A 56611-nucleotide genomic window follows, 5' to 3' on the forward strand; every position below is an offset into this window, starting at 1 on the left:
GCGTTGAACACCGAGGCGAACTCGGTGCCGGGAAGACCGGCCTTGATGTCGGCAAGCCCGGACAACGGGCCGAAAGCGAACAGGTAGGTCTGCACGCCGTTCGCCATCGTGGCGTAACCATCACCGCCCGAGATCTGCTGGCACTTGACCGCGCCGTTGATGACGCCGGTCGACGTGGAGGTCTGTCCCGTGTAGGACGGCCCGGTGTAGGCGGGCTCCCCCGTACCGGGCGGCAGCGCCGTCGGATGCGCCGGCGTGGTCGGCGGGCATTGCACCCGGAACGACTGGCCGAACGAAGGAACTGCAAATAGCAGGAACAGCAGCGCGGCAACACTGCTGTGATAAGCGCGGGTACTGAACATATGACCTCCGTCCCAGGGGTCAGCCAGCGCCATACGCGCTGGACGTCATGCTCTACTGCGAATGCGGGCTGGTTACGTCGTTACATCAGTCCGTATCTGGATTCTGAACAAGAGCGACGCAGCCTGGGATGGGTCACCCCCCTACACTTGCAGTAGGGCAAACCCAGTGACGTTCTTCGGATTGGCCGGCCGGAGTAGAAAAGGCGCAGTGCGTCGATCGCGTCGGCCACCCGGATCCTCGGCCGATGCCTTGCAGGTGCATCAGGTCGATTCAATTTCTTTCAATTAGCCTTCATCGGAAGATTGAATCCAGACCGACCTTTCGAGCGGTTCGAGCTTTGGCGAACTGTGTGAAGACGAGCTTCGGAAATAGTCAACCTCAGATCTGGTACGCTGCGCCCTTTGCTACGGATTGCATTGGACTCGATGGAAACTCCTTTCAACGATCGCGGCGTGTCGGTCACGCGTAACGCACTCTCGTCGGCCGGCCAGGTCTTTCCGCTGCGCGACATCGTCGACGTGCAAGTCGTCACCGTGCAGAAGAACAAAGCGCTGCCGCGCGCGATCTCGCTCGTCGGACTCGTGGGCGTTATTGTCGGCGGGATATGGCGCTCGCCGGTCGGCATGGTGTGCGGCACGATGCTGATCGTAGTCGGCTGGCTCACCTGGGCGACCCAGGACATCACGCATCGTCTGATGGTGCAGACCGCGAATGGCCTGCGTGAGGCGCTCATGAGCACCGATCGCGAGTTCGTCGAGCGCGTCGCCGCGGCCGTGCACGAGGCGCAGGCCGTCACTGCGGCGCCCAAGGCCTGAGCAGTCGCCGTCCGCTATGTGCCAGGTGCCGCGCGTTAACAGAAAATTGATTCGCGACGCGGCAGCTTTTGCGCGTCGTTGAGGCGCGCGCCGTTAGAGTGGTTAGGTGTCAACAACGCGCGCCGCCTCGCCGAATCGGCGCAATCATGATGCTCACGTCCGTTGCAACGTCCGAAGTCTCCGTCCCGCGCGCACCGCGCGAATCACGCCTTCCCCGCCGCACGCATGTCGTCGTTCCGCTTGTGATTATCGACGTCACCGTGCCCGGCACTTCGTCGGCACATGGACGGCGCGCGTTGCATACCGCCCTCGGCGACGATCTGCGCCTCTACGTCATGACCGTCGACCAGCAACACGAGCGCGTGACCTTTCGTGTCGAAGTCACCTCGCGCACCCTCGACGACGTGATCAGCCTGCTGACAAGCGCCCTCGACCGCGCCACGCTCGGCCGCGCGCAAGCCACCGTGATCCGCCGTCCGCGCGACTATTGACATAGATCAATGCTTGCACGGGCGACTTGCTAGCCGCCCCCCCAAACCTTTACACATCTTTGCAATTGCCCACGGGTGGCCGTGTAGAGTCGCCGCTCCTGTTATCGCGTGTTCCCTCCCGCAGGCCCCCGCAAGCGTCCCGGTTTCCCCGCCCACGCCGCGGCAATCCAGTGAGATTGCCGCCAGTGCTGTTCGAGTAGTCCAACCCACAGCTCACGATGCATCGCCTCCGCCAGGGACCCGCCTCTTTGCAAAGCGTGATCCTATGTTCCTGTCGTCTCTCGATGCCGCGCGCCGGCATGTCGGTCCTCATTTTCGTTTTCAATTCCGTCTTCAATTTCGTCGTTCAGCCGCAGCGGCACTGGTTGCAGCCGGCGCGCTCGCCGCACTGACCGGCTGCTCCGTCACCTTCCCCACCCCCACGCCGCCGGCCCCCAATGCCGCGTTGATCAACGGCGGCAACGACGGCCTGCTGATTCCGCTGCATGTGGAGCGTGCCGACGAAGACCACGCACGCCTCGGCCTGCCGGTCCAGCTCGACGGCAAGCCGGTGTACATGGCACTCGACACGGGTACGCAAGGTACGCGGGTGTTGAAGTCGGTACTGCCGGGTTCGAACTATGCAAGCGCCGGCGGCGTGACGTCGTTGTCGTTCGCGAACGGTGTGGAGATTCTCGGCTCGGCCGTGAAGGTGCCGTTCAGCCTCGCCGGCACCACCCCAACACCGATCGCCGCGCAAGCGGTGGATGTCATACGTTGCCTGCCGAACGCGCGGAAGTGCGTGGGGATGGACGGCTACACCGGTGAATTCGGCTGGGCGTTTTCCGGCATCGTCGGCGTCGGCGCCGCGCAGCCCGACGACGACAGCTACACGCAACCGTTGCGCGCATTGCCCGGCAACATCGGCCAACGCTATCTGGTGCACTCGAACTTCGCGAAGCCGTACATGGTGTTGAGTCCCTCGAGCACCATTACCAAGGACTACACGATGGTGCCGATGACAATGTCGAAAGACGGCACAGCGCAATGGCCGCGAGGCTGCGTGAATGTGGGCAACAAGATGACCTTCTGCGCGCCGCTGGTGTTCGCAACCGGCAGCACCGGCATGATCCGCCTCGAAATGGACAAAGCGCCCAACTGGACCGGTGACGGCGATGTCGGCAATGTGCTCGATCAGGGCAACTACGAGACGGCCATCGGCACTGGATCGTGGGTGCACCGTTACGAGAAGGCGCAAGTCACGATCGTCAAGGCGAAGCCGGACGCTAACCGCATCGTGGTCGGTTTGATGGCCATGCAGAACATCGACGTGCTGTTCGATTTCCCGCGTGGACAGTTCGGGTTGCATGCCGCGCAAGAGAGCGAACGATTCGCCCCGTGATAGTCATCGATCAATAAAGAAAGGCCGTGCAAAAAATTCGCACGGCCTTTTCATTTGAGCAAGCGCCATACACAAACGCGCCTGCGTCACTCCATACTGAGCGGATTCACGTGCCAGATATTGCGCGCATATTCGCCGATGGTGCGGTCCGACGAAAACTGCCCCATGCCCGCGACGTTCTCGATCGCGCTCTCGGTCCACGCGCGCTTGTCGACGAAACGCGCATCCACTTCGTCCTGCGCTTTCGCAAACGCGGCGAAATCGGCGAGCACCATATAGTGATCGCCCCAATCCACCAACGTGTGGAAAATGTCCGAAAAGCGCAGCGGATCATCCGGTGAGAAGTAACCCGTGCGAATCTGGTCGAGCGCCATGCGCAGTTCCGGATTCTCCTCGTACACTTGCCGCGGCCGGTAGCCGGTGGCGCGCAGGTTGTCCACTTCGTCGGCGGTATGGCCGAAGATGAAAATGTTCTCTCGTCCCACTGCGTCGCAGATCTCGATGTTCGCGCCGTCCATCGTGCCGATCGTCAACGCGCCGTTCAACGCGAGCTTCATGTTGCCGGTGCCTGACGCTTCGGTGCCGGCCATTGAAATCTGCTCGGAGAGGTCGGCCGCCGGAATGATCAACTCGGCCACGCTCACGCCGTAGTTCGGCACAAACACCACCTTGAGGCGATCGCCGATCAACGGATCGTGATTGACCTTCTCGCTGACGTCACCGATCAGTTTGATGATCGTCTTCGCCATGCGATACGCGGACGCAGCCTTGCCGGCGAACATCACCACGCGCGGTACCCAATCGCGCTCCGGATTCGCGCGAATCTGGTTGTAGCGCACGATCACGTGCAACACGTTCAGCAACTGCCGCTTGTATTCGTGAATGCGCTTGACCTGAAGGTCGAACAACGCATCGGGATCGAAGTTCAGTTTCGTGTGATGCGCAAGCCGCTGCACGAGCCGCAGTTTGTTCTGCCGCTTCGCTTCATGAAAGGCGTCGATGAACGCGCTGTCGTTGCGCAGATTGCGCAGTTGCTCCAGCTCGAACAGATTGCTGCGCCAATGCTTACCGATCTGCTGATCGATCAGCGACGACAGCGACGGACTCGCCTGCGCCAGCCAGCGCCGCGGCGTGATGCCGTTGGTGACGTTCGTGAAGCGGTCCGGATAGATGCGTGCAAAGTCGGCGAAAATATCGCGCGTCATCAGTTGCGAATGCAGCTTCGATACGCCATTCACCTTGTGACTCGCGACGATCGCCAGATACGCCATCCGCACACGCCGCTGGCCATATTCGTCGACCAGCGAAATGCGGCGGATCATCTCGCCGTCATGTCCCGATTGCTCGCTGACATGCTTGAGAAAGCCCGCGTTGATCTCGAAGATGATCTCCAGATGCCGCGGCAAAAGACGCGCGAGCATCTCGACGTCCCACGTTTCGAGCGCTTCGGGCATCAAGGTGTGGTTCGTGTACGAGAAAATCTTCGTGACGTGATGCCACGCCTTGTCCCATGGCTGATGATGAACATCCACCAGCAAACGCATCAGTTCCGGAATCGCCAGAACCGGGTGCGTGTCGTTCAAATGCACCGCCACCTTTTCGGAGAAGCGGCCAAACGTGCTGTGCGTGCGCTGATAGCGGCGAATCAGATCCTGCATGGTCGCCGAGACGAAGAAGTATTCCTGCCGCAGCCGCAGTTCGCGGCCGGCCGGCGTCGAGTCGTCCGGATACAGCAGGCGCGAGACGTTCTCCGACATGTTCTTCGTATCGACCGCGTTGCGGTAGTCGCCACGATTGAACGCGCCGAGGTCGAGTTCTTCGGTGGCGCGCGCCGACCATAGGCGCAGCGTATTGGTCGCGTCCGTCGCGTAACCCGGAATGACGGTGTCATACGCGGTTGCGTTCACATGCTCGGTGTCGATCCACTCCACATGCTCGCCGCGCTGCACCGTGCGCCCGCCGAAATGCACCATGTACTTGATCTCGGGCCGCGGAAACTCCCACGGATTGCCCGCGCGCAGCCAGTAGTCCGGCGCTTCGACCTGCTCGCCGTCGACGATCTCCTGACGGAACATGCCGTATTCGTAACGGATGCCGTAGCCGAAACCCGGAATGCCGAGCGTCGCCATCGAATCGAGAAAACAGGCGGCGAGCCGCCCGAGGCCGCCGTTGCCGAGGGCCGCGTCCGGCTCGATATTGACCAGCGTCTCCATGTCGACGCCGAGACCCGCGAGCGCTTCCTTCATCTGATCGTGGATGCCGAGCGCCAGCAACGCGTTCGTAAACGTGCGGCCGATCAGGAATTCCATCGACAGGTAGTAGACGCGTTTGACGTCCTGTTCGTACTGCAGGCGCGTGGTCTTCATCCAGCGCGCGACCAGCCGGTCGCGCACGGCGAGCGCCGCGGCGTGCAGCCAGTCATGGGGATGAGCGGTGACGGCGTCCTTGCCGACGCCGTACATCATGCGATTGGAAATTGAGCGCCGTAGCGCGTCGACGGTACTGTTGAGCTGGTCGAAATCCAGATCGACGGCTGTCATCGAAGCCTCCGGGAAATAACGACGCGACATACGCGAACCGCATAGATGACGGACGGGAGGCGCGGGTCGGTCAGGCGGGTTAACAAACAGAGTACGACATTTTACGGCGCGCGGACACCGGCGAGCGCGAGCGGGTGTTCATGCACATGCCATGCCCGCCGACATGCGGGGCTTCACGCATTCCGCGCACGCACGCGGTGCAGAGGCAGCCTGTGCGCGGCACTGGGCGCGTGCATCGGCCCGCAAAACAGGCAAACGACGGCAAGCAATGAAAGCCGACTGCATGGGAGAGGCAGCATGACTATCTTTTTCGACGTGTGACGTGGCGATGAATGCGTTGACTGGTTCGATACGTGGTCAAATCGGAGCGCCTCGTCTGCTGAACTGTTATGCCGGAGCGACATGCGACAACGCTGGGCCACGCCGATTCGAAGACGCCGCGCGGGCTTGACCGTTAGTTGCATTGTGGACGTCCGACCGAGTGCCCCGCCCTGCCGGCCTCCCAGCACGATTTCCACGTCTCTGTAACAATCACTTCATTCGCCGCGCGCGCCGCTCTGACCGCTGGACTCGGGCCCCGCGCTTCATGCCTCGCAACCCTGCCGCCTGCACGCCGCCGCGCTGTCCCTCCGACGCACCCGGCGCTGCGGCATGCATAACCCGACGAGCCACGCCTTGTCCGACAAACCCAGCGCCACCCGTGGCGCCACGCTCGACCAGACCTTTCCAGTGGACGGCCCGATGAGCGCCGCCAATCGCCGCGCGATGGCCGCGATCATGCTCGCAGTCGCGCTCGCCACGCTCGACACCGCGATCGCCAACACCGCCCTGCCCGCCATCGCCGCGGATCTGCACGCGGCGCCCGCGGCGTCGGTGTGGATCATCAACGCCTACCAGCTCGCGATGGTCGCGACACTGCTGCCGCTTGCCGCACTCGGCGACATCGTCGGGCATCGCAGGATTTATATCGGCGGCATTGCGCTGTTCACGCTGGCGTCGCTGGCCTGCTCGCTCGCTTCGACACTGCCGCTGCTGGCCGCCGCGCGCGTGCTGCAAGGTCTTGGCGCGAGCGCGATCATGAGCGTCAACACGGCGCTGATCCGCTATCTATATCCGCCGCATCGGCTCGGACGCGGCCTCGGCACTAACGCGTTGATCGTCGGCGTGTCGTTCGCGGTCGGGCCGACGGTAGCGTCGCTGATTCTGTCCGTTGCCGCATGGCCGTGGCTGTTCGCGGTCAATGTGCCGCTCGGCCTGCTGGCGCTGGCCTTCGCGTGGCCCGCGCTGCCGCACACGGAGCGCGGCAAACACAACTTCGACCCGATTGCGGCGCTCCTCAACGTGATCACCTTCGCCGCGCTGATCTTCGCGCTGGGCGAAGCGGCCCAGCGCGCCTCGACGCAACTGGTGCTGAGCGCGGCCGCGATCGCCGTGGTGTTCGGTGTGTTGCTGATTCGCCGTGAAGCCGGTCACCCTGCGCCAATGCTGCCGGTCGATCTGTTCAAGCGGCCGGTGTTTGCGTTGTCGGCGGTGACCGCGGTGTGCTCGTTCGCCGCGCAAGGGCTGGCGTTCGTGTCGCTGCCTTTCTACTTCGAGGACGTGTTGCATCGCAGCCAGGTCGAGACCGGCTTTCTGATGACGCCGTGGCCCGTGGTGGTCGCACTGGCCGCGCCGCTGGCGGGCAGTCTGTCCGACCGCTATCCACCGGGCCTGCTGGGCGCGATCGGCCTTGCGGTGATGTCGGCGGGGATGGCGTCGCTGGCGTTGTTGCCGGTGCATCCGCATGTGCTCGACATCGGCATCCGCATGGCGATTTGCGGCGCGGGCTTCGGCTTCTTCCAGTCACCTAACCTGAAGGCATTGATGGCGAGCGCGCCGCCCGAGCGCAGCGGCGGCGCCAGCGGCATCGTCGCGACTGCCCGGCTGCTTGGGCAGACCACCGGTGCAGCGCTGGTCGCGCTGAGCTTCGGCATCGCCGGCCGGCATGGACCCACACTCGCGCTCAGCGCCGGCGCCTTCTTTGCAGGCGCGGCGAGCCTTGCGAGCGGACTGCGGCTGTTCGCGCCGTCGCATCGCGCGGGCGTGCACGCGAAAGCGTCGGCGGAGTAAACAAAAAGGGCGCACTGCTGCGGCAGTGCGCCCTTTTTTCCTTCCCGGCATTTCGATTAATGCGCGGCGAAATACCCTTTCACTGCGCCGATAAACGTATCGATATCCGCACGCGACACATCCTTATGCGTGACGAAGCGCGACGCGTAGAGCATCTGCGTGAGGATGCCGCGCTCCTTGAGCCACGCTTCGAGCGGTACGCAATGTTGCTGCGGAAAATGCGCGAACACCATGTTGGTCGCGATCGACTGCACCTTGACCTGGTCGATCGATTCCAGACCGGCCGCCAGATGCGCGGCGTTCGCGTGATCGTCGGCGAGACGCTCGACGTTGTGATCCAGCGCATACAGGCATGCGGCTGCCAGCACGCCGGCCTGACGCATCCCGCCGCCCAGCACCTTGCGCCAGCGATGCGCCACATCGATCAGCGCCTGACTGCCGACCAGAACCGAGCCGACCGGCGCGCCCAGGCCCTTCGAAAAACAGATCGAGACTGAATCGAACCGTTCGCACAACGCCGCAACCGGCTTGCCCGATGCGACCGCCGCGTTGTAGACCCGCGCGCCGTCGAGGTGAGCCGACAAGCCATGCCGGCGCGCCAACTGCACCGCCTCCTCGACGTAACCCGCCGGCAGCACCTTGCCGCCGATGGTGTTTTCCAGCGCCAGCAGCCGCGTGCGCGCGAAGTGGTTGTCGATCGGCTTGATCGCGGCCGCGATCTTCTCGAGCGGGATCGAACCGTCGGCGGCATTCTCGAGCGGCTGCGGCTGGATACTGCCGAGCACCGCCGCGCCGCCGCCTTCGTACTTATAGGTATGCGCCAACTGGCCGACGATGTATTCGTCGCCGCGCGCGCAATGCGCCATCAACGCCGCCAGATTGCTTTGCGTGCCGCTCGGGAAGAACAGGCCGGCTTCCTTGCCGGTGCGCTCCGCGACCGTTGCTTGCAGGCGCAGCACGGTTGGGTCGTCGCCCCAGACGTCGTCGCCCACTTCGGCGGCCGACATCGCCGCGAGCATGGCAGGAGTTGGACGGGTTACGGTGTCGCTGCGCAAATCGATCATGGTGAGAGCCTCGTGTGTCCCTGTTTGTGTCAATGCATGACAAGCCTGTGACCGCCGGCCCGCGCACCGCTTCATCTGCTTCGATGAACGGCCACGACTCCGGCTGTTGAGCCACACAGTGTATTCAATTAATTAACTCGGCGCTGAAAACCGCGCTAGTGAGCGGGGCTCACCCACCCGACTTCGGTAGCCACGCAAGCGGGTCGACCGGCTGGCCGTTCTGGCGGACTTCGAACTGGATCGACGCCACGCCCCGGCTATCCACGCCGACTTCGCCGATGGTTTGTCCTTGCGCGACAGCGTCGCCTTCCTTGACCAGCAGCGTGCTGTTCTGCCCGTAGGCGGTAATCAGCGAGTCGTCGTGCTTGATGATGATGAGCGGACCGTACGCCTCGATACCCGTGCCGGCGTAAACGACCCGACCGGTCGCGGCGGCCTTGACCGGATCGCCTGCGCGACCGCCGATCACGATACCGTTCGACTTGCCCGGCGCAAAGGCTTTCAGCACGGGACCCCGCAACGGCCACAGCAGCACGCCTTGCTGCGCGACGCCAGCCGCACCGGGCGTGGCGGCAGCGCCATTCTGACCGGCCACGTTGACCGGCGGCGTCACCACGCTACCCGACGCCATTGGCGGCGCCACCCGCAGCACCTGCCCCGGATTGATCGCCGCATTCGATGCGAGGCCGTTCCATGTCGCGATCTCCTGCGGCTTGCGACCGTACGCCGACGCGATGCCCGCCAGCGTATCACCCGGATTGGCGCGGTAGTAACCGGCCGGCACAGGGACCGTGCCGAGGGTAGTCGGGCGGGACGGCGCGCTGCTATAGAACGGCGTGCTTTCCCACGGCATCGACGTACAACCGCTGATCATCACGCCGAGAGTCGCCGAGATCAGCAACCGGGCCGCCGTGAATTGCCATTGTCTTGTCATGTGATTTTCCTCGACACTTAGATTCAATCGGATTCAATCAGCCCCAAGCATTCGCCGTGCCGCTCGGTACGGGCGCCACGGCGCGTATCCATTATGCCGCCGTGCGCGTTGGCGACGACTTCGACACGGCATGGGCCAAGGAACCGTCAGACACTGCCCTCGGCCTCGACCACCAGAATGCGCGCCACGCCGATCGGATGCGCAACATGTTCGGTGCCCACCGACGCGTAGAACACATCGCCCGTTTCCAGAATCGCCGACTGTTCGACGCCGCCTTCGCGATAGCGCATCTCCACGCGGCCGTCGAGCACGGCGAACACTTCCTCGCCGTCGTTGACATGCCACTTGTATGGCTGATCGGTCCAATGCAGGCGCGTCGTGATGCCGCTCATGTTGGCGATATCGAGCGCGCCCCACGGACGCGTCGCGGTGAAGCTCTTGCTGCGAATGATCTTCATGGTGAATAGTGGGTTGAGAAACAGTCGCTGTCGAGGCGTTATCCGTGTCGCATACCGAGCCGCCCGGCCCAGCAGGATCACGCGTTTCGACGGCCCCCATTATAGGTGTTGTGGCAGGCACGACCGCCGCCACACGGCCGCGCGAGGGCATTCGTGTGATTATTGAATCCTTTCAACCCTCGCCTATACTCAGTCATGCTGCCGCAACGCACCGTACGCAAACGCCTGGATCCTGCGAGGAGTTGAGGATGAACAAAGCCACGTTTCTGGCCGTGCAACTCAACGTCGACGATGTTGCGGCGTCGCCCGGTTTGGTCGAGTTGCTGAACACCCATCTGGTTTTCGCGGCAGACGTCGCCGAAGCCGCCGACGCACTGGTCCAACTGGCCAGCATCGCGGGATTGTCGAGCGGCGTCGAAGCCAGCGTCGAGATTCCGGCTCTGGCGATCGAACGGCTGCGCGAGGCGCTCGACAATCTCAGCGGTTACGACGAATCCTGGTTGCTTGCTCTCGAACCCAGCCGCGCGCTGTTCGATGAAATAGGCCGTCGGCATCGCACCTTGCATTAAAGCCGCGCTCGCGGAAAACGCATCCGCACTGCCGCGCACCCCGGTGCTCAGCGCTAGCGCCGCCGGTCCGCCACTTTTCGCTCACCGCCCGAACCGCCAGATTGTCCGGCATGCTTGACTGTCGACGCCGTCTGAAGGTTTCGGGCGAGTCAACCGGAGGAACCGCCGTGAAAAGTCTCCTGAATCGCCGCAGCGTGCTGGCAGGCCCATCGCATCTCGTGCAGGTCGCTCGAGAGAACGCCGCCGATCCCGTAACGCCCGACGACAGCGAGGAGGCGACGCTGGCCGCGGCGGCCGGCGTCGCGTCCGCTGGCGCTGCCGCTGGTGCACCTACCGCCCCAACCGCCGAGCCGGCGCGGCCGGTGACGACGTTACGGCCGGTGCCGGTGGTGCCTTCGCAGGTTAGCGCGCGCGGTGTGCAGATGGCCGACACGGCCGAAATCGAATGGCTCGCCGAAGAAGAAGCGCTGACGCCGTTCCGCGTGTTCCGCAGCTTTGCCTATTCGGTCAGCCTGCTGTTTCACGCAAAGGAGTTGGCGTACTACGTCGCGCTGTATCAGGACGGCTCGCTGTGGCGCGCGCTCAAAGCCGCCGACCTCGAAGCCGCGGAAGCCGCCTTCCATCACTTCGAGGAACAGGCGACGCGGCTCTCGGAAGGCGAAACACGCCGCGCGCAACTCGAGGCGCAAAACGAACAGCTTGCTCGCATGATCGCGCGCTCCGAGGCGCAGGCCGAACGGCTGCGCACAGACCTGCAACGGCGTGGCGCGCAGGAACAGACCGTGTCGAACCGGCAGCATCAGGTGCGCAAGGAGGTGTCTCAACTGGAAGCGCAACGCGTCGCCGCGCAGGCGCATCTGAACAAGGCGCATCGGCAGATTCACCAGCTCAATCTGACCAGCAACGAAGGGATTCCGCATTTGCCGAACCGTTGAAGCGCGCCTTCAAATCGATCTGACGGCCAGGCTATAGGCTTGGCCGTAAACGACAAAACGCCGCCCGGCAACCCGGTCGGCGTTTTTTTCATTACCCGCCGCCTGTCAGCCAGGCGGCGTTCACATCAGCTTCGGCGAATTAGTTGCCGAAGTAGACCGAGTTACGGTCGTTGCCGGTCACCGGACGGCCGGCTTGCGAGGTACCAGCGATCGGTGCGCCGTAGCCGCTGTTCACAGCTTGAGCGGTGCCGTTCTGTGCATCGACGCGGGCTTGCGCAGCCTGCAGGTTAGCCGGGTAGTCGACATGATCGCCGATCGGGTTGTAACCGGCCTTTTCCAGCTGCACCAGTTGAGCGCGCACTTCAGCGCGGGTAAGCGGCTGGTTCGATTGAGCAAACGAAGCAACAGGAGCGACCAGAGCGGCAGCGACGACAACAGCAGAGATAAGCGTCTTCATGATGTAAACCTCCAGAACTTGTATTTAATGCGCTTTGGGCTCGTTGTCCCGTAGCGCTTAAGTAGAAGTTTAGGAGCGTCGACATCTAGGGGAAACCCCTGAAACGATGAAACTCTATTCCAAAATTCGCAATAGTAGACGGTCCGGCGTGCTGCCACGCTATCTGTCCGATAGCTCTCAGCAATAATTGCCCGTCTCGATTTCAATCGCTAGCGTGGCCCGGCGCGCCTTGCAGCAAGCGCGCGCCGGGCCACGATTCAAACGATCAGCTCCAGTTCGCGTGGAAGCTGCCCGGCTTGTCGATACGCTCGAACGTATGCGCGCCGAAGAAATCGCGTTGAGCCTGCACCAGGTTCGCCGGCAGGCGTTCCGACCGATACGCGTCGAAATAGGCGACGGCCGACGCGAATGCCGGCACCGGCACGCCCGCATTGATCGCGGCAATCACAACTTCGCGCAACGCCGACTGATAGTTCTTCGCGATGTCGCGGAAGTACGGATCGAGCAGCAGATTGGCGATTGCCTTGTCTTTCGTATAGGCGTCGGTGATCTTCTGCAGGAAGCGGGCGCGGATGATACAGCCTGCGCGGAAAATCTTCGCGATTCCGCCGTAATCCAGATCCCACTTGTATTCTTCCGATGCCGCGCGCAGTTGCGCGAAACCTTGCGCGTACGAAATCACCTTGCTGAAGTACAGCGCACGCCGCACCGATTCGATGAACGCGTCACGCTCGGCACCGAGCGGCTTGGCTGCCGGCCCTTCCAGCACCTTGCTCGCCGCCACGCGCTGAACTTTCAGCGACGACAACACACGCGCGAACACGGCTTCCGTAATCAGCGGCAGCGGTGCGCCGAGGTCGAGCGCGTTCTGGCTGGTCCACTTGCCGGTGCCCTTCTGCGCCGCGCGATCGAGGATCACGTCGACCAGATCCTTGCCGGTTTCTTCGTCTTTCTTCTTGAAGATCTTCGAGGTGATTTCGATCAGGTAGCTGTCGAGCTCGCCCTCGTTCCATTCGGTGTAGACCTTGGCCAGCTCCTCGTTCGACAGACCGACGACCTGCTTGAGCACCGCATAGCTCTCGGCGATCAATTGCATGTCGCCGTATTCGATGCCGTTGTGCACCATTTTCACGAAGTGGCCCGCGCCGTCCGGACCCATGTACGCGACGCACGGCTCGCCGTCCGGCGCCTTGGCGGCGATTTCGGTGAGGATCGGCGCGACGAGATCATAGGCGTCGCGCTGGCCGCCCGGCATGATCGATGGGCCTTTCAATGCGCCCTCTTCGCCGCCCGACACGCCCGTGCCGATGAAATGCAGGCCGGCTTTCGCCAGTTCCTGATTGCGGCGGATGGTGTCGGTGAAATGCGTATTGCCGCCGTCGATCAGGATGTCGCCCTTGTCCAGCAGCGGCTTGAGTTGCGCGATGGTGGCGTCGGTCGGCTCGCCTGCCTTGACCATCAGCAGAATGCGGCGCGGTTTTTCCAGCGACTCCACGAAGTCTTCCAGCGAGAAGGCCGGCACCAGCTTCTTGTCCGGATATTCGGCGATGAGTTCGTCGGTTTTCTCGCGGCTACGGTTGTACACCGAGACCGCGTGGCCGCGGCTTTCGATGTTGAGCGCCAGATTGCGGCCCATGACCGCTAGCCCCACCACGCCGATTGCCTGTTTGCCCATGTGAATTCTCCAGAGTCCAAAAAATGTCGAGACGCTGCGCCGGAAAGAACGTCGGCGGAACGTCGAGGGTGAAAGGATAAAAGAAATGCCGGCTTGCCGCTCGCTGGCGCGCATTGATACTCAACGAGTGGGCTTTCCACTGTATGCGGGCCTCACGAGATACTTTATGCGGCGCCCGGTGATGCGCTTTATGACGCACCGCACTACGCAACGTCCGTCAGACCCGCGCCACGTCCAGGCGTTTCCTGAAAACCAGACTGAAATTGTTGGCCGGCATCGCGATCGGCTCGTCGCACACGAGCCCGACCGATGCGCCCAACGCTACCACCGCTTCCATGTCGCGCACGCCCCACGCGGGGTCGCGGCTGCGCAATTGCTGATCGAACGCATCGTTGCTCGGCGAGGTTTGCGCGCCACCGCGTTTGTAAGGGCCGTACAGATACAGTACACCGCCGTCGACCAGTCGGCGACTCGCGCCGGCGAATAGCGCTTGCGTTGCGCTCCACGGCGAGATGTGAATCATGTTGATACAGACCACGGCGTCGAACTGATCGAGCTTATCCAGCGTTTGCACACCCCAATCCGCCTGATGCACATCGAGCGCGAGCGGTGCGCGCACGTTCGCCAGCCCTGCGTGCGCGACCCACGCGGCAATCGACGCACGCGCATCCGCATCGATATCGCTCGGTTGCCAGTCAAGCCCAGGCAATGCGCCGGCGAAGCAGATAGCATGCTGCCCCGTGCCGCTCGCGATTTCCAGCACGCGGCCGGTGGCCGGCAGCACTTCGCGCAATACGGCAAGGATCGGTTCGCGATTACGTTCGGCGGACGGCGAGTGTTGCCGCAGCGCTGGATGGGAATCAGTCATGTTCACGTTGTTTCAGTACAGGGCCGTGCGCACGCGTTCGGCGAGCTCACGGTCGTAGGTCGCGGCATCGAAACTCGCGCCGTTGATGCGCCGGTGGATCTCGCCGGCACTCGGCAGGCGCGAACGTTCGACGTGACGCGCGGGATCCCACAGTTTCGAGCGCACCAGCGCCTTCGAGCAATGAAAGTACACCGCGTCGACGTCGATCAGCAGCACGGTGCGCGGCAGTTTACCTTCGACGGCGAAACTTTCCAGCAATTCCGGATCGTTCGAAATGCGGCCGCGGCCGTTCACGCGCAAACTTTCGCCGACGCCCGGAATGATGAACAGCAGCGCCAGATGCGGCTCAACGATGATATTGCGCAGACTGTCGACGCGATTGTTGCCGATGCGGTCCGGCAGCGCGAGCGTGCGTTCGTCGATCACGCGTACAAAGCCCGGCGCGTCGCCGCGCGGCGAACAGTCGAGGCCTTCCGGACCGGCGGTGGCGAGCACGACGAAGGGCGCGACTTCGATGAACGCGCGATAGTCTTCGTTGACGTACGGAATCTCTTTCTTCACTGCGCGTTCGTGGGGCTGACCGTAGATTGCTTCGAGCTGTTCGATCGTCGTCAACATCGGCGTTCCTTTTGCTGGACGGTTGCTTTTCGTGAGAGCGGCGCTGCGTGGGATTGGGATTATCGACGATTTATGCGGGCCGCGCGCTGATCGGAAGGCTCAGGCGGTCCGCTCAATCCAGTGCCAGACGGGCCGCCAGCGCGGTCAGCGTGTCGGCACAGGGCGCGGCGATTTTCAGCGACAACAGCGGATCGGCGCGCGTGCGCCCCAGATTGATCGCGACGATCGGCTTGCCCTGCTTCTGCGCCCACACGCAGAAGCGGTAGCCCGAATAGACCATCAGCGACGAGCCGACCACCAGCACTGCGTCCGCCGCGTCGAGCGCATGCGACGCCGCTTCGACACGCTCGCGCGGCACGCTTTCGCCGAAGAACACCACCGCGGGCTTCAATAAACCACCGCAGTTCGTGCACGCCGGAATGCGAAAAGCGTCGAGATCGTGCCACTCCAGATGCGCGTCGCCGTCGGCGGCGGTTTCGGCAGTGACGTTCAGCAACGCGGGATTGTCGGCTTCCAGCGTCTGCTGGATCGACGCGCGCGAATGCGGCATCCCGCAGTCCAGACACGTCACGCCGTCGATGCCGCCATGCAGTTCGATCACCTCACGGCTCCCCGCCCGCTGATGCAAACCGTCGACGTTCTGCGTAACGAGCGTCGGCACATGGCCCGCGGCCTCGAGCCGGGCCAATGCCGTATGCGCGGCATTCGGCTGAGCGTCGGCCACCACCGGCCAGCCCACCATGCTGCGTGCCCAATAGCGCCGGCGCATCGCGGCGGTGCCGAGAAATTCCTGCAGCGTGATCGGCGGCGAACGTTTCCACTCGCCGTTGTCGTCGCGATAGCCTGGAATGCCGGAGTCAGTGCTGATGCCCGCGCCGGTCAGCACGAACAGACGCGGATAGCGCTGTACGAAGGTATGCAGGTCGTCCAGCGTGTGCGTTTCGTTGAAGGGTTCGATGGGTGCGGGCTGAAGGTCGGTCATGACGGGGACGGGGTATGGCTGCGGCCTTGGCGTAAAACCTGAAACACCGTTTAGCGGCGCGTACGCGGTTTGCTCGGCCGTGCGTGCACCGTTCGTACCTTTTGCACCTTCAGTGCCGCCTGCCGCGCTTGCCATTCGGCGAGCGCTGACTGATAGCGTTCGAGTGCTTCATCGTAGAGATCGAAGACACACGGATTGCAGCCACTATGACAACAATCGTCGAGGTCGGGCTGCGCGGGCGGCACCGGCTGCGGGTCGTCCTTGGGTGTGGCGCGGGGCACGGCGAATCGCTTTTTCCAGAAGGCGGGAAGCGCCCAGTATAAGTTGATCTTCCGCGATGCGTGCGGCGCCCCGCTCAGCCCCGCCCGACGAACGGCATCTTGCTTGCCATGATGGTCATGAACTGCACATTCACCGACAACGGCAATTCGGCCATATGCAGCACCGCGTCGGCGACGTGCTGCACGTCCATCAACGGCTCGACCGCGATTTCGCCGTTCGCCTGCGGCACACCGCGCGCCATCCGCTCGGCCATTTCTGTCGCCGCATTGCCGATGTCGATCTGCCCGCACACGATGTCGTATTTGCGGCCGTCGAGCGAAACCGCTTTCGTGATGCCGGTAATCGCGTGCTTGGTCGCCGTGTAGGCGATGCTGTTCGGCCGGGGCGCATGCGCGGAAATCGAGCCATTGTTGATGATGCGGCCGCCCCGCGGCGTCTGCGTTTTCATCAGACCGAAGGCGGCACGTGTGCAAAGAAACACGCCCGTGAGATTGGTGTCGACCACCGAGCGCCATTCGTCGACATCGAGCTCATCGATATCCACCGGCGAGCCGTTGCGGCCCGCGTTGTTGAACAGTACGTCGAGACGGCCGCGCCGCGCGCGGATCGTGTCGAACAGCGCGGCGACGCTGTCGGCATCCGTCACGTCGCAGGCCACTGCAAGCGCGTCGCCGCCCAGTTGCTGCGCTTCTTCGACCACGGCGTCGAGCGGCGCCTGGCGACGGCCGGCGAGTACGACGCTATAACCGTGTTCCAGCATCTTGAGCGCGCAGGCCCGGCCGATGCCGCTGCCCGCGCCCGTCACCAGCGCGACTTTCTTGATTCCCGTTCCTGTCACAGCACCTCTCCTGCTCCGTTTCTTAGGCCTTAGCACCATACAACAGCGGATCGCCCATCACAAATGCAACGGCGCGGCCGTCGCGAAGCATGGCGTCTTTCAGCATTCTTTCATTACTTATCGTTACCTTCCGCAACAGCGTCGCATTGCGCATCAATGGTATCGTTGGCTGTTGCGCGTCACGCGCGCGATTCAGGGCCTTCCCAGGACGGAGGAAGGAAGACAGGAAGCACGCTTTATGAACGAACTTTTCACGCCGCAGCAACGCAACGAGGCTCCGCCGCAGCGCCGCTGGCCGCGCACCAGCTATCCCGCGATGCTCACGGCCACCGCCGCATGGCACGTATTCGTACTGGCGGGCTGGCTGCTGGCACCCGCCGCATGGCCGTGGTGGCTCGCCGCGATCGTCGTGAATCACGCTATTTTCACGGTAGCCGGCCTTTTGCCGCGCACCTCGCTGCTTGGCCCGAACTGGACGCACCTGCCCGCCGGCGCGCGCAACGCAGACGCGATCGCACTGACCATCGACGACGGCCCCGACCCGGTCGTCACCCCGCAAGTGCTGGATCTGCTCGACGCTTTCAAGGTGCGCGCCACCTTCTTCTGTATCGGCGCGAAAGCGCAACGCTACCCGGAACTCGCACGCGAGATCGTCGCACGCGGCCATGCGCTGGAAAACCATTCGCAGGTTCACGTCCACACGTTTTCGATCACGTTTCCGGGCGCGCTCACCCGCGAGATCGGCGCGGCGCAGCGCACCTTCGAGGCATTGAGCGGCGAGCGGCCGATGTTCTTCCGCGCCCCGGCGGGGTTGCGCAACATCTTTCTCGAGCCCGTGCTGCGCAAACTCGATTTGCGACTTGCGGCATGGACGCGGCGCGGCTACGACACGCGCGAGCGCGATCCCCACGTGGTCGCGCACCGGCTGCTCCGCGGCCTTGCGCCGCGCGACATCCTGCTGCTGCACGATGGCAATGCCGCGCTCACCATCGAGGGCAAACCGCTGATACTCGCAGTCCTGCCGCGCGTAATCGACGCGGCGCGCAGCCAGCACCTGCGCTTCGTTACGCTGCGTGAAGCACGCATCGACGACTGAACTGTGAGCAATCTTTCCGCGTGGTTCGGCCACCGGCACGCGGCGAGCCACGCAAACATTGCTTACGCGGCTCAAGCACTGCTCAGGCGCGATTGACTGTTACACGCGGAAATCCGCCGCCATGTCTTCGTCCGTGCGCGCCTCGAGCTCGCCGCTGCGGCAGGCCTTCAGGAACACGTCGTAATCACGCTCCACCTGGTCAGCGTAGCTGGCGGCATAAGCCGCGAGCGACTCCGCAAACTGGTCGCTACGGCCGATATACGCGCTGACTTCGATCGCCTGGCCACTCGCCTTGGCATGCGCGCGCGCCATGATCCAGCCGCAGAGTTTCGCGTACCCCTCCAGCAGGTCGGTGTCGAACAGTTCGATGTTCGCCGACAGCTTCATGTCGCGCAGTTGCCGGAAGTAGAAATGGCGCCCTAACGGCCCGTTCGCCCAGCCGAGAAAGATGTCGCTCGCGGCCTGCAACATGCGCTGCCCTTGCACGACGCGTTCGCCCTCGTGCTTGACGGGAGGCGACTTGTAGTACTGGGCGACCACCGACGGCCGCGCCTCCTTGAGCTGCAGGAACAATGGCTTGCCCATGTGATCCACGTTCAGCACGACCATGCAGCGCGTGCCGACGCTGCCGACGCCCACCACTTTGAATACGATGTCCTGCACGGTGAAATGGCTGAGCAACTCGCGCCGGTCATGCGACATCGTCTTAAGGTACTCGCCCCACATGCGTTCGAGCATCTTGCGCCAGTTGTGGCCCTTGAATGCCTCGGTTTCTTCGGGTGTGAACAGCGTGTTCGCGCCTAGCACGTGGAACAGCGCCGGCGGCGCATCGCGGATCGTCCAGTGGTCGCCGTCGTGCTCGGCCATTTTCTCCAGCAGATTTTCGTGGGTGCGGCTCGCGGCCTTTTCCATGCCGCGCCGCACGATACGGCGGCGCTCGGGGGTCAGCGCGGTTTCCGCCATGCGGTCGAAGGTGATGCGGTCGTACCAGAGTTCGAGCGCGCCGCATTGCGCGTATTGCGCCATGCGGTCGCGGTATTCGGTGACGGCGGTCATCACCAGATTCTCCGCTGCTCCACGACTCAAACGCATATGACGTGCAGCGACCACGAGGCTTGCGGTCAAACGTTTCAGGTCCCATTCGAAGGGACCTGTGGCGACTTCGTCGAAGTCGTTCAGATCGAACACGAGTTGACGCTCCGGTGTCGCGAAGCCGCCGAAATTCATCAAATGGCCGTCGCCGCAAATCGGCATGGTGAGGCCGGTGTCGGGGACACGGCTCAGGTCGTGTGCCTGAATGATCGCGGTGCCGCGATAGAAGGTGAACGGCGACACCGACATACGCCCGTAGCGCAGCGGCACGAGCCTTTCGACTCGCCCCTCGCTGCTTTGCTTGAGCAATTCGATCGGGTTGCGATGCAACTCGCCTACCGCGCGATGGCTCGAACGCTTCGAGTGCTCACGGGCGGCGCGGCCACGGGCCTCCCGTTCGGCGATGGTGCTGGCTTTCATGCTCTTCTCCGGTTTTTTTGTGTGAATCTTTACTATCGGTTCTAGAAGACTGTTTCTGCTGGCACGGTGAGCCATCACCAACGGTAGCCCACACCGCCGAAAATCACATCCGAGTCGCGATCATAGCGTGTCACGACACGATTCCATTCGATCCGCGCATTCCAGTGATCGGTCAGGCGATAGGAGCCGGCGATCGTGACGAGGCCCGAAAACTTCCCGGCGCCCGGCCCTGGCGTCAGGCTGTTCTCGTTTTCGTTGATCGCATAGTAGGTGCCGACGCCGAGCCCGAGCGATACCTTATCGTTGAGGAAGGCACGCGTCGCCCACAGTTGGCTGGTCAAGCCGTCGCGGCGCGCCACCTTGCTGCTGCCCTCGTGAAGATAGCCAACCGTCACATCGAGGTATTTCGCGAGCCCGCGACGGTACTCGATCGCGCCGCCAAGTGCAGTCGGCGAGCTGGTTGAATTGATGATGGTTTCGCCGAGGTACACCGCCACTTCGTTGTTGGTGACCTTGTGCGTACTGCCGCTCGCCCAGTCGCGTGGACCGGGTGTGCCCGGGGCATCGAGCTGATAGCCGACGCCGAACATCACGCTGGTCGCATCCGGCCCGCGCTGCACATGCACGCGATTCAACTGCAGTTGCGTGATCCACCGGCTCGACGCGTAGTACGCCGCGCGCACGCTATACACGACGCCCCAGCCGTGAGTGTCCGAATAGCTTCCGCCTTGCACGGCCGTGGTAGTGTCGAAGTAACGGTATGGACCGACGCCCGCCTGCAGGACGAACTGTGGGCTGCCGACGGGAATACGGCCCCATAGCTGGATCATCTGGCCGTCGCGATGATGATTGGGAATGTGCCCTTCATTCAGCCACGTGAAGCTCGCGGCGAAGTATTGCCCGAGCCCTTCCTGATAGTCGATTGCCCAGGTGTAGGTGTTCGTGCTGCCCGCGCGCGAGCCGCCGCCGAATAGGGAAAACTCCTGGGCGTGAGCCGCGTTGGACGCGAATAGGAGCCCGAGACCGGCAATGCAGGAGGCCGCTTTGGTTGCCAGCTTGATGTTCTCGGCAGAATTCAGATTCCACATGCTTTTCGCATCTCCGGATGGGCCGCTGTCGCTGCCGGCATTCGTGAGCCGACGAGAAGCCGCGTGGCGGCATTGAGCGCCGGAACCGGCTGTCGTTACAAATTGTTTGCCATGCTAGCAGACCGCCCGGTAAAAATGCCACACCATGCGTTTTGGATAACCCGATCATGCAACCACATCCTTAATCATCCGGTCCGCAAATCCCCACTATTGGTTGCGACCACAACGACTGGTCGCAACACGACGGACAAAATTACCGGAAGTCGATTCGATCGATTAACCAATTGGTGAATATTTTTATTTTCACGGATGCGCACACTTCAGACATCGCGACTCTGGCCGTTTACCTGTACATACAGAATACTAGTGGCGCCTTCGAAAAAGCCCTTGAAATAGGGCCTGTTCCACCGAACGTGCGTCGTGCAAGATAATGGAGAGAGCATGTTTGTCGCAATCGGCTGGGTAGTGGTAATCGCTTCTGTGATCGGTAGTTTTGTCGGCGTAGGCGGGCATCTTCCCGCGCTTGTTCAACCGTTCGAATTGCTATGCATTTTTGGCGCGGCGATAGGCGCGTTTGTCGTAAGCAATCCGACCGCCACGCTGAAGAAAACGATCAAGGCGATTCCTTCGTGTTTCAAAAGCGGTGGGTATACGAAGGAAAAATATCTTGAACTGATCGCGCTGCTTTACGAGTTGCTTCAGAAGGCACGCAAGGAAGGCATGATGTCGCTCGAAGCCGACGTCGCCGCGCCCGAAGAAAGCGTGCTGTTCCAGAAGTATTCGCACGTGCTGGAGGACCAGCATCTACTCGACTTTATCGTCGACTATTTGCGCATGATGTCCGGCGGCAACGTGAACGTGCTTGAAGTGCAGGACCTGATGGACGAAGAACTGGCCACGCATCATGCGGAAGCGTCGATCGCCGCCAACGCGATCCAGAAAATGGCCGACGGCTTACCTGCATTCGGCATTGTTGCCGCCGTGATGGGTGTGGTTCATACGATGGGCTCGGTCGGTGCGCCGCCCGCCGTGCTCGGCGAAATGATCGCCGGCGCACTGGTCGGCACCTTCCTCGGCATTCTTCTCGCCTATGGTTTTATCGGTCCGGTCGCCGATCTGCTCAATGCCAAGGGCCGCGCCGAAGCCAAACCCTATCAGTGCGTGAAGGCCGTGTTGCTCGCCTCGCTCTCCGGGTATGCACCACCGATCGCCGTCGAGTTCGGGCGCAAGGTGCTGTTCACCGCCGACCGTCCGAGCTTCCAGGAACTGGACGACGCCGTGCGCGCCACCAAGATGCCGAAATCGGCCTGACGCGGAGCGGCATCATGAGTGAAAGAAGATCGCGCGCGTCCCAACAGGTCGAAACACCCGCTCCCGTGATCGTGCGCCGCTCGAAAAAGAGCGACGATCATGGGGCCCATCACGCCGGTGCATGGAAAATCGCCTATGCCGACTTCGTCACCGCGATGATGGCGTTCTTCCTGCTGATGTGGCTGCTCGGTTCGACGTCGAAGTACGACAAGCAGGGCATCGAGGACTATTTCAACACCCCGCTATCGAGCCTGCTCGGCGGTAACGAGGGCACGGCAGCGGCACGTCCGAGCGTCATCCAGGGCGGCGGGCGCGACATTTCCGACACCCGGCCCGGCGACGGCAAGAAGAGCCAGACCGAACCGACGCCGCCGACCACGGTCCCACCGATCGTGGTGCCAGCGGACGCGGCACGGCTTCAGCAGTTGAAAGAGAGGCTCACCGCCTTGATCGAGCAGAGCCCGGCGTTGAGGGCATTCAAGGATCAGATCCGCATTTCGATCACGAACGAAGGTCTGCGCATCGAGATTGTCGATTCGCAGAATCGTCCGATGTTTCCGTCCGGCAGTTCGAAGTTGCAGCCTTACGCCGTGACGATCCTGACGCAGATCGGCGCCGCGCTCAACGACGTGGAGAACCGCATTTCGATAGCCGGCCATACCGACGCGGTGCCATACACGGCCGGGCCCGAGGGCTACTCGAACTGGGAACTATCGTCCGACCGGGCCAACGCCGCGCGCCGCGCGTTGGTCGCCGGCGGCATGCGCGGCGAGAAGCTGCTGCAGGTGCGCGGACTCGCCGATGTATTGCCGCTGAACAGCAACGTCGCCGACGAACCGACCAATCGGCGGATCAGTATTCTCGTGCTAAATAAGGCTGCGGAACTCGCGTTCTTCCACGACGGCGGCCGTACGGCAATTGATGAAACGTCGCCCGCAAGCTCGGCTATACCCGAGGTAGTGAACCGTTTGCAGCCGGTCGGTGTTTCACGTAGCACGCCGTAGAATTTTTTACGTCGACGTGCTTGGCGTCAGACACGTTGTCGTCAATTCCGCCCTGTTGTTTGGCGGATTTTTGACATTGATGGCGGTATTCGTGGGGATTAATTTCCGGCGGAGACGCTGATAAAAATCACGCCGTTGCATCGCCATCGCACCTCGACGGAGACCGGCTCCAGATGACCAATGGTTTTCGAAGTACTCTTCGGCGAGCGCAGCGCCGCCGGAAGTATGACGCCCTTGTCACAAGCGCATGCAGGTGCACGCACACAGATTCCAGATGCACCACTACCCTGTGTAAACTATGGGTCCCGCTTAGCAGGAGTGGTTTGAGCCGCTTTCTTTTGCCTACTTTTCTTTGCGGCATGCAAAGAAAAGTAGGTGCCGCCCCGCACAGGGGCAACGCTAATAGACCACTAACAAAACAAGGAAAGGCCAACGCCGCCCGAGCAAGCACCCCAACAGCGCCAGCCAGCCAAAAACATCAAACCGCCGCCACAACCCTCCGCGGCGACAAAACCGACACAACAAAACTAACAACAACATTAGCAGCGAGCGCAATCAACCCAATATAAACCGGATAAACCGCATCCCCAACATGCAAAGCAAACACCGGCTTTAGCCCTTGAGAAATAGCAAGCCCAGTCCCAAGCACGATCCCGACCAACCACCCAAGAAACAACCCCGCCGTATTCAACCGCCGCGTATACAACGAAAACACAATAGCCGGAAAGATCTGCAAAATCCAAACCCCACCCAGCAACTGCAAATCAATCGCATACTGCGTCGGCAGGAACACAATAAACAACAGCGCCCCAAACTTCACAACCAGCGAAACGATCTTCGCCGTAGAAGCCTCAGCCTCAGGCGTGATATCCGGCGAAACGAGAGGACGCCACAAATTCCGCGTGAACAGATTAGCCGCACCAATCGACATGATCGCGGCGGGCACCAACGCGCTAATCGCAATAGCCGCAGCAGCAAAGCCAACGAACCACGACGGGAACAGCGTGTTAAACAGCGCCGGCACCATATCGGACGCCGACTTCACATGCACCCCAGCCGCAATCGCCATATACCCGAGCAACGCAATCAACCCCAGCAACAACGTATAAGCCGGCAGGAAAATCGCATTCTTGCGCACCGTATTAGCCGACGAGGACGACAACACCGCCGTCATCGTATGCGGATACATAAACGCCGCCAGTGCCGAACCTAACGCAAGCGAGGCATAAGCAGTGAACTGCGCCGGCTTCAGAATGATCCCGGTTGCACCGCCCTTGGCCTTGAAATACGTATCGGCCGCATCGAACACATGCGCATAGCCGCCGAGCTTCGCAGGAATCAGCCAAATCGCCGCGATCACGATGATATAGATCATGATGTCCTTGACGAACGCGATCATCGCCGGTGCCCGCAAGCCGCTTGCGTACGTGTAAAGCGCAAGAATCACGAAGGCGACGATCAGCGGCATCTCGCCCGTCACACCTAGCCCTTTGATCACGACTTGCATGCCCACCAGTTGCAGCGCGATATATGGCATCGTCGCGACAATGCCGGTCAATGCAACCGCAGCAGGAAACCACTTGCCACCGTATTCGCCCTGCACATAGTCCGCTGCCGTGATGTGATCCTTCGCCTTCGCGATCTTCCACAGCTTCGGCATCACCGCGAACACGAACGGATAGACGATGATCGTGTACGGCAGCGCAAAGAAGCCATACGCGCCCACCGAATACACCAGCGCGGGCACCGCGATCACCGTATAAGCGGTATAGAAGTCGCCGCCGACGAGGAACCACGAAATCACCGTGCCGAACTGGCGACCACCCAGACCCCACTCATGCAGTTGCGTCAGATCGCCCCGCTTCCAGCGCGCGGCAAAAAACCCGATCACAGTGACGAGAACAAAAAACGCGATAAAGACGGTCATCGCGACCGGGTTCACAGGATTGACATCGCTCATTTGACACCTCGGTACACGACGTAAATCAGTAGCGAGGTCAACGGAACCCACAAGAACTGATACCAGTAGAAGAAAGGAAAGCCGGCGAACGAGGGCCGCGTGTCGTTATAGAACGGCAACCACAGCAACGCGATGTACGGGATCAGCAGGATTAGCCATAGCCATGAACGGCCGGCAGATTGGGAGGTCTCCACAAACTTCTCCTAGGTCTATTATTGAAATCGCGCTCCGGAAGGCGCGGTGCGTCGTGGGGATGTAGTATTCGCCTTCGTGAGCGCTCTCACAAGCGCGCAACTACGTAAGCCGGCTACGTAATACTACGTAGCCCGTCGGCCGTCCTGTCTACGATGAAACTCAAAGCAAAGATTGTCCTGCTGGCGATCGTGCCCTTTCTGGCGGCCATCGCCAGCATTGAAATTGGCGTGCGCCAGGAAGCCACGGCGCTCGCAGACACGCAGCACGCGACCACCCAGGCCGCGTACCTGGCCAGCAAGGAAATCGAGCTCAAACACTACGTCGAGCTCGCGACCACGGCGATCGCCCCGCTCTACAACGCCGGCCAGGACAACGCCCGCGACGACGCAATGCTGCGCACCCGCGCGCTCGACATCCTCGAGAAAATGGATTTCGGCAAGGACGGCTACTTCTTCGTCTACGACATGCACGGCCGTTCGCTGATGCATCCGCGCGAACCCGATCTCGTCGGACGCGACCTCTGGGAGCTGCGCGATCCGCAAGGCATGCTGACGATCCAGCAATTGCTCGCCACGGCCACGCGCGGCGGCGGCTATGTGCGCTACGTGTGGCATCGTCCGTCGACGGGCAAGCTCGCGTCGAAACTGGGTTACGTGGTGCCGCTCGAACGCTGGGGCTGGATGATCGGCACCGGCATCTATCTCGACGATGTCGACGCCACGCTCGCGGACATCGATCAGCGCGCGGCGGCCAACATCGATCGCACGATGCAGTGGATCGACGCCATCGCACTCGCCGGGCTCGCCGTGATCGCATTGTGTGCGCTGGTACTCAACGTCACCGAATACCGCAGTGCCGATGCAAAACTCAAGCGGCTCGCGCAGCAGGTGGTCGACTCGCAGGAAAACGAACGGGCGCGCCTGTCGCGTGAATTGCACGACGGCATCAGTCAGATGATGGTTTCCGTGAAGTTGCTGCTCGAATCGGCGTTGGCGCGCTTCGAACGCAGCGATGTACGCGTGCCTGCGGCGGAAGCCGCGCTAACGACCAGCGTGGCGCGCATCGGCGATACCTTGCGTGAAGTGCGCCGCATTTCTCACGCGCTGCGTCCGTCGATGCTCGATGACCTGGGCGTAGCGGCCGCGCTGGAGCAACTCACGCGCGAGTTGAGCGACGAATCCGGCATCGAGATCGGCTTCACGCAGATCGCCCACACTCATGCAGCGGCTTTGCCGGAAGCCGTGAATACGGTCCTGTTCCGTATCGCCCAGGAAGCGCTGACGAACATCGTGCGGCACGCACAGGCGTCCAGCGCGGCGCTCTCGCTGGAAGTATCGAGCGACGCCGTCACGCTGACGATTTCGGACAACGGGCGCGGTTTCGATGTGGCGCACGCACTCGTCAGTCCACGCGCGGGCGTGGGTCTGCGCAATATGCGCGAGCGACTGGACGTACTGGGCGGCAAGCTGTCGCTCAGTTCGCAAGCCGGTCATACGATCGTAACCGCGCGCGTGCCGATCGTTGCGTCTGGGCTTCAATCGCCGGCCTTGCAGGAAACCTCTCTATGAACGACATGTCACTTGCCATCGCACGTCTGATTCTGATCGACGACCATCCGCTTGTACGCGACGGCTTGCGCGCCCGGCTCGAAGCCGTGCGCAACATCGAAATCGTCGGCGAAGCGGGCAATGCGCAGGAAGCTCTCGCACTCGCCGCCAGCCAGGAACCTCATCTGGTGCTGATGGATGTCGGCATGAACGGAATGAACGGCATCGCGTTGGCCGGCATGTTTCATGAGCGCTTCCCGGCGATACGCGTGCTGATGCTCTCCATGCACGACAACCTCGAGTACGTGACCCAGGCGGTGCGCGCGGGGGCCAGCGGTTATGTGCTCAAGGACTCGCCCGCCACCGAAATCATTCAGGCGATTGGCGCGGTGCTGGAAGGCAAGACGTTTTTCAGCGCGGGGCTGGGCGCACGATTGATTCAGGCATCGGCGACGCAATCGCCCATCGAACGGCTCACGCCGCGTGAGCGCGATATTCTCGATGCGCTCGCGGAAGGTCTCTCGAGCAAGCAGATCGCTCAACGCAACGACCTCTCGGTGCGCACGGTGGAAACGCATCGGCTGAACCTGAAGCGTAAGCTCGATATCGAAGGCCAGGCCGAGTTGATCAAGTTCGCCGTTGAAAATCGTCGCAAGAGTCAGTGATGCCCTGAGCCGCTGCATAATCTCGACTGGGTAGTCGAGAATCAAAACCGTCGGTCCGTCTGCCCCACGCTCAAATCCCGGAGCCCAAGACGATGAAGCGCCTGATCCAACAGCACCTGGCGAGTCTGCTGATCTGCATGGCCGCGACGCATGCCCAGGCGCAAGCGCAACGCGTCAATCGCGGCCACGATCCATTCTTTCAGATATCCAAAGCGATCGACAAATGCCCGGTTCCCTTAGGTCTACTCGAGACCGAGCAGGAATGGCTCGACGACAGTCATTACCGGATCGAGCGCGGCAATAGCTGCTGGGTGGAGGGCCGTTGCCGTCTGTCGAACGCGTATCTCTACGACGTGGAAATCGCCGACGCCGTCCAACGGCGTCTCACCAACATCAATTACGCCACTCACTGGCGCGAACAGTCGACGCTGTGGCTTACGCTGCAACGTCGCTTCATCTACGTACAAGGCTGCGTCGCACCAGGCTTCGACAAACAGACGTTCCTCGCGGAACTCGCAAAAACCGCGGACGTCGAGCGCGTGATCGACGACACCACGACCAACCCGCACGCAGCGTCGCTACCCTATAAAACGCTGGCAGATCCTGACAAGCCCGTGATCGATCCGGGCAACTAGCCACAGTAGCGCAGCGGCGGCAATCTAGTCAGCAGCACCCCCACGGTCACTATTGTCCCGAATGATTTGAGCGATCAGCACGTCCGCATCGCGCGAGACGTTATCGTGAACGCGGGTACTCTGTGTGGCCGCCGGCGTATCGTTGCCGATCAGATGACCGCTGCGCACATGGGTATCCACCGAGACCTGCATCGACAGGCCGAGCCGCAACGGATGCGCCGCGAGTTCGGCCGCGTCGAGCGAAATCACGATCGGCACGCGCTGCACGACCTTGATCCAGTTACCGGCAGCGTTCTGTGACGGCAGCATCGAAAACGCACTACCCGTGCCAGCTGAAAAGCCCTCCACGTGCCCCTGATACACCACTTGCGAGCCGTACACGTCCGACACGATGCGTACCGGCTGCCCCACGCGCATGCTGCGAATCTGGCCTTCCTTGAAATTCGCCTCGACCCAAAGACGCTCGAGTGGAATGATCGACATGAGTGCAAGCCCCGGCCCGACCTGCTGGCCGATCTGTACCGAACGCTGTCCGACCGTGCCGTCGACGGGAGAAACGACTGTGGTGCGCTGCAGATTACGGTAAGCGAGCCGCAATTGCGCTGCGGCCTGCAGAACCGGCGGGCTGGCTTCGACCGGGAATTTCCCGCCGAGCGCGCGGGCGGCATCGAGCTGGACTTGCGCCGAGGCGAGGTTCGCTTGCGCGGCTGCGACCGCTTCGCGAGCACGCGCCAATTCTTCCGGCGACACGACTTCCACTGACGCATGATCGCGCGCCGCCAGTGCACGTTGCGCCAACGCGAGTTCGGCGCGGCGCGCGTCGATTGACTGGACATAGAGCTTGCGCGAGATCGTCGCGTTCGCCACCTGTCGCACGGCGAGTGTCAGTTGCGCTTTGGCCTGCGCGAACGCGGCGGCTGCCTCGGCATCGTCGAGTTTGACGAGCGGCTGACCGGCACGCACCTGCCGTGTGTTGTCCACCAGAATATCGGTGACCGTGCCGGGTATCTGCGCGGCGATCTGGACGATGTTGCCCGCCACGTAGGCGTCGTCGGTCTCTTCGAAGAAACGCGCGCTTAAGCCCCAATACGTCAGCCACGCCACACCGGCGAGCGCCACCACGCCGAAGAAAACGGCAAAACGGCGCCGGCGCGCCGCCCGTTTCGAATCATGCGCGTCGCCCGCTATGCCTGTCGCGTTTGCCGGGTTTGCCTGCTCCTCGGTCCAGCCCGCGGCATGTTGTGCCTGTTTATCGTTGTGCATTCAATCGAAGTGCGTATCCGTGATGCGTGCGTGGGAGGGAAAGGTGGCCTGATAGTGAGAAATCGGTGCGCCCACCACCTTGCGTACGTCGAAGCCGCCACCGAGCGCGCCGACCAGCGCAACCTGCAGCATTCTGCGGCGGCCCTGCAAATCCACCTGCTGCGCCCGTTCGTCGAGCAAAGACAGGTCGGCCAGCGTCACGTCCTTCTGCATGCCGATGCCGCGGCGATGCCGCTCTTCAGCGATCGCGACGATATGCGAGGCCGCTTCCACGGCGCGCGTCTGCTCGGTCGCAAGCGTATCGACAGTGCGCAAGGAAGTCAGCTGGCGCGCGACCTCGCCGAGCGCCTCGTCGACGGTCTTGTTGTAGAGGCCGATCGCGGCGTCGACATTGGCGTAGTCGCCGCCTAATTGCGCGTGCAAACGGGTCCGGTCGAAAATCGGCAAGGAGATCGCCGGTCCCACCGAGCCGGTCAACGCGGCGCGCGAGAAAAGCGCGCCGGGCGTCAATGCTGTCAGCCCGGCAAAGGCCACCAGATTCACGTCCGGATAGAACTGGGCCCGCGTGGCGTCGGTGTTGGCGAGCGCCGCTTCAGCCCGCAAACGCGCCGCCACGATGTCGGGCCGACGGCCCAACAGATCGACCGGCAATTGCGCAGGCATCGGCGCATCGGCCGCCGCGGCCAGTTGCGGACGATGCAGCGACAAACCCCGCTCCGCGCCGCGCCCCGTCAACACGCCGATCTGCAATTCGGTCAGTTTGATGCGCTCGTCGTTGAGCGCCTGCTGTGAAGCGAGCCGGCTTCGCTTGAGTGTGGCATCGGCCGAGTCGTACGCGTTATCGATGCCACGCGCGCCGCGCTCGCGCAAGACCGCATCGACCCTGTCCGCGGCCTGCTGCTTTTGCAGCAAAATGTCCTGCATCGCAAAGGCGCGGTCGAGCTCGCAGTAGAGCGTCACGAGCGCGACCGTCAGCGTGAGCCGCGCCTGCTCCGCATCGACTCGTACAGCGTCGCGCGTGGACAGCAGGCTGCCGGTCAGCGCGGCATTTTTGCCCCACAGGTCGAGCTGGTAGCTCAGGCCCGCGAACAACGCGGCCGGCGAGACCACCGGATCGTTGAACAACTGCACCGGAATCTGCTGGCCGCCGACGGATACGTTGGCCACATCGTTCGGCTGCGGTAAGCGGGCTTTACTCACCGTCGCGCCCGCCGTGCCGGTGAGGCCGGTGAGCGATGCAAACTGTTCGAGTTGTGCCTGCGCGGCACCCACTCTCGCTTTGGCAATCTGCAGGTCGGGATTGTTTTGCAAGGCTTCGGCGGTCAGCTCATCCAATTGCGGATCGCGGTAGCGCTTGACCCAATCGGGCGCGGGCCATGCACCGTTCGCGCCTGGCCCGATGGTCTGCGAAAGTGCATCGGCGGATGGCTTGAGCGGTTTGACGTTCGCTTGCAGACCCGCATCGCTCACGCAACCGCTCAGCGCCGCTGCAATCAGCAGCAGCGGCAGCAGCAACGGCAAGGTGCGTGGCATAGGGAATTGCATAGACCGTCTCATGAGTGCCGGGTAAGAGGCATTGCACGTTCTCCTGCTACCGGCGTATTCATCTCGCAAAAGCTCGCCGAGTTAGCCGCATTAACCGCATTCGTGGTCCTGGCCACTTTGGCCGCAAATCGCGGACGGGTCCGCTCAAGCGGCCCCATTCGTCCGAAGAACCCATCGAATAGACCCAGCGCAATCGCGTTGAGCTTGGCCAGCTTGTCTTTTTCAAGCAGCGCAATCTGCACGATTTGCCAGAGCGTCAGCACGTTCGGCACGATTGCGACCGGCAGACGCATTCCATATTGCAGCGCAAGCTGCATCGCGTTTCGCGCGCTGTAATAGCGGCGGAAACCGGGGTGATTCATCGTCGTCAATTCCAGAGAACCCAGTTTGTGGCGGCGCCGTGAGCCGATCCGATGCAGCAGCACGAGCGACGGCACCACGTACACGGGCACATTACGCAGCAATGCACGCAGGCAGTATTCGGTATCGACGTGGTCGATAAAGAGCGCTTCGTCAAAGCGGCCGAGGCGCGCGAACGCCTCGCGTGAAATGACACAGCCGGACGAAATCAGAAACGCGCAGCGCTGCAGCGCGGCATCGGCGTGTATCGACAGCCTCTCTACCGCCAAACCGCTCGTCGCGAGTTCGGGCAGGAAGCGTTGATCGTTTTCATCGAAGATGCGCGGGCCCGCTAAAAATGCCCGGCCACTCATCGACGTGCACCGGTCGCGCATCACGGCGAAGTAAGCCTCCGGCGCCTCGGAATCCTGATCGAACAGCGCGACCGCATCCGCGCCTGCGTCGAACAGCGCACTCAAGCCGCAATTGAAGGCGCCGGCAATGCCGTTGCGATTACCGTGATGCAGCAACGCGACGCCAGCCTCGCCCAGCATCATCGCGGCGCGCGCGTCCGGCAACGGTGAGTTGTCGACCACCAGCAAGCGGTCGCACGCCGAACGCATCGCCACCGCGCGCGCGAGCTGCTCTTCACTCGGATGAAACAGGATGATCAATGCGCCCAGGATCGTCATTCGAAGTTCCTCAGTGACCTAAAGCCATCGCCGCGCCGCGCTTGGGACGCGTGAGCCACATCATGACGGCGAGCACGAGGCAGGTGATGCTTGCCATGTAGAACATGTCGCCGGTCGCCATCATGTAGGCCTGTTGCTGCACGACGTGATGCAAGGTGGTGAGTTCGCGCGCGCCGTCGATGCCCATGCCGTGCAGACTCTGAACGAAGCGCTGCGTATTACCGGACGATTTCGTCACCGACTGCGCGACGACGTCGTAGTGATACAGCGCGCGGTTATCCCATAGCGTGACGCTCATCGCCGTGCCGAACGCCGCCGACAGTGTGCGCAAAAAATTCGACAGGCTGGAGGCCGCGGCGAGCTTGTCGTCGGATACGCGCGAGAGCGTCGCTGCCGTCAACGGAATGAAGAAGCACGGCAAGCCGATGCCCTGAATCAGACCCGGCGTGATGATCTGTGTGAAAGTCATGGTCAGCGTGAAATGCGCATCCCACCACAGCACGGCCGCGAACACGAGAAAGCCGAAAGTCGCGAGCACGCGCGCGTCGAAACGGGCCGCATAAATGCCGACCAGAATCGAGAACACCAGCGCCAGCACGCCAAGCGGCGCGGTGGCGAGTCCGGCCTGGTACGCGGTGTAGCCCATCACAGCCTGCAACCAGAGCGGAAAGATCACGCCCACCACCGAGAAGCTCATCATGCCCAGCGAAATGATCAGCACGCAGAACGAAAACGTGCGATCACGGAACAGGCTCAGATCGATCACCGGATGCCGTTCGCCCGCCTCCCAGATCAACAGCGACACGATCGCCAACCCGGCGATGATCGCGAGCATCAGGATCAAAGGCGAATCGAACCAGCCGCGGTCGTGACCGAGATCCAGCACCGTCTGTAGCGAGCCCACGCCGACGACCAGCAAGATAATGCCAGGCAGATCGATCGGCACCGCCTTGCCAACGGGTGCATCGCGGCGCAGCAGCGTCATGCACACTGCGAACGAGAAGATGCCGATCGGCAGATTGATCAGGAAGATCCACGGCCACGAAAAATTGTCGATGATCCAGCCGCCCACCACCGGACCGAAGATCGGCGCAAGCAGCACCGTCATCGCCCACAGCGCGAGTGCCACGACGCGCTTATCCGGCGGAAAGGTCCGCAGCAGGATCGTTTGGGAAAGCGGCACCATCGGCCCGGAAAAGAGCCCCTGCAATGCCCGGCATACCACCAGAAGATGAAAGTCGCCGGCCACACCGCATAGCAGCGACGTCAACGTGAAAAGGATCACCGCGCCAAGGAACAGCCGCGTTTCGCCGACCCGCCGCGAGAGCCAGCCCGTCAAGGGCACGGCGATGGCGGCGGCCACGGAGTACGAGCTGATCACCCACGTACCCTGGCTGTTGGACACGCCGAGGCCGCCGGAAATAGCCGGTACCGCGACGTTGGTTACCGTCGAATCCAGGACTTCGATGAATGTGGCCAGCGACAGCGCGAACGTCAGCAAGGCGAGCCGCGCACCGCGCATGCCGGGTACGCTGCGCTCGCCGGTGGCGCCAGGGCCGACGCCGTGCGCCTCGTCAAACGACGCGGCGCGTTTCGGCAATGGCGTGGCGGCGCTCATACGCTATGCCCGCTGTCTGCGAACGCCGGCAAAGACATGCGGCCGACGGTTTGCGCGCGCATGCCGGTCGGCATGAAACCTTCGATATAGCGTGCGGCCGCCTCGCAACCATCCGGCGACGACGCGAGCCGGTCCTGCACGCGCCCGCACTGCGTCGCGATTGACGGGCTGCCGAGCAAATGCCTCAGCGCACGCGCAAGCGCCTGCGGCTCCAGTGGTTTATCGAGCCGAACGCCGCAACCGCTCACGACGACACGCTGCGCGTTATCGAACTGATCGTGCGCGAACGGCGTAACCACTTGCGGAATGCCGGCAGCATACGCAAGCGCCGCCGTGCCGATGCCGCCGTGATGCACCAGCGCCCGGCAGCGCGGCAACAGCTTCTGTAGCGGCACGTAGCGCCGCTTGAGCAGCGCGCCCTGTGCGTCTGTTTGGGCGGCTGGCACTTCGGTTCGAGGCGCATCCGGCGTCAAAAGAATCCCGCGCAGCCCGCTTTCCGCCAGCGCCGCGCTCACTGCATTCGTATAGCGCGCCTGATCGATCAAGGTCGAACCGGCGGTGAAAACCACCGGCCGCTCGCCCGCGGCGAGAAAGGCGTCGAGTTGCGGATCGGGCGCGTGCACGCCCGTTTCGTTGAACAGCGGAAAACCGCTGAGGCAGCGCGGCGACGGCCAATCCGGCTGAGCTTGCGCGAACCAGTCGGGAAAGAGACACAGCACACCGTCGGTCGAATGCAGCCACTCGCCGAAAATGCGCCGCGCCGGTGCGAGCCCCAGCTCCACACGCAACGCATTCAATGCGGGGCCGCAGACCTTGTCGAGCGCCTGGCGCTCGATCAGCCGCAGCAGCGCCGTTTTTACAGCCAGCGGCAAGCCACGCGGAATCGTCAGCCGCGGGTGGGTGGGCGGCGCATGCGCGGAGAGCAGTGTCGACGGCGAGACCTGTACCGACACGAACGGCACCCGATACAGCTCCTGCATCAACCGCGCTGAAAAAGCCCACAACGTGCCGACCAGCACGGTGTCGTTATCGGTCAACGCAGCCAGCGTGTCGAAATGCGGCCGCAACGTCGGCGCGATCACCGCCCACAACGTGCGGAATGACGTACGCGGATGCCATAGCGCCGGGTTCGCCATCGCCGCTTCATATTCGGCGGCGGTGCCGATCGGCACGAATGTGGAACCCTGGCGCGAGACAGCCTCCGCGAACGGCGGATGCGTGCAGAAGACGATCTCGTGGCCGCGCGCAGCCAACGCCGCGCCGATGCCGAGCAAAGGATGTACGTCGCCCGCCGAGCCGATCGCGGTGATGATGACTTTCGTCATTCAGGTCGCTCAGAAGAGACCGGGAATCAGCGCGGCGACGTCGCGACGATACTGCGAATACGCGCGGCCGAAGTGACCGGTCAGCCAGCTCTCTTCGACCCGGACCTTGTACGCCAGCGAGGCGAAAATCAGCACTAACCCAGCCACGCCACGCCATTGCGCGCCGATCAGCACAGCGCCGAGCAGCGCCAGCAGGCAGCCGGTATAGATCGGATGACGAACCAGTCCATAAGGTCCGCTGCGCACCAGCTCATGCCCTTCCTTCAGTGTGACCGACACGCTCCAGTTAGTGCCGAGATGCAGCCGCGCCCACACGGAAAATGCGAGGCCGGCCAGCAGCACGGCGAGGCCTGCCAACTGCAACGGCCCGATCGCATGCGGATCGAAGGACAACGCCGCTGTGTTGAAGTCCGGCAGGACGATCAACGCGCCTCCGCCGATCAACGGAATCGACTGCAACGTGCGCGATAGAGACGCCTCCTTGCGCGCGGTTTCTTTGACCCGGTTCGACGTCGCGATCCAATACAGCAGCCACAGCGTCCACGGTACGACGATAGCGATGCTCTGAGCGATATTCACGGTAGTTCGACCTGTTGGAACGAGTGATCGGCGGAAGCTTGCAACGCGACATTCGCGACGTTCGCGATGGCGGGTTGTTGCACCGGCATGATGGGCGCGCGGGCGGCGAACGTGTCGAAACAGTCGAGCCCACGGCCTGGCGCCTGCGCCCGCGCGGCGCCGAAGTAATCGAAAATGGCCGTCCGAACCTGGCGCAGCGCGGCCCGCCCTTCGAGATCGAGAAAATGCCCGGCCTGCTCGATCGTCAGAAACTCGGCGCGCTTCAGATGCGCGCTAAGCGAGCGGGCGTCCTCCGGTGTGGTGTAGTCGTCGATCTCGCCGTTGAGGAATTTCAGACCGCACTCGATGTTGCGGAACTCGTGCAGATAGTCCTCTGGACGAATGGCCAGAATCTGGTCGACGTGAAAGGCCACCTGATCCTGCTCATCGCGTGGCAGCGTTGAGAGGTAGCGGTAGTTATAGAGCTTCATGATGCGCGGCAGATGCTGGCCAACGGTATCGTTGAGCAACTGCGCGGCCTTCAGATTTTCGCCGGCGGCGATGTGGTCGCGTGCCGCGGTCACGTACGCGGTCATCGCCGCGTTGAGCCGCGGCGAGAACGACGCAATCACAGCGCGTCTCACGCTGGAGCGCGCCCGCGAGAGCGCCAGCAGCGACGCCACCCCGCCCCACGACACCGACAACAGGAAGCTAGGCTCGAATAAGCCTATTAGATGCAGCAGAATGTCGACTTCATCGTCTTTTGTCAGAACGAAGTCGCACACGTTATGCGCTTTCGATTGACCCGCATAGGGTAAATCGAAACAAATTGGGTTATAGCGTTCGCCGAGGTATTTGATTGTCTGTCCGAACGACGCCGTGGTGGCCAGCGCGCCGTTGATCAGAATGACACTCTCGAAGGCCGGATCGAATACGTGACGTTCAACGTAGACTTTCAGGCCCGCCGGTAGCGGAACAAGGAGTTTTTCGATGGGCATGGCGTATTCGCATGCACTTGCGCAAGGCAAATGCGTACCGATACCGCGCCCGCGCTCGCGGACGCCTTGCGGCCGTACTACCGGGGATCAGGCCCATGCGATTTGCCTTTACGTACATTACGTACCTTTACGCCGGCAAATCCGATCCGCGACGACCGCTGCTGCACCGAAAACACGTACCACTCGACGTGATACCCGCCTGCTCTTCGTGACGCGCGCCTGAACTCAGGTCCGCTTCAATCGAGCGTTCGATGCCTCGTAATATATTTATATGTAATTTCGAATGCGCTGCTTCAATCTCTGCGGCGCGCCATTCGTTGACGCCAGTCTGCCCTCACTGCGTGAAGACTTCATGTCAATATACGATGACGGAAAGCTTTTTAACATGTTTCAAAAATAAAAGCTAAAAAAAGTCATTGAGCATATGTTCGAATTTGGCGGGAAAATGTTATTGAAAGGAAACAGCAGCGCGTTGCGCAGTCATTCCGTCGCCGCTGCGTAGCCAGCAGCGGCGCGAACTTCCCGACGGGCGTGAGCAACACTATCGGACCAGCGAGAAGGCTTCCCGGCAGGCGATCTCACCCGCGCCATACACGCCGACCACCGTATAGTCCGATGCCACGCATTCGAAGGTCGCGCCCTGAAACGTGATGACGAAATGGCGTTGCGCAGGACCAGGCGACGTGACGGCCGAAATCTCGGCGGCCAGCGACGAATTCATGACTTCGTGAACCGAGTACCCACTGAGCCCTTGCGACGCGAGTGGATGGATCTCGAGATCGACATCGCCGGGCGGCCCGAGCCGATGAAACACGGCGTCGGGAAATAGCACCGTGCAAAATGGATCGTCGTCGGAATCGAATGGTCCGAACCGTTCGAAGTCGGATTCAGCAATCGGATAAGCCAGAATCACCCGGCGGTCGCTGGCGACAATGAATGGTTCGGCGGCATCGGCTGCCGGATGAGGAACGGAGTCCAGCAGGACGACATGGTCCTCCTGCTGGGGTACTTCTAGCATGCTGGTCATCTACTTCACGACTCCGTTGCGCTCACACGCCGGCTTGTACCGTCGAGGTTTGCGGCGCTGCGGCAACGCTCGTCGCGCCGGCTTTGCCTTTACCACCCGTCTTGCGGCCCGGTGCTTTCCTGGCCGTTGCGGTTTTCTTCACGGCAGTCTTCCTTACCGCGGCTTTCTTCGCAGCGGGCTTGGCCGCGCTTTTCTTTGCCGCAGCCTTTTTAGTCGCCGCAGTACCCTTCTTCCCAGCCGCTTTGGACGCCACTGCCTTTTTCGCCGTGACGGTTTTTTGGGCGGCGACATTGCTGGTGGCCGCAGCGCTATCGATCAGAAATTTGGTGCGATCCTTGACCGTGGCGAGCCATGCCGGCGCCGGGCCGCGTCCGCTCCAGGTCGCACCGGTTTTCGGATTGAGGTACTTGGGCGGCTGCGCGCCTTTAGGCTGGCCTTTACTTTTGCCTTTGGGAGTCACCGCTGCCTTTGCCGCGGACTTCAGTTCGCTTGCGCCTTCAATCAGGAATTGAGTCCGGTCTTTCACGGCAGCAATCCAGGCCGGTGCACGCCCGTGACCTGTCCATGTCGCGCCGGTTTTATGGTCGCGGTACTTCGGCAGCGACTTACCCGCGCTGACTGCTTTTACCTTGCCACCTGCAGCATGACCATTCAAGGCGCGCGCGGCGCGTCTCGCCTTTGCCTTTGCTTCGATATCTGCGGTAGTGAGGCCGTGCTTGAGCATCAGGTCGCGAATCTGGTCGACCGCGGCTTGTGCTTTCCTGGCAATAAGGACGTCAGCTTGCGCCTGGAGTTTCTTAAGCTTCGCCTGGATTTGCTCTAACGTGGGCATTTGATTGCTCCTTATGTGGTAATCGATCGCACTATGCCATGAATAGCGCGAGAAAGGCAGATCTACGCGCCTATAAGGGCATCAGGTTTACGCGGGAGCGCATCGCGTGGAGTACGAACCTTTCGCGTCCTGTACCCGATAGCCGCATTCTTTAGCTTCTCCCATTGCGAGCCAGCCGCTTAAGTCGGCGTAAAAACGACAACCTGGCGGTCGGCGATATACCGCACGCTGCGCACAAACCGGTACTGTTGATCGTCGGCGGTTATCCGGTTGAGTCCCAACTGCGTCAATGCGAGCATCTCGTCGGCCTGGAAAGCGGCCACTACGCCGTGATCCGTCAAATCCTCCAGCGTGCCGGACGGATTGCCGACATAGATACTGCGAACCTGCGTGCCGATCCGCATCAGAACCACGCTTTCTCCCTCGTCGAGCGCCAGTTCGAGATAGGCCGCAAGGGTTCGTAATGAATCCGGCGTGCAAGCCTGAGCCTGATAGATTGCAGCATTCGATGGCGTCATTTCTATTTCCCCGTCACCTATGTCAAGAGAAGCCGGCCGCCGTGCAATGCGGCAATAGTCGCTTCTACTATAGGCAAGCATCCGGAGATTCAAAGGGCGGCAGTTCATTTTTTTGCCGGTAACCCCGCGTTACCAATCTCGCAGCGCTGTTTCACCTGCGTCCGGACTGTCCTTCTACCGCCACGGCGAGTGGCGCGAACGCCGCGAATGGCGCGAACGTGAATGGCGTCGCGAGCAATGGCGCGAGCACGAATGGCATGGACGCGGCCGCTGGGGCGGCTATTGAAATGACGCGCAAAAGCGCCCTCTTTTCACGCGATCCGTAGTCCGCGAGTCGGCAGAATCTCCTGCGTAATCACAAAACGGTGCTCTTTGACGGCGTCGTGAAAGCGCCGGTAATCACTTTTCTCAAAGACGTCGCTCCACCGAGGGCGGTCCCCGCTGTCGTCGTCGGACTGCAAACCGGTGGCTTTATATTTCCAGGAGCCGAGCCCCTTGGCTACATAGTCCGGAATCGACTCTGACAGGCCTGGAATGGCGTCGGTTTTCACCGCTTCGCAAATGATCTGCAGGCGCTTGTTGTCGTCGAGATTCCGATTGGTATCGAGAAGCTCCGTGAGCGCGGCTTTGACATCTTCCGGCAAGCCGGGCTGGGATTCAAAATCTTCCCGTCCCGCGACATAGGCGCGCACCGCGCGGCAAGTCATCTCGGCCGCCTGCATGAACTCCGGCAGATTGTGCCTTTTGACGCGCTCATTTCTGCCGTCGATGTAATGCCATTTCGCCCACGGCTGATCGGGATAATGCAAAGCGGCCCCATGACCGACGGGCAGTGCAAGCGTCAGTACATCTTCCTCGACGTGTTGGACCAGATGCCGCGTGGCGCGGGTAAGACGGGCAAGCCAGCCTTCTCGCGTGCAATCTTCCGCCTCCAGCATATGAACGCGGTTCATCGGGCTTTCGATACCGGCGAAGCCCTGGTGAGCCCACGTATCGACGTACGCGTGCAGCGTCACGCCCAGGCGGTGCAATGCCGTGTCCGAGCCCCGCTGCCGGATCGCGCGGCGCACCACCTCGCGAGCAACAGCGCTATCCGGCCGGCACACCGCCTTCTCTACAAGCGTCTCCCCCTCACCGGCAGGTAGAAAATGGAATGGCGTCCACACCAGACGGTTCTGGTCGTCTTCCGTGTTGGTGTAGTCGAATAGCTTGTGCGCCGTGGCAAAGCGCTCAAAAGTCTCGCCGCCGGCAAAACGCAGTATTCCTGAAGTGGTCGCATCGTCGACATACTGGCAGGCATGGGCCACCGTGAGCGCCTCAGCGGGCGCCATCCCACCGGTACGGGCGACGATATAGACCACCCCGTAGTGAAAGTCGATATTCATTGAAAACGCTCCTGACGCGCGACGAATGACGGCTAGATCTTCCGCAATGCGCAAAGCGGCGATTGCAGTGTTGCCGCACGCGCAGAGGGTAAACGACCGAATGCAACAGGACTTTAAAAAGAACGCGACTACTTTTAGCGGAACGCATACGCCACGCCTACCCCATACGTGATCTGATTGCGCGTGCCGCGCTGCGTGACGATCGGACTTTCGGCGGCCGAGCCCGTCAATCGCTGATAGTAGATCATCGCTCCGCCAAACCAGTTTTTGTTGAACTGGTAGATCGCGGCGCCCCAACTGGTGATCTGTTCCGTGCCGAAACGGCATGCTTTGTCGCATTGTCTCTCATGCGAATCTTCGGACCACCTGAACACCGGTGAAAAAGGATACTGCAATGAAACTCAAGGAGTGGAGAGAAGGTGCAAGTCCGGAGCGGCGTAGCCTGATACGCAGCAAGCTTCACGTATTGCTGGCCACTATCGGTACGCTTTCTTCCGTAGTCGGCATTGGCGTGGCCATCAACGGCGGCCTTGAATTCAATCGTACCAAAGTCTTCGTCGGCGTTGGCATTATCGTCGTGTCCACTATTGTGTATGTGTCGATGCTATTCGCGCCAGCCGAGTAAGGCGAGAACTTCTGTTCTTTTAGAGAATCCAGTCGATCGACTACACGTCAGGTTCAGTCACCACGAGAGTGGCTCGATTTCTATCACAGATAGATTTCAGTGGGCAAATGCAGTGCCCTGAAAAAGAAAAACCCCGCTTCGATCTCCCGAGCGGGGTTCAGTCTCAGCGCACTTCGCGCGGTATTACTTGACGATACCTACGAGTTCGACTTCAAACGTCAGTTCGCTATTCGGCGGAATCGGGCCAACTCCGCGCTCGCCATAGGCCGTGGCCGACGGGCAGGTCAGCTTGGCCTTCTCGCCGACCTTCATTTTTTGCACGCCTTGCGTCCAGCACGGAATCACGCGATTAAGCGGGAAAGTTGCCGGACCGCCATGTTTGGCCGAGCTATCGAACTCGGTGCCGTTAGCGAGCGTGCCGCGATAGTTGACCTTGACGACATCGTCTGCGGCCGGCTGGGCACCCGTGCCCTGCGTAAGATGTTCAACGATTACGCCGGAAGGCAGTTTCTCAGTGGTGGAAGCGGCCATCGCCGTGGAAGAAAGAACAGCCGCGGCGACCAAAGCAACGATAGATTTCAAAGCGAGTCTCCAGGTGGGTAGTGCGTGCCATTGTAGCGGATGACATGTTGCATGCCACCGACCGCCGATGCTGGGCAATCACAGCCGCAAAGGCAGTTGAGCGGCAGGGCCCGTGGCACAGAGAATGCTACGTCCTGACGAGCGAGACGTAGGGTCGCCACCGCGCGTGCGGTTAATCCAGTCGGCGCACCACGTACTCACCCGCCGTCTCAACCGCGTGCGTCTTGAAGTCCGCAAGCACTGTTTCGCGCTCACGGACATCCGCCAGCACAGCCGGGTCGAGTAGCGCGGTAATCACTTCCTCCCGATCGCGGCTCGCTTCCTTCAGCACGTCGCCATAGGGGCCCCAGATCGCGCTCGCACCGCACGTTTCCCAACCGCCGGTGATGCCGACGTGATTCGACAAGAGTACGTACAGGGTGTTGTCGAAAGCACGCGCGGGAAACCAGATGCGCGACTGGTGATAGCCAGTCTTCACGCTGAAGAGCGCGCTCACCAGATAAGCGTGCGCGCCGTTCACAGCGGCGTTGCGCGCGTGCTCAGGAAAACCGGAGTCGTAGCACACACCGAGCGCGAGCCGCCATCCGTCGATCTCCAGCATGCAGCCTTGCGTGCCGGGTCGGTAAGTCTTCGTTTCGCTGCTGTAGAGATGCTGTTTGTGATACGGCTCGATCAGCTCGCCGGAATGGTTGAAGATCAGCGACGAAATATGAAGGGCGTCCACGCTGCCTATGCTACGTGTTGCCGCACCGACGACTACGACGATCCCACGCTCGCGGCAAACTTCCCGAATCGGTTCGAGCCGCGCGTCGTGTTCGTCGAAGGCGTATTTCGCGGGGTCGCCGGCAATCAGGTCAGGCTCGTAGCCGCTTAGAAATTTCTCGGGAAAGACCACCAGTTTCGCGCCGTGGTCGGCTGCAACGCCGGTCAGTTCGACCGTTCTGGCAATGTTCGCCGTGACGTCGCCGGAAACCGGTTGCGCTTGCGCCGCCGCAATTCGCAAAGCTGCTTGCGGCAGCGAGGCCTGTTTGTTATTCAACGCGGACTCCGTTCTGAATGGACTGTTGCGGTGTGCACGCCGGCGGCTGGCTTTGGCGTTTTACGCGGTGAGCGAGACCCGGCATTTAATCATGGACGGCACTCTATCAGGCGAACGTTGTTTGTGTTTTCGTGGATCGCGTCGAGCGGATGTTTTTCGAACTTCAGAAGGCAGGTGATTGAAGCGGCGCGGGCGGCCGTTTGTCGGCCGCCCGCGCGCTGAGGGTTGCAAGACGCGTTAGTGGCCGTGGCCGCCGCCGTAACCGCCACCATGGCCGCCACTGCCGCCGAAGCCTCCACCGAAACCGCCGCCATGGCCCTGGCCGCTGCTGCCTTTGCCGCCGTCGCCTTTGCCGCCATCTCCATGGCCACCGTTGCCATGACCGCCGTCACCATGGCCACCATCTCCGTGGCCGCCGTCGCCATGGCCACCGTCTCCATGACCACCGTCGCCATGGCCGCCATTGCCATGACCACCGTCACCATGGCCGCCATCGCCGTGGCCGCCGTTGCCATGACCGCCGTCGCCATGACCACCGTCACCATGGCCGCCGTCGCCGTGGCCGCCGTCGCCATGACCACCGTCACCATGGCCGCCGTCGCCGTGGCCGCCGTTGCCATGACCACCGTCACCATGACCGCCATCGCCGTGGCCGCCGTCGCCATGACCGCCATCTCCATGGCCACCGTCACCGTGACCACCATCCCCGTGGCCGCCATCGCCGTGGCCGCCGTCACCATTTCCGCCCGTTCCACCACTGCCTGTTCCACCACTTCCCGTCCCACCACTACCCGTCCCACCGCTTCCCGTTCCACCGCTGCCCGTCCCACCGCTTCCCGTCCCACCACTACCCGTCCCACCGCTTCCCGTTCCACCGCTTCCCGTTCCACCGCTTCCCGTTCCACCGCTTCCCGTCCCACCACTACCCGTCCCACCGCTTCCCGTCCCGCCACTACCCGTCCCGCCACTACCCGTCCCACCACTGCCCGTTCCACCACCCGTCCCGCCCTTCCCTCCACCGCCGCTCCCTACACTTCCGGCGCCGAGTCCCACCGCGCCGGACGTCGAGCCGCCTCCGCTACCGTTAGCGCCCGCTCCAGTCGACGAAGTCCCGCTGCCATTGCTGCTCTGCGAGCCCGACGCCGATGTAGACCCCAGCCCCGCAGCCACTGCCACTCCACTTCCGCCGAACGCCCGCAGCCCACCGTCATCCTGCTTGCAGCCGAGCGTGTCGAATAGCGGGCAATCGATCGGCAATACCTGCGCAACCGTCAGCTTCGTCGAACTTGCGGACTGCGCCACAGGTTCAGCCGAGCTCGTTTGAGCGCCCGCCATCGCCGCATAAAGACTCACAGCAATCGCCAATACCGCTTTGCTTGTCCCCAACGTCCGCGCGTCCCCGTTTTTCTTTTTCATTTCATTCTCCTAACCATATAATTCGAAAGACAGATCCAGATAACGAGTGAATCTCTGTTCGCTGTTAAAAATGAAACTTCAAAGCCCAGTCGGCATTGCCAGGCACCGCACGAAAAGCGCGCGACTCCCGGCATCGCATCCGCAGATACTCCCGGTCCGATTTGACGTGATCCGGGAGAAGCGACTGGCTGTGCGCGAACAAAGGTTTGAAAAGAGCACAGCAGGGGCCCGATGGAAGTTGAAGTTATGCGGAGCGTCATCCAATGACCGTGCGTTACCCCACGCAATGCGAGATTGCTGGCCTGTTTCCGATTAATTGCGCTGCACGACTGTCAAAGATCGTCAATTACCGTTTTTAACAGCGTCGGAAATCCTCACCTCCAGATACGCAGTCCAAACTATTATTTTTACTTCAAGTCCGGCTCGCCTAATCAGATGATTCGAACAGCCGCAAACAAACTATTTACCCGGGAGTGAGCAGTTTCGGTGGAGATACATGGACCGTGACGCGAACAATTGTTTTGCCTATGTGTTTGTCCGGACACAAAAGAGAATTTACAAAGACGGGAGTGAGCGCAATCACACAGACAGTACTACGGTGCGCGACCCATCACTCGGCCAAACGAAGCGCGCCTCGTCGCGGACATCGACCGGCGCTCTGCGTCCGCGCCATCGTTATCCGTGCGCCACCCCACTAAGCGAGCGAGAAAACCGAATCAGGCGACAACAGGAAGATCGCAACCTCATCGACAACAGGAAGAGAAATGCTTTTATCCGAACAATGCGTGCTGGTAACCGGCGGCGCTCGCGGACTCGGTGCCGCGATCACACGCGCACTGGTACGCGAAGGCGCCGGCGTCGTGGTGAATTACTGTAAGAGCGAAACGCTGGCTCACGCGCTGAGAGACGAATTCGGCGATCGTGTCCTGCCGATCCAGGCGGATCTGATCGTGGACGGCGGCCTCGTGAAGGGTTAATCCAAAAGCGCGCAGCAACGCTGCGCTCAGCGTTCCGCTCAACTGACCTCGACCACAACTTTGCCTCGCGCGCTACCGTCGGCCAGTGCTTCATACGCAAGCTGCGCGGTGCCCAGATCAAAGCGCCGCGCGTCGAGGCGAGGCGCAAGCCTGTTTTCTTCGGCAAGCCGCGCGGCCACACGCAGCATCTCGCCGTGATGCGCGCGGCCTTTCCCGGAAAGCAACGCATGCAGCGTGAACACGCCCGAGTAGGTGGCTTCGCGAAACGACAGCGGCGCTAGCGCATGCGTGCCCCACCCGAGCGCGCTCACCACATGGCCGAAATGCCTCACGGCGACAAACGATGCGTCGAGCGTCGTCCCGCCGACGGTATCGACAACCAGGTCGAAACCCACGCCATCCGTCGCAGACTGGACATATTGCTCGACCGACTGTGCACGGTAATCGATCGGTCTGGCGCCGAGCGCCTCCACCACGCTGCGGTCGCGCTCGCTCACTGTCGTAAAGACCTTCGCACCCAGCGCGAGCGCCAACTGCACAGAGACGTATCCGACTCCCCCTGCCCCGCCATGCACGAGCACCGTTTGCCCTGCCTGCAAATGCGCGCGATCGACAATGCCCGAGTACGCCGTGATGAAAGCAAGCGGCAGCGCAGCGGCTTCGCGCATCGAGAGATTGGACGGTTTCAAGGCCAGCAGATCCGCATCGACAGATGCGTATTGCGCCAGCGAACCTTGCAGGCCGCCCACGCCCCCCGTCATTCCGTACACCTGATCACCCGCCTTGAACCTATCGACACCGGCGCCCACTGCCTCGACGACGCCGGCCATGTCGATCCCCAGCACCGCCGGCAAGGGATGTTTCGCGTGCCCGGCGGCGCCGGCGCGAATTTTTGTGTCGAGCGGATTGAGGCCGCTCGCGGCGATTCGCACCAGCACCTCACCCCGCGCAGGCTCGGGGCGCGGTAGTTCGGTCAGTTCGAGCGGGCCGTTGTGCTGCCTGAGAACAAGAGCTTGCATGGACATCACGCCTCCCCAGCGATTGATCGTGAACGAGTCGATACGGGCATATTCCTCCGTGCGAAACCGCATGTAAATCGGCACGTCCGCACGGTACGCAAACGAAAATTCCACCGTTCGCCCACCAAAGTGTCGCCGCGCAGCCACCACCGCGGCGCACAACCAACACTTCCTCTCGCAGTCTTTTCCCGAAGTATTTCCACCATACACAGCGGCGACGACAGCCATGACTCGTGCCGCAGCGCACGGACACTTGCCGTACGTGCTTTCGCGCGGTGTCGATCGCGGACGCGGGTTTACCTTCGTTTGACTTAAGGAAGCAGGGCCGTTTACTGGACGCAACTTGAACCTGTCCAGACGCTTTCAATTTGCTTTGTTCAGCTCAATGGTGTTTCGAGAGCGTCTCCCATTAATGTCTGGAGGTGTGTCATGGTAAGCGTGTCCAGCAGCGCCGCAGAAGAACTCAAAGCCGCGATCCGAGGCGAACTGTTGCGGCCCGGCGACGCGGGTTTCGACGAGGCCCGCAGCATCTGGAATGCAATGATCGACCGGCATCCGGCGCTGATTCTGCGCTGCGCCGGCGTGGCCGACGTGCGCCGCGGCGTAGCCTTCGCGCGCGACAACAATCTGCCGCTGGCGGTGCATAGCGGCGGCCATAACATCGCCGGCACCGCGCTATGCGACGACGGCCTTGTGATCGATCTGTCGCCGATGAAATCCGTATTCATCGATCCAGTCGCGCAGCGCGCGTATGTCGAGCCTGGTGCTACGCTCGGCGATTTCGACCACGAAGCGCAAGCATTCGGACTCGCCACGCCACTTGGCATCAACTCGACCACCGGCGTGGCAGGTCTGACGCTAGGGGGCGGCTTCGGCTGGCTGAGCCGCAGATACGGCATGACCGTCGACAATCTGATTTCAGCAGACGTGGTCACCGCCGACGGGGAGTTGCTGCACGCAAGCGCGGACTCGCACGACGATCTGTTCTGGGCGATTCGCGGTGGCGGCGGCAATTTCGGCGTCGTGACGCGTTTCGAGTTCGCGCTGCACCCGGTCGGGCCGCTCGTGTACGGCGGCCTCGTCGTGCTGCCGATCGATCAGGCGAAAAATGCCCTGCTCAAGTACCGCACGGCTGCAGAACAGATGCCGGAGGAGTTGAGCGTATGGGCCGTTCTACGGCTTGCGCCACCGCTGCCGTTCCTGCCGCCCGAAGTGCACGGCAAACCGGTCATCGTATTCGCGATGTGCTACTCGGGCCCCATCGAAAACGGGCCGTCCGTGGTGGAGGCCGTACGCGGCTTCGGCACACCGGTCGGCGAACATCTCGGGCCGATGCCGTACGCCATGTGGCAACAGGCGTTCGATCCACTGCTCACGCCGGGCGCTCGTAACTACTGGAAGTCGCACAATCTCGACAAAATATCGGATGGTCTCATCGATGCGCTGCTCGATGCGATCGGCGAGCTGCCGTCACCGCAATGCGAAATCTTCTTCGGGCAGATCGGCGCGCAGACGAGCCGCGTGCCGGTCGAAGCCACAGCCTATTCGAGCCGCGACACGCAATACGCCATGAACGTGCACGGCCGTTGGGACGACGCGAGCGATGACGAGCGCTGCATTGCCTGGGCGCGCGCTTTCTTCGACGCAGCCGCACCGTTCGCGCTAGGCAGCGTGTACGTCAACTTCATGACGCAGGAGGAAGGCGGCCGGGTGGCTGACGCGTATGGGCCAAACTACGAGCGTCTCGGCGCCGTGAAGAACCGCTACGACCCTGACAATCTGTTCCGCCACAATCAGAATATCCGCCCGGCGGCCTAGGGATCGAGGGGTAGGTTGAGGGGGGAAGCGGCGTTGAAAGCCGTGAATCCCCCCGCGAACGTCAGCGCATGACAGTTGTCTATACACAGGCCGTGGCGTCAGGCACGCTAAATGCTAATTAGCAGGCATACGGGCTGCCGACGTACGCATGTGCCGAAGTCACGGCACTCACTGTCAGACAAGAAAACGCAATCTTCACTACGCACCAGGAGAACAATCATGCGCAGACGACAATTCATCATGACCACGAGCGCCGCTTTGGCTACGGCGGGTTTTGGCCTCGCCGGCTGCACGACCACGTCGCCATCCTCGAGCGCGTCTGAGTCGGCGAACGCCGGCAAGCGCGACACGATCAACGCCGGCGTTGATTCCACCTTGTCGCGTCTCTACGCGAACGTCACCGGCTCGCGTGAACTGGTCGCCAAGGCGCGCGGCGTGCTGGTGTTCCCGTCGGTGATTTCCGCGGGCTTCTGGGTTGGCGGGCAATACGGCGAAGGGTCGTTGCGCGTGGCCGGCCGCACAACGGGTTACTACAGCACCGTCGCGGGCTCATTCGGTTTGCAGATCGGCGCGCAGTCCAAGGCGCTGGTCTTCCTGTTCATGACGCAAGAGGCGCTCGACACATTCCTCAGCAGCCAGGGATGGGCAGCAGGCGCCGATGCAACGGTTGCCGTGCTGAAGGTCGGTGCGAACGGCGCGATCGATACGTCGACCGCCACCAGCCCGGTCGAAGCGTTTGTGCTGACAAACGGCGGCTTGATGGCCGGGGTGTCGCTCGAAGGCACCAAGGTCTCACGTCTGATCATCTGAGCGAACGCTCGCTGGCGCGCGGTCAGGCGCTGTCACGCAACTGGTCGCGTGACGCCTCCATCAGGCGGCGTCACGCGCGCCACGATCACGGCTCTGCTCGCCTCACCAGTCATATTGACCACATTGCGGTAAAACTCACCCGTTTTACAATCCCGCCTGGCCACTGCGTCACCTTGGCCACGACATTCAGTCTGTCTGGCGCCTCGCGTGCCCCACGCTGTTCACGCCCCTTCCGGCAGCGTGAACACGGCAATCGCGGCCGCCAGTTGCCCGGTCTGTGCTTTCAGGACGTCGGCCGACGCGCTGGCTTCTTCCACCAATGCAGCGTTCTGCTGGGTCGTTTGATCCATGCTCGCCACTGCGATGTTGACCTGCTCGATGCCCGAGCTTTGCTCGACCGACGCCGCGCTGATCTCGCCCATGATGTCGGTCACGCGGCGCACTGCGTGCACCACTTCCTGCATCGTTTCACCGGCCCGGCCCACGTACTGCGAGCCGCCTTCGATCTGCGCGGCCGATTCTTCGATCAGCGTCTTGATCTCCTTGGCCGCCGCCGCGCTACGCTGCGCGAGGCTGCGCACTTCGCCCGCCACCACCGCAAAGCCGCGCCCTTCCTCACCGGCGCGCGCCGCTTCGACGGCCGCGTTCAAGGCAAGAATGTTGGTCTGAAATGCGATCCCCTCGATCACCCCAATGATGTCGCCGATCCGGTGCGATGACTGCGAGATGCCACGCATCGTCTCGACCACCTGGCCGACCACTTCACCGCCGCGCGCCGCCGTCTCCGAGGCGTTGTGCGCCAGTTGACTGGCCTGCTTGGCGTTATCGGCGTTCTGCTTCACGGTCGCGGTGATCTGCTCCATGCTGGAAGCGGTTTCGCCGAGCGCTGTCGCCTGCTGTTCCGTGCGGCGCGACAGGTCCGCGTTGCCGGCGGCGATCTCGTTGGACACCGTCGAAATCAGCGTTGCGCCGCTGCGAATCTGCATGATCGCCTGCGCGAGTCGATGCTGCATGCGCTGCATCGCGGCGAGCAGGCTGACGTTGTCGCCGGCCTTCGTCTCGACGACCACATCGAGGTCGCCATCGGCGATACGTGAAGCGATCTGCGCCGCGTAAGCCGGTTCGCCGCCGAGTTGCCGCAAGATGCTGCGCAGGATCACGCCGATCACGAGCCCCACCACCAGACACAGAATCAGCGCGGCGCCGACGTACTGCACGAGGGTGGTGTAAAACGCGGCGTCGATATCGTCGGTGAACACACCGGTGACGATCGTCCAGCCCCATGGCTTGTAGAGCCGCACGTAGTTGATCTTCGGCGCCATCTGATCGGAGCCCGGCTTCAGGAACTGCAGGTGGATGAAGCCTTCGCCTTCGCGCTGGGCGAGATCCGAGCCGTCCTTGAACACGTGGCGGCCTTTCGGGTCCGTGAAGCCACTCATGTCCTTGCCTTCGAGATCGGCCCGCACGCCGTGCATCAGCACTCTTGCATGCGCGTCCTCGAGCACGAGGTAGCCGCCGGCGCCGTCGTAGCGCATCGCGCGCAGGTCGGCCATGGCCGTACGTTGCGCGTCGCCGAGCGACATCGTGCCGGCCGCGACGAGGCCGTTATAGCGATCCAGCACGCTGTAGGCCACGCTCACCACGCTTTTCAGCTCGGCCTGACGGTCGGCGATCATCGTGTCGCGCGTTTTGAACCCGCCCCACAGGCCGATGGCCAGAATTCCCATGCACATTACTGCTAGCGCGAGCCAAAGCCGCACTTTCAGGCGAAAACGTTCCATCTCCGTATTCCTTTGTACTTATAGCCGGCGCCGCGCGGGCGGGCACCGTAACTGTTCATGTCAATCTTCGGAATAACGGCGGAACGGGAGAAAACTTCAGCGTTTGTTTGATGCGTGTGTTTGATGCCTTCGTGCGTTGACCTATGGGGCGGAGCTTGACTGGTGCTGCTCGCCGGGGCGGCGGCATTCTAACGGCACACATGCTCGCGGCGTATCACGCGCATGGGCACGAAGCGCTTGTTATAGTGACAGGCACAAGGTTTGCGAAAGGTGTCGATGCGAAGTCTGCAAATGCTGCATTGAGGCCACCTTAGCGGCTCGCACACTGCGCTTGCGGCGCCAGTATCCCCTTGAGAAACACGACCATGGACATCGACACGCTCTCCTCCGAGAACCTCCAGTTGGTAGCGCGCAGGCAGGCCAACTGGGCAATTGGCGCATTCAAACAGTTTTCCGACGACCGTTGCGCGGCCATGGCCGCCAGCATCGCCTTCTATGCGGCCTTCTCGCTCGCGCCCACGCTGGTCATGGTGATCGCCGTGGCGGGCTGGTTCTTCGGCGCCGCGGCCGCGCGCGGCGAACTGTTCACCCACATTCACGGCCTGCTCGGCGACCAGGCCGCCGCGGGCGTGCAAACCATCGTCGAGAACGCTCATCACAGCGGCAGCGCCGGCGGCATCGCGGCGATCATTTCGTTCTCGATGCTGGCGATCGGCGCCTCGGCTACCTTCTCGTCGCTCAATAGCGCGCTCAATCTGGTGTGGCCGTATACCGGGCCGCGCTCGTCGAGCGTGATCGCGATGGTGCGCGTGCGCCTGATTTCGTTCGGCCTCGTGCTCGGTGTCGCCTTCCTGCTGATCGTCTCGCTGGTGCTCGATACGGTCATCACGTTCATCGGCAAATGGCTGTGGGGCAACTCGCCGTATGTGGTGATCGGCAACCTGCTGCAACTCGGCGTCGGCCTGCTGGTGCTGGCCTTTGCCTTCGCCGGGTTGCTGAAGTTTCTGCCGGACGCCAAGGTGCAGTGGCGCGATGCGTTCGTCGGCGGGATCGTCGCGGCTGTGCTGTTCTCGGCGGGCAAGAAACTGTTCGCGCTGTATATCGCGCATGCCGGGATGGCGAGTTCATTCGGCGCCGCCGGTTCGCTGGCCGTGCTGCTGATGTGGCTGTACTTCTCGGCCGCCGTGCTCCTGCTCGGTGCGGAGTTTTCGGCGGCGCGCGGGCGCATGCACGATCCGCGCGGCGGCTGGGGCATGCAGGAAGACTCGCCGCCCGGCAGCCGTGCCGTGCTTGCTTCGGTGCTGGCGGCCTCGACGGTATCGGCCGATGCTGTGCCTCACGTGGAAGACCGCGAAACCCGTGCTGCCGGGCTTGCGCCTGCAGCCGGAGCGGCTGCCGCCGTGGCGCGTGCCGCAGCAACGCCAGCGTCAGCTTTACCGCCGCCGGAACCGCGAAAGAAGACTTCAGCGCGGGCGACCGCGGTCAAAATCGGCCGCACCGTAGTCCTTGCCGAAGCGCAAGCGACACGCGTCGCCGCGGTCACATTGGTCGAAGCGGGCCGCACGGCCGTCGCCGCCGATCGCTATGTCAGACGGCATCCGTGGACTTCGGTGTTGTTTGCGGCAGCGGCTGGACTCGCTGCCGCCGCCGTGGCGCGCCGCAAAGGTGACGATGACGGCCGTGGCGCGTGAATGCGCGTGAAGAGTGAAGCTGGTGGCAGTTCGCACCGACAACACCAGAAGGGAGTGCCCCGACATGAGAACCATGGCGGCGGACCAAAGCAGGGGGCCGGAACGGCCGGCCACGACGGCAAACCACAGCAGCAAATCCCGGCCACAAGTTTGCGACGGCAGCGGTGGCTACCTGCTCATAACGCATAAATTCTGTCCAGCGCGCCCGTCAAGCGCGACGCGGCTCTGTTTTTATATGGGCGCTGAAGAACCGATGGAACAACTAGACGACTAGATTACAAACGACATTCAAACAAGTGTCTAAATTGCAGGTCCCGAGGCCTTCACTATCAACAAAACAACAATAATGCGCACTCAGCGAACGAATATTGCTGAAACAGCAACAATCGTTAACGGGCTTTAAATACAAGGCTTTGCGTCGTTTGTCGGTTTTTGGAGACACTCTTTTTTTTCCGGTTCTTACCAGTTGAGGCAGTGAGCTATTCTCCTTTCCGCAACAACAAACTAATCATCTGCGTGGAGAAAAGGATGAAACGAATCGCCCTGTCTACCCTCTCGCTGGCGCTGCTCGGCGCCACCGGCGTAGCACATGCTCAAAGCAGCGTTACCCTCTATGGCCTGATCGACGACTCGATCCAGTACATCAACAACAACAACGTTTCGGGCAAGAACAAGAGTTCCGTCGCTATGGCCGCAGGCAACCTGCAGGGTAGCCGCTGGGGCATGAAGGGCACGGAAGATCTGGGCGGTGGCCTGAAGGCTATCTTCCAGTTGGAAAACGGTTTCGACCCGAACAGCGGCAAGCTGAACCAAGGCGGTCGCGAATTCGGCCGCCAGGCCTTTGTTGGCCTGCAAAGCGACCAGTTCGGTACGGTCACCATCGGCCGCCAGTATGACCCGGTGGTCGACCTGGTTCAGGCGCTGACGGCAGACAACTACTTCGGTTCCACCTTCACGACGCCGAGCGACGTTGACAACAACGACAACAGCTCGCGTACGAACAACGCAGTCAAGTACACGTCGAACACGTACGCTGGCTTCCAGTTCGAAGCAATGTACGCATTCGGCGGCGTAGCAGGCTCGTCGGGTGCAGGTCAAACCTGGTCCGGCGCAGCAACGTACGCGAACGGTCCGTTCAGCATCGCTGCTGGCTACATCCGCATGGACAACTCCAACACGGCGGCCGCTCGCGCAACTGGTTGGAACGCGACGTCGGACGGCACGTTCAACTCGATCAATGCACCGTACGCATCGGCGAAGTCGATCGGTATCGCTTCGGTTGCTGGCCAGTACGTTATCGGCCCGGTCACGGCTGGTATCCGTTACAGCAACGCACAGTACAAGCCGGACGCCCTCTCGACGTTCAGCTCGACCGAGCGTTACAACGTCGGTGCTGGCTTCGTGAACTACCAACTGACGCCGGCAGCATTGCTGGGTCTGGGCTACACGTTCACGCACGCTTCGGGCAACGGTCCGTCGGCATCGTATAACCAGATCTCGCTGGGCGGCGACTACAACCTGTCGAAGCGCACAGACCTCTACCTGGTCGGCGCCTATCAAAGGGCATCGGGCACGGGCGCAACGGCAACGGTTGCCGACTACGACGCCGAATCGGCCTCGAACTCGCAAGTAATCGTCAGCCTCGGTATCCGCCACAAGTTCTAATCGAACTTGACGGACTGCGGGAGCAACACGCAGTTGAAAACCAGCCACGGGCAATCAGCCTGTGGCTGGTTTTTTTTCGTCCCCAGGCTTTGGCGCTCGCGGCGACGACTGGTCCGTCCGAGTCATGCCGCGGATCGAGGGACAACCGCGCACGCGCTGCACGTCCATCGCGATCCCCTCAGTAAATGAAAAGGCCGCCAGCAAGCCCTTAACAGGCTCGTGACGACCTTGGCGTGATGCTCCCGGCCAGCGATCTACGCCGAACGCCCTAGCGCCGCTGGGCCTTGCCCTTCTCCGCCTGCGCCAATGTCTGCGCCGGCTTCGCGTCGAGCTCATGCTCCACGCCGTCCGCCCCCACCGGCGCGCGATGCAGCACCAGCGCACGCTCACGCTGCAGCAGCGGCACATCAGGCGATTCCTGCCAGTCCGGATCGGGAATCTCGCCGAATACCTGACGCAGCCGTTCACCCCACGTGCGGTGAATCATCTCGAAGTACGCGTTGTCGTGATCGATCGAGACGAAGCGCGTGACGTGCAGCGAATCTTTCTCATACACCAGCAGATCCAGTGGCAACCCGACCGAGAGATTCGAACGCAGCGTCGAGTCCATCGAAATCAGTGCGCACTTGGCCGCTTCGTCGAGCGGCGTGGACGGCGTCAGCACGCGATCGATGATCGGCTTGCCGTACTTGGCCTCACCGATCTGGAAATACGGGTTTACAGCCGACGCTTCGATGAAATTGCCCGCCGCGTAGATCATGAACAGGCGCGGCCGGTTGCCGGCGATCTGGCCACCAAGAATGAAGCTGCAATTGAATTCGACGCCGAATTCCTGCAGCGCCTCGGCTTCGCGCTGATGCACGCGGCGTACCGCGCGGCCAATCACGCGAGCCGCGTCGGCCATGGTGGGCGCGCTCCAGAGCGTAGGCTGCGAAGGGTCGACGGGCTCGGACAGCTCGTGCAGCACCGCTTGCGTGAGCGACAGATTGCCCGCGCCCAGCAGCACAAGCATGCGTTCGCCCGGCTGCTCGAACACCGACATCTTGCGCGCGGTGCTGATGTGATCGACGCCCGCATTGGTGCGCGTGTCCGACAGGAACACGAGCCCGTCATCGACGGACATCGCTACACAGTAAGTCATAAGGAAAAGTACCCGCAAAAAACGACTGAACGGCGCTATTGTAATGCGGCGCACATGCGCCTTACCCCGTTTTACGGCCGCCGCGCGCCGAATCTGAACGGCTATGCGGGCTGACGCTCACTTAAACGCCTCGCCAGCCCTCCCGGTGAGCCGTCCTGTGAGCGCGGAGGCGGCCGCGGGCGGCCTGTCATGCAGCCCCGGGCGCCCAGTTGAGCCGACCGTCAGTCCCCGCCCCCTATTGCGGCATTTGCCCACTGACCGTAACGGACACCTTCAGATGCTCCTCCAGCCCGCCGATCCGCCGGCCGCGCACCGGCGCGGCAGCTTCGTAGTCGCGCGCCACGGCGAGCCGGCAGTAGATCTCACTGGCAAACGCGGCATGCGTGACGTCGACGGAAATCCAGCCCTTGCCATCGAGCCACACGTCGACCCATGCGTGGCTCGCGCCGTGGTCCGCCCCAAGGGGACTTCCTCCGGTGCTCACGTCGCCGGGTTCGATGTAGCCGCTCACGTAGCGCGCCGGGATGCCGCGCGCGCGGCAGCAGGCCAGCATCAGATGCGCATGGTCCTGGCACACGCCGTTGCCGAGCGCGAGCGCCTGGGCGGCCGTGCTGGTGACTTCGGTGATACCGGCGTTGTACTTCACGCGCTGCACGATCTGTTCGGACAACTCGATCAGATTGCTGGACGTCGCAAGACTCGGCACCGATGCGGCCAGCTCGCGGACTGCCGCATCGGCCTCGGTGAGACGCGTCGAGCAGGTGAAATGCTCGAGCGGAATCGGCCCGACCGCGTCGGGCAATTGGCCATCTTTCAGCGCAATCGTGTCCACTTCGCCCGCTACGTGCAGACGAATCTCGCTGTGCGGCTTGTTGATGACGAGCGTATGCAGCACATTGCCGTAGGCGTCGAAGGTGGCGTCGAGCTTGCCGGGCGCATCGATGCTCCAGCGCCGCACCACCTGCGAGGCGCCGCTTGCCGGCGTCAGACGCAGTTGCTGGATCGAATAATGGACAGTCGCTTCGTAGCGATAGGACGTGTCGTGGCGGATCGTCAGGTACATAAAAAGAACTCCGTCAGGCGACTGGCAACATCAGATAGGTACGCGCAACCAGATTGCCGAGCTCGAACACGCGAGCAAGGAACTGGGTCAGATAGGCGTGCAGGCCGGCTTCGAAAATCTGCCGGATGTCGGAATACACCAGCTCGGCGCGCAGCTTGCCGGCAAACCGTTCGCACTGGTTCGAGCCCGGCGTGCGCAGCATCGCCAGATTCGTGCAGACGCCTTCGAGCGAAGCGAGCAGCGAGCGCGGCATCTGCTGGTTCAGGATCATCAATTCGACCACTCGCGCCGGCGTGACGACATCGCGATACACCTTGCGATAAATCTCCAGCGCCGACACCGAACTGAGAATCGAGGTCCAGTAGTAAAAGTCTTCGAGCTGGCGGGCGGCATCGCGTGAATTCGGCTCGACGTCGGCGAAGCGCACGTCGAGAATCCGCGCGGTGTTGTCGGCGCGTTCGAGGAAGGTGCCGAGCTGCGTGAAGAAGAACG

51 protein-coding genes and 4 pseudogenes (1 of these 55 cut by a window edge) are annotated in these 56611 nt (G+C 62.2%); 18 read left to right on the top strand and 37 right to left on the bottom strand.

Annotated elements, in window-relative coordinates:
* Positions 1-362, bottom strand: a pseudogene (locus tag P3T25_RS00005) (multicopper oxidase domain-containing protein); the annotation flags it as partial.
* A gap of 426 nt (positions 363-788) precedes the next feature.
* Here P3T25_RS00005 and P3T25_RS00010 point away from each other — a divergent pair.
* From P3T25_RS00010 to P3T25_RS00020, 3 genes are all read left to right on the top strand, one after another.
* Positions 789-1178, top strand: a complete 390-nt coding sequence (locus P3T25_RS00010) for a DUF6232 family protein (RefSeq protein WP_429357191.1) — start codon at positions 789-791, stop codon at positions 1176-1178.
* 146 nt (positions 1179-1324) lie between these two features.
* A complete protein-coding gene (locus P3T25_RS00015; RefSeq protein WP_154565706.1) occupies positions 1325-1669 on the top strand; it encodes a hypothetical protein in 345 nt (114 codons plus the stop codon).
* A gap of 265 nt (positions 1670-1934) precedes the next feature.
* A complete protein-coding gene (locus P3T25_RS00020; protein ID WP_429357192.1) occupies positions 1935-3050 on the top strand; it encodes a hypothetical protein in 1116 nt (371 codons plus the stop codon).
* Positions 3051-3136: 86 nt separating this feature from the next.
* On the opposite strand, the gene P3T25_RS00025 is transcribed toward P3T25_RS00020, so the two are convergent.
* Complete coding sequence (locus P3T25_RS00025) at positions 3137-5590, bottom strand: glycogen/starch/alpha-glucan phosphorylase (RefSeq protein WP_154565708.1); 2454 nt, start codon at positions 5588-5590, stop codon at positions 3137-3139.
* Positions 5591-6331: 741 nt separating this feature from the next.
* On the opposite strand from P3T25_RS00025, the gene P3T25_RS00030 reads away from it, so the two are divergent.
* Positions 6332-7699 (top strand): MFS transporter, encoded by a 1368-nt coding sequence (locus P3T25_RS00030; protein ID WP_171928260.1) that lies wholly within the window; start codon positions 6332-6334, stop codon positions 7697-7699.
* Between the two features lie 56 nt (positions 7700-7755).
* Here P3T25_RS00030 and ltaE read toward each other — a convergent pair whose 3' ends face one another.
* The 3 genes from ltaE to P3T25_RS00045 all read right to left on the bottom strand — a co-directional run bounded on the left by ltaE (position 7756) and on the right by P3T25_RS00045 (position 10155).
* Positions 7756-8763: a low-specificity L-threonine aldolase gene (ltaE, locus tag P3T25_RS00035; protein WP_429357193.1), complete on the bottom strand. Its 1008-nt coding sequence runs from the start codon at positions 8761-8763 to the stop codon at positions 7756-7758.
* Positions 8764-8932: 169 nt separating this feature from the next.
* Positions 8933-9697, bottom strand: a complete 765-nt coding sequence (locus P3T25_RS00040; protein WP_154565711.1) for a murein hydrolase activator EnvC family protein — start codon at positions 9695-9697, stop codon at positions 8933-8935.
* Between the two features lie 146 nt (positions 9698-9843).
* Entirely contained in the window at positions 9844-10155 is a 312-nt protein-coding gene (locus P3T25_RS00045; RefSeq protein WP_429357194.1) for a cupin domain-containing protein, read from the bottom strand.
* Between the two features lie 248 nt (positions 10156-10403).
* On the opposite strand from P3T25_RS00045, the gene P3T25_RS00050 reads away from it, so the two are divergent.
* Both P3T25_RS00050 and P3T25_RS00055 read left to right on the top strand, forming a co-directional pair.
* Positions 10404-10724 carry a hypothetical protein gene (locus tag P3T25_RS00050; RefSeq protein WP_054041885.1) on the top strand — a complete coding sequence of 107 codons (321 nt, stop codon included), beginning with the start codon at positions 10404-10406 and terminating at the stop codon, positions 10722-10724.
* Between the two features lie 167 nt (positions 10725-10891).
* The gene (locus tag P3T25_RS00055; protein WP_429357195.1) at positions 10892-11659 is read left to right on the top strand and encodes a DUF2968 domain-containing protein; all 768 of its coding nucleotides are present in this window, start codon (positions 10892-10894) and stop codon (positions 11657-11659) included.
* A gap of 139 nt (positions 11660-11798) precedes the next feature.
* Here the strand turns inward: P3T25_RS00055 and P3T25_RS00060 are convergent, their stop codons facing one another.
* From P3T25_RS00060 to P3T25_RS00095, 8 genes are all read right to left on the bottom strand, one after another.
* Entirely contained in the window at positions 11799-12116 is a 318-nt protein-coding gene (locus tag P3T25_RS00060; protein WP_154565713.1) for a DUF4148 domain-containing protein, read from the bottom strand.
* Between the two features lie 265 nt (positions 12117-12381).
* Entirely contained in the window at positions 12382-13791 is a 1410-nt protein-coding gene (gndA, locus tag P3T25_RS00065; protein WP_429357196.1) for an NADP-dependent phosphogluconate dehydrogenase, read from the bottom strand.
* 217 nt (positions 13792-14008) lie between these two features.
* Positions 14009-14659: a DUF938 domain-containing protein gene (locus P3T25_RS00070; RefSeq protein WP_429357197.1), complete on the bottom strand. Its 651-nt coding sequence runs from the start codon at positions 14657-14659 to the stop codon at positions 14009-14011.
* A 12-nt stretch (positions 14660-14671) separates the two neighbouring features.
* A complete protein-coding gene (locus tag P3T25_RS00075) occupies positions 14672-15277 on the bottom strand; it encodes a pyridoxamine 5'-phosphate oxidase family protein (protein WP_429357198.1) in 606 nt (201 codons plus the stop codon).
* A 112-nt stretch (positions 15278-15389) separates the two neighbouring features.
* Positions 15390-16259 carry an NAD-dependent protein deacetylase gene (locus P3T25_RS00080; RefSeq protein ID WP_429357199.1) on the bottom strand — a complete coding sequence of 290 codons (870 nt, stop codon included), beginning with the start codon at positions 16257-16259 and terminating at the stop codon, positions 15390-15392.
* Between the two features lie 50 nt (positions 16260-16309).
* Positions 16310-16540, bottom strand: a complete 231-nt coding sequence (locus tag P3T25_RS00085; RefSeq protein ID WP_168435930.1) for an oxidoreductase-like domain-containing protein — start codon at positions 16538-16540, stop codon at positions 16310-16312.
* 74 nt (positions 16541-16614) lie between these two features.
* Positions 16615-17379, bottom strand: a complete 765-nt coding sequence (locus P3T25_RS00090; RefSeq protein WP_429357200.1) for an SDR family oxidoreductase — start codon at positions 17377-17379, stop codon at positions 16615-16617.
* Between the two features lie 22 nt (positions 17380-17401).
* On the bottom strand, positions 17402-17533 hold the full coding sequence (locus P3T25_RS00095; RefSeq protein ID WP_429357201.1) for a hypothetical protein: 132 nt from the start codon (positions 17531-17533) through the stop codon (positions 17402-17404).
* 84 nt (positions 17534-17617) lie between these two features.
* On the opposite strand from P3T25_RS00095, the gene P3T25_RS00100 reads away from it, so the two are divergent.
* A complete protein-coding gene (locus P3T25_RS00100; RefSeq protein WP_154565719.1) occupies positions 17618-18475 on the top strand; it encodes a polysaccharide deacetylase family protein in 858 nt (285 codons plus the stop codon).
* Positions 18476-18574: 99 nt separating this feature from the next.
* Here the strand turns inward: P3T25_RS00100 and P3T25_RS00105 are convergent, their stop codons facing one another.
* Together P3T25_RS00105 and P3T25_RS00110 are read right to left on the bottom strand one after the other, a co-directional pair.
* Complete coding sequence (locus tag P3T25_RS00105) at positions 18575-19987, bottom strand: DUF2252 domain-containing protein (protein ID WP_429357202.1); 1413 nt, start codon at positions 19985-19987, stop codon at positions 18575-18577.
* A 74-nt stretch (positions 19988-20061) separates the two neighbouring features.
* A complete protein-coding gene (locus P3T25_RS00110) occupies positions 20062-21075 on the bottom strand; it encodes a hypothetical protein (RefSeq protein WP_429357203.1) in 1014 nt (337 codons plus the stop codon).
* Between the two features lie 441 nt (positions 21076-21516).
* Between P3T25_RS00110 and motA the strand changes: the two genes are divergently transcribed.
* Positions 21517-22386 (top strand): flagellar motor stator protein MotA, encoded by an 870-nt coding sequence (gene motA, locus P3T25_RS00115; RefSeq protein WP_171928243.1) that lies wholly within the window; start codon positions 21517-21519, stop codon positions 22384-22386.
* A 14-nt stretch (positions 22387-22400) separates the two neighbouring features.
* Positions 22401-23390, top strand: coding sequence for a flagellar motor protein MotB (gene motB, locus P3T25_RS00120; RefSeq protein WP_429357204.1), 990 nt, complete (start codon positions 22401-22403; stop codon positions 23388-23390).
* Positions 23391-23868: 478 nt separating this feature from the next.
* Here motB and mctP read toward each other — a convergent pair whose 3' ends face one another.
* Both mctP and P3T25_RS00130 read right to left on the bottom strand, forming a co-directional pair.
* Entirely contained in the window at positions 23869-25350 is a 1482-nt protein-coding gene (mctP, locus tag P3T25_RS00125) for a monocarboxylate uptake permease MctP (protein WP_429357205.1), read from the bottom strand.
* Complete coding sequence (locus tag P3T25_RS00130; RefSeq protein WP_093634922.1) at positions 25347-25544, bottom strand: DUF3311 domain-containing protein; 198 nt, start codon at positions 25542-25544, stop codon at positions 25347-25349. The genes mctP and P3T25_RS00130 overlap by 4 nt, the downstream gene beginning before the upstream one ends.
* 153 nt (positions 25545-25697) lie before the next feature.
* On the opposite strand from P3T25_RS00130, the gene P3T25_RS00135 reads away from it, so the two are divergent.
* The 3 genes from P3T25_RS00135 (at position 25698) to P3T25_RS00145 (ending at position 28392) form a co-directional block, all read left to right on the top strand.
* Positions 25698-27113, top strand: coding sequence for a cache domain-containing protein (locus P3T25_RS00135; RefSeq protein WP_429357206.1), 1416 nt, complete (start codon positions 25698-25700; stop codon positions 27111-27113).
* The gene (locus P3T25_RS00140) at positions 27110-27757 is read left to right on the top strand and encodes a response regulator (RefSeq protein ID WP_171928246.1); all 648 of its coding nucleotides are present in this window, start codon (positions 27110-27112) and stop codon (positions 27755-27757) included. Before P3T25_RS00135 ends, P3T25_RS00140 begins: the two co-directional genes overlap by 4 nt.
* Positions 27758-27849: 92 nt before the next feature.
* Positions 27850-28392, top strand: coding sequence for a hypothetical protein (locus tag P3T25_RS00145; protein WP_429357207.1), 543 nt, complete (start codon positions 27850-27852; stop codon positions 28390-28392).
* A gap of 24 nt (positions 28393-28416) precedes the next feature.
* Here P3T25_RS00145 and P3T25_RS00150 read toward each other — a convergent pair whose 3' ends face one another.
* From P3T25_RS00150 to P3T25_RS00205, 12 genes and pseudogenes are all read right to left on the bottom strand, one after another.
* The gene (locus P3T25_RS00150) at positions 28417-29655 is read right to left on the bottom strand and encodes an HlyD family efflux transporter periplasmic adaptor subunit (RefSeq protein ID WP_429357208.1); all 1239 of its coding nucleotides are present in this window, start codon (positions 29653-29655) and stop codon (positions 28417-28419) included.
* Positions 29656-31200 carry an efflux transporter outer membrane subunit gene (locus P3T25_RS00155; RefSeq protein WP_429357209.1) on the bottom strand — a complete coding sequence of 515 codons (1545 nt, stop codon included), beginning with the start codon at positions 31198-31200 and terminating at the stop codon, positions 29656-29658.
* Positions 31201-31334: 134 nt separating this feature from the next.
* Positions 31335-32231, bottom strand: a pseudogene (locus P3T25_RS00160) (glycosyltransferase family 2 protein); the annotation flags it as partial.
* A gap of 10 nt (positions 32232-32241) precedes the next feature.
* The gene (locus P3T25_RS00165; protein ID WP_429357210.1) at positions 32242-33849 is read right to left on the bottom strand and encodes a DHA2 family efflux MFS transporter permease subunit; all 1608 of its coding nucleotides are present in this window, start codon (positions 33847-33849) and stop codon (positions 32242-32244) included.
* Positions 33846-35174: a glycosyltransferase gene (locus P3T25_RS00170; RefSeq protein ID WP_429357211.1), complete on the bottom strand. Its 1329-nt coding sequence runs from the start codon at positions 35172-35174 to the stop codon at positions 33846-33848. The genes P3T25_RS00165 and P3T25_RS00170 overlap by 4 nt, the downstream gene beginning before the upstream one ends.
* A gap of 9 nt (positions 35175-35183) precedes the next feature.
* Positions 35184-35753: a methyltransferase family protein gene (locus tag P3T25_RS00175; RefSeq protein ID WP_166618361.1), complete on the bottom strand. Its 570-nt coding sequence runs from the start codon at positions 35751-35753 to the stop codon at positions 35184-35186.
* Positions 35754-35893: 140 nt separating this feature from the next.
* Positions 35894-36730 (bottom strand): annotated as a pseudogene (locus tag P3T25_RS00180) (alpha/beta fold hydrolase); the annotation flags it as partial.
* A 541-nt stretch (positions 36731-37271) separates the two neighbouring features.
* Positions 37272-37757 (bottom strand): hypothetical protein, encoded by a 486-nt coding sequence (locus P3T25_RS00185; RefSeq protein WP_154567078.1) that lies wholly within the window; start codon positions 37755-37757, stop codon positions 37272-37274.
* A gap of 22 nt (positions 37758-37779) precedes the next feature.
* Positions 37780-38589, bottom strand: a complete 810-nt coding sequence (locus tag P3T25_RS00190) for an H-NS family nucleoid-associated regulatory protein (protein ID WP_266239937.1) — start codon at positions 38587-38589, stop codon at positions 37780-37782.
* Positions 38590-38768: 179 nt separating this feature from the next.
* Entirely contained in the window at positions 38769-39107 is a 339-nt protein-coding gene (locus tag P3T25_RS00195) for a hypothetical protein (RefSeq protein ID WP_115776790.1), read from the bottom strand.
* Positions 39108-39418: 311 nt separating this feature from the next.
* On the bottom strand, positions 39419-40492 hold the full coding sequence (locus P3T25_RS00200) for a DUF6765 family protein (protein ID WP_429357212.1): 1074 nt from the start codon (positions 40490-40492) through the stop codon (positions 39419-39421).
* 134 nt (positions 40493-40626) lie between these two features.
* Positions 40627-40740: a MipA/OmpV family protein gene (locus tag P3T25_RS00205; RefSeq protein WP_429357343.1), complete on the bottom strand. Its 114-nt coding sequence runs from the start codon at positions 40738-40740 to the stop codon at positions 40627-40629.
* A gap of 146 nt (positions 40741-40886) precedes the next feature.
* On the opposite strand from P3T25_RS00205, the gene P3T25_RS00210 reads away from it, so the two are divergent.
* The gene (locus tag P3T25_RS00210; protein WP_154567073.1) at positions 40887-41117 is read left to right on the top strand and encodes a DUF2964 family protein; all 231 of its coding nucleotides are present in this window, start codon (positions 40887-40889) and stop codon (positions 41115-41117) included.
* A gap of 183 nt (positions 41118-41300) precedes the next feature.
* Here the strand turns inward: P3T25_RS00210 and P3T25_RS00215 are convergent, their stop codons facing one another.
* The 3 genes from P3T25_RS00215 to P3T25_RS00225 form a co-directional block, all read right to left on the bottom strand.
* Entirely contained in the window at positions 41301-41648 is a 348-nt protein-coding gene (locus tag P3T25_RS00215) for an FKBP-type peptidyl-prolyl cis-trans isomerase (RefSeq protein WP_429357344.1), read from the bottom strand.
* A 223-nt stretch (positions 41649-41871) separates the two neighbouring features.
* Complete coding sequence (locus tag P3T25_RS00220; protein WP_429357213.1) at positions 41872-42738, bottom strand: carbon-nitrogen hydrolase family protein; 867 nt, start codon at positions 42736-42738, stop codon at positions 41872-41874.
* Between the two features lie 89 nt (positions 42739-42827).
* A complete protein-coding gene (locus tag P3T25_RS00225; RefSeq protein WP_429357214.1) occupies positions 42828-43643 on the bottom strand; it encodes a hypothetical protein in 816 nt (271 codons plus the stop codon).
* Positions 43644-44918: 1275 nt separating this feature from the next.
* On the opposite strand from P3T25_RS00225, the pseudogene P3T25_RS00230 reads away from it, so the two are divergent.
* A pseudogene (locus tag P3T25_RS00230) lies at positions 44919-45101 on the top strand (SDR family NAD(P)-dependent oxidoreductase); the annotation flags it as partial.
* 68 nt (positions 45102-45169) lie between these two features.
* Here the strand turns inward: P3T25_RS00230 and P3T25_RS00235 are convergent.
* The gene (locus P3T25_RS00235; protein WP_154562942.1) at positions 45170-46156 is read right to left on the bottom strand and encodes a zinc-dependent alcohol dehydrogenase family protein; all 987 of its coding nucleotides are present in this window, start codon (positions 46154-46156) and stop codon (positions 45170-45172) included.
* 423 nt (positions 46157-46579) lie between these two features.
* On the opposite strand from P3T25_RS00235, the gene P3T25_RS00240 reads away from it, so the two are divergent.
* Positions 46580-47968: an FAD-binding oxidoreductase gene (locus P3T25_RS00240; RefSeq protein ID WP_154562926.1), complete on the top strand. Its 1389-nt coding sequence runs from the start codon at positions 46580-46582 to the stop codon at positions 47966-47968.
* Positions 47969-48187: 219 nt separating this feature from the next.
* Positions 48188-48778, top strand: a complete 591-nt coding sequence (locus P3T25_RS00245; protein ID WP_154562924.1) for a BPSL1445 family SYLF domain-containing lipoprotein — start codon at positions 48188-48190, stop codon at positions 48776-48778.
* A gap of 221 nt (positions 48779-48999) precedes the next feature.
* Here the strand turns inward: P3T25_RS00245 and P3T25_RS00250 are convergent, their stop codons facing one another.
* On the bottom strand, positions 49000-50559 hold the full coding sequence (locus tag P3T25_RS00250) for a methyl-accepting chemotaxis protein (RefSeq protein WP_429357215.1): 1560 nt from the start codon (positions 50557-50559) through the stop codon (positions 49000-49002).
* Between the two features lie 365 nt (positions 50560-50924).
* Here P3T25_RS00250 and P3T25_RS00255 point away from each other — a divergent pair, with 365 nt between their 5' ends.
* Complete coding sequence (locus tag P3T25_RS00255) at positions 50925-52250, top strand: YihY/virulence factor BrkB family protein (RefSeq protein ID WP_429357216.1); 1326 nt, start codon at positions 50925-50927, stop codon at positions 52248-52250.
* Positions 52251-52778: 528 nt separating this feature from the next.
* Positions 52779-53915 (top strand): porin, encoded by a 1137-nt coding sequence (locus P3T25_RS00260; protein WP_154562918.1) that lies wholly within the window; start codon positions 52779-52781, stop codon positions 53913-53915.
* Between the two features lie 268 nt (positions 53916-54183).
* Here P3T25_RS00260 and P3T25_RS00265 read toward each other — a convergent pair whose 3' ends face one another.
* The 3 genes from P3T25_RS00265 to P3T25_RS00275 form a co-directional block, all read right to left on the bottom strand.
* Positions 54184-55056 carry a proteasome-type protease gene (locus P3T25_RS00265; protein ID WP_154562916.1) on the bottom strand — a complete coding sequence of 291 codons (873 nt, stop codon included), beginning with the start codon at positions 55054-55056 and terminating at the stop codon, positions 54184-54186.
* A gap of 235 nt (positions 55057-55291) precedes the next feature.
* Positions 55292-56119: a transglutaminase family protein gene (locus P3T25_RS00270; RefSeq protein ID WP_429357217.1), complete on the bottom strand. Its 828-nt coding sequence runs from the start codon at positions 56117-56119 to the stop codon at positions 55292-55294.
* Positions 56120-56132: 13 nt separating this feature from the next.
* Positions 56133-56611, bottom strand: the 3' portion of a protein-coding gene (locus P3T25_RS00275; RefSeq protein ID WP_154562912.1) for an alpha-E domain-containing protein. Its footprint extends 472 nt past the window's final position; the window shows 479 of its 951 coding nt (coding positions 473-951); its start codon lies off the right edge, out of view; its stop codon occupies positions 56133-56135.

This window comes from Paraburkholderia sp. GAS32, assembly GCF_050434225.1.
Lineage (GTDB): Bacteria > Pseudomonadota > Gammaproteobacteria > Burkholderiales > Burkholderiaceae > Paraburkholderia > Paraburkholderia madseniana.

Excerpts from the sequence above, each read along its gene's own strand:
- P3T25_RS00010 (WP_429357191.1), top strand. The coding sequence starts at position 789 with ATGGAAACTCCTTTCAACGATCGCGGCGTGTCGGTCACGCGTAACGCA.
- P3T25_RS00015 (WP_154565706.1), top strand. The coding sequence starts at position 1,325 with ATGATGCTCACGTCCGTTGCAACGTCCGAAGTCTCCGTCCCGCGCGCA.
- P3T25_RS00020 (WP_429357192.1), top strand. The coding sequence starts at position 1,935 with ATGTTCCTGTCGTCTCTCGATGCCGCGCGCCGGCATGTCGGTCCTCAT.
- P3T25_RS00025 (WP_154565708.1), bottom strand. The coding sequence starts at position 5,590 with ATGACAGCCGTCGATCTGGATTTCGACCAGCTCAACAGTACCGTCGAC.
- P3T25_RS00030 (WP_171928260.1), top strand. The coding sequence starts at position 6,332 with ATGAGCGCCGCCAATCGCCGCGCGATGGCCGCGATCATGCTCGCAGTC.
- ltaE (WP_429357193.1), bottom strand. The coding sequence starts at position 8,763 with ATGATCGATTTGCGCAGCGACACCGTAACCCGTCCAACTCCTGCCATG.
- P3T25_RS00040 (WP_154565711.1), bottom strand. The coding sequence starts at position 9,697 with ATGACAAGACAATGGCAATTCACGGCGGCCCGGTTGCTGATCTCGGCG.
- P3T25_RS00045 (WP_429357194.1), bottom strand. The coding sequence starts at position 10,155 with ATGAAGATCATTCGCAGCAAGAGCTTCACCGCGACGCGTCCGTGGGGC.
- P3T25_RS00050 (WP_054041885.1), top strand. The coding sequence starts at position 10,404 with ATGAACAAAGCCACGTTTCTGGCCGTGCAACTCAACGTCGACGATGTT.
- P3T25_RS00060 (WP_154565713.1), bottom strand. The coding sequence starts at position 12,116 with ATGAAGACGCTTATCTCTGCTGTTGTCGTCGCTGCCGCTCTGGTCGCT.
- gndA (WP_429357196.1), bottom strand. The coding sequence starts at position 13,791 with ATGGGCAAACAGGCAATCGGCGTGGTGGGGCTAGCGGTCATGGGCCGC.
- P3T25_RS00070 (WP_429357197.1), bottom strand. The coding sequence starts at position 14,659 with ATGACTGATTCCCATCCAGCGCTGCGGCAACACTCGCCGTCCGCCGAA.
- P3T25_RS00075 (WP_429357198.1), bottom strand. The coding sequence starts at position 15,277 with ATGTTGACGACGATCGAACAGCTCGAAGCAATCTACGGTCAGCCCCAC.
- P3T25_RS00080 (WP_429357199.1), bottom strand. The coding sequence starts at position 16,259 with ATGACCGACCTTCAGCCCGCACCCATCGAACCCTTCAACGAAACGCAC.
- P3T25_RS00095 (WP_429357201.1), bottom strand. The coding sequence starts at position 17,533 with ATGCGCAATGCGACGCTGTTGCGGAAGGTAACGATAAGTAATGAAAGA.
- P3T25_RS00100 (WP_154565719.1), top strand. The coding sequence starts at position 17,618 with ATGAACGAACTTTTCACGCCGCAGCAACGCAACGAGGCTCCGCCGCAG.
- P3T25_RS00105 (WP_429357202.1), bottom strand. The coding sequence starts at position 19,987 with ATGAAAGCCAGCACCATCGCCGAACGGGAGGCCCGTGGCCGCGCCGCC.
- P3T25_RS00110 (WP_429357203.1), bottom strand. The coding sequence starts at position 21,075 with ATGTGGAATCTGAATTCTGCCGAGAACATCAAGCTGGCAACCAAAGCG.
- motA (WP_171928243.1), top strand. The coding sequence starts at position 21,517 with ATGTTTGTCGCAATCGGCTGGGTAGTGGTAATCGCTTCTGTGATCGGT.
- motB (WP_429357204.1), top strand. The coding sequence starts at position 22,401 with ATGAGTGAAAGAAGATCGCGCGCGTCCCAACAGGTCGAAACACCCGCT.
- mctP (WP_429357205.1), bottom strand. The coding sequence starts at position 25,350 with ATGAGCGATGTCAATCCTGTGAACCCGGTCGCGATGACCGTCTTTATC.
- P3T25_RS00135 (WP_429357206.1), top strand. The coding sequence starts at position 25,698 with ATGAAACTCAAAGCAAAGATTGTCCTGCTGGCGATCGTGCCCTTTCTG.
- P3T25_RS00140 (WP_171928246.1), top strand. The coding sequence starts at position 27,110 with ATGAACGACATGTCACTTGCCATCGCACGTCTGATTCTGATCGACGAC.
- P3T25_RS00145 (WP_429357207.1), top strand. The coding sequence starts at position 27,850 with ATGAAGCGCCTGATCCAACAGCACCTGGCGAGTCTGCTGATCTGCATG.
- P3T25_RS00150 (WP_429357208.1), bottom strand. The coding sequence starts at position 29,655 with ATGCACAACGATAAACAGGCACAACATGCCGCGGGCTGGACCGAGGAG.
- P3T25_RS00155 (WP_429357209.1), bottom strand. The coding sequence starts at position 31,200 with ATGCAATTCCCTATGCCACGCACCTTGCCGTTGCTGCTGCCGCTGCTG.
- P3T25_RS00165 (WP_429357210.1), bottom strand. The coding sequence starts at position 33,849 with ATGAGCGCCGCCACGCCATTGCCGAAACGCGCCGCGTCGTTTGACGAG.
- P3T25_RS00170 (WP_429357211.1), bottom strand. The coding sequence starts at position 35,174 with ATGACGAAAGTCATCATCACCGCGATCGGCTCGGCGGGCGACGTACAT.
- P3T25_RS00185 (WP_154567078.1), bottom strand. The coding sequence starts at position 37,757 with ATGACCAGCATGCTAGAAGTACCCCAGCAGGAGGACCATGTCGTCCTG.
- P3T25_RS00190 (WP_266239937.1), bottom strand. The coding sequence starts at position 38,589 with ATGCCCACGTTAGAGCAAATCCAGGCGAAGCTTAAGAAACTCCAGGCG.
- P3T25_RS00195 (WP_115776790.1), bottom strand. The coding sequence starts at position 39,107 with ATGACGCCATCGAATGCTGCAATCTATCAGGCTCAGGCTTGCACGCCG.
- P3T25_RS00200 (WP_429357212.1), bottom strand. The coding sequence starts at position 40,492 with ATGAATATCGACTTTCACTACGGGGTGGTCTATATCGTCGCCCGTACC.
- P3T25_RS00205 (WP_429357343.1), bottom strand. The coding sequence starts at position 40,740 with ATGATCTACTATCAGCGATTGACGGGCTCGGCCGCCGAAAGTCCGATC.
- P3T25_RS00210 (WP_154567073.1), top strand. The coding sequence starts at position 40,887 with ATGAAACTCAAGGAGTGGAGAGAAGGTGCAAGTCCGGAGCGGCGTAGC.
- P3T25_RS00215 (WP_429357344.1), bottom strand. The coding sequence starts at position 41,648 with ATGGCCGCTTCCACCACTGAGAAACTGCCTTCCGGCGTAATCGTTGAA.
- P3T25_RS00235 (WP_154562942.1), bottom strand. The coding sequence starts at position 46,156 with ATGTCCATGCAAGCTCTTGTTCTCAGGCAGCACAACGGCCCGCTCGAA.
- P3T25_RS00240 (WP_154562926.1), top strand. The coding sequence starts at position 46,580 with ATGGTAAGCGTGTCCAGCAGCGCCGCAGAAGAACTCAAAGCCGCGATC.
- P3T25_RS00245 (WP_154562924.1), top strand. The coding sequence starts at position 48,188 with ATGCGCAGACGACAATTCATCATGACCACGAGCGCCGCTTTGGCTACG.
- P3T25_RS00250 (WP_429357215.1), bottom strand. The coding sequence starts at position 50,559 with ATGGAACGTTTTCGCCTGAAAGTGCGGCTTTGGCTCGCGCTAGCAGTA.
- P3T25_RS00255 (WP_429357216.1), top strand. The coding sequence starts at position 50,925 with ATGGACATCGACACGCTCTCCTCCGAGAACCTCCAGTTGGTAGCGCGC.
- P3T25_RS00260 (WP_154562918.1), top strand. The coding sequence starts at position 52,779 with ATGAAACGAATCGCCCTGTCTACCCTCTCGCTGGCGCTGCTCGGCGCC.
- P3T25_RS00265 (WP_154562916.1), bottom strand. The coding sequence starts at position 55,056 with ATGACTTACTGTGTAGCGATGTCCGTCGATGACGGGCTCGTGTTCCTG.
- P3T25_RS00270 (WP_429357217.1), bottom strand. The coding sequence starts at position 56,119 with ATGTACCTGACGATCCGCCACGACACGTCCTATCGCTACGAAGCGACT.